Here is a 57671-nt window from a genome sequence, read left to right as displayed (position 1 = left end):
TTAAAGAGTGGACAACAATTTTAAAAACTGCTTTTTTATAAAGGTATTTAGATTCTTTTAAAATTGATGAAATCAACGTTTCTGGGAATTCTAAAATAGCTTCGTTTAAATATTTAGGTTCATCAATTCCTTTATCGTCTTTTTCTATGAATAATTTTAATAAGAATTTTTCTAATTTACTAATAAAAGGAATCATTAAAGCAACGCCTAACACATTAAAAACAGTATGAAAAATAGCTAGTTTTAAGGTATAATCTGTACTATTAATGCTTAATAATTCTGATAAATAATTCACAAAATTTGCTAAAGGAAAGATAAATATTAACGCAATTAAACCTGTAGAAACATTAAATATTAAATGAGCAACAGCTAATCTTTTACCTGCAGAATTAGAGCTTAAAGAACCTAAAACTGCTGTTACAGTTGTTCCTACATTTGCACCTATTGCTAATGCTAATGCATTTTCGTACTCAATTTGACCAGCTGCTAAAGCAGTTAATATTAGTGCTAAAGTAGCACTGCTAGATTGTAAAATTGTAGTAATTATAATACCTAACCCAGTATAAATTAGAGCCCCTAAAAAACCAGATACTGCAAATTGGGTTAAATCTATATAGTCTTTAAAAAAATCAAAACCTTCTTTCATATAATGAATACCCAGAAAGAAAAAGCCTAAACCAGCTAAAACGTTTCCTATACCTTTTAAAGAAGCGCTCTTTTTAAATGAAAAAATTAGCCCAAAGATTAACATTGGCATTGCCAATGCAGATATTTTAATTTTTAACCCAAAACCTGCAACTAACCAAGCTGTTGCAGTTGTACCAATATTTGCTCCAAAAATTAATCCTAATCCTCCAGAAAGCGTTATTAACCCAGCACTTATAAAAGAAATTGTGATTACTGATACTAAAGAGCTAGACTGAATTAATGCAGTAATTAAAGCACCAGCTGTAATGCCTTTGTATAGCTTATCTGTAGCTTTTTTAAGAATATTTTGTAGAGGTCCTTTTGTAAAAACTTTAAATCCTTCTTCTAACATTATCATTCCAAATAAAAGAATAGAAACACCAGTAGCAATTGTTTTAAAGTTTGGATTGAAAAATAAAATTACACCCAAAAGAACTAAAAAAATAAAAAATAAAATTTTCTTAAACATATAAAATCACACTTTAAAATCGATTTTTTTTATTGCAAAATTGTAAACATACATTTATTAATTTAAATAACAAAAAGAGAAAAAGTTCTTCTCTGTTAATTGTTTAGATAATTAGTTTCGCAATGTATTTAAAATACTAATTTTCTTTAACATTTATTTAACATTTTGTTTTTAGGGTAATCTCTAATGTCTTTGTTACACATTGTGTATAACACAAACATTAAATAAAAATGAAAAATTTAAATTATTTATTAGCATCTTTGGTATTACTTGCTTTTGCATCTTGTAACAAAAAAGAAGAAGTTAAAATTCCAACTCCTAAAAAACCTCTTTTAGAGATTACTTTTGAAAAAGGTAATGATGGGTTTGTTGGAGACAAAAAAGTTCCTTTAAAAAACATTAAGGGAGAGAAAGACCGTTGTAGTGGTTTATTAAGAGGAAAAACCGATGAGTTTACCAAATGGAAAGGATATGATTTTAAGGGAAACAAGACTTATTTTATAGGTTATGATATGGGAGCTTGTAAAGGATACTCTTATGCAATGGCTAAAAAAACCTTTACTATTAAAACTGATATTTTAAAACAAAAATCTACTTTATCTTTCGATTACTACAGACCTGGAGATTTTACAGGTTGGAAAAACAATAAATACGACTTTAAGGTTTTAATATTAAAAAAAGGTGCTGGAGATAAGCTTTTTGAAAATTTTGGAGATTTAGAAAAACTTGCTTTAGCTAAATTTGAGCCTAAAATAAATAAATCTGGATGGAGTTCATTTTCTAAAGACCTAAGTATTGCTTTACCGTCAGGAGATTATGACCTTTTTGTATACTTAGCGAACGGATCTGCTGCAATTGACAACATCAAGTTAGTTAAAAAATAATAAGCTTAAAGCTTTTACAAATAAAAAAGAGAAGTCTTACGACTTCTCTTTTTTATTATCACCTTTTATTTAATGGATTTAAGAACCACACATTAAACAATCATCTGGTCCTGCATTTTTAGAGGCATCTACCATTGCTTTAAATTCTGATGCGCTCATTGGTTTTTCTGTTTCTTCTTTCTTTTTTTCTTTAGAAAGTGTAAATTGAATTGCATTTACAGCAGATTTAGTCCTTAAATAATACATTCCTGTTTTTAAACCAGATTTCCATCCGTAGAAATGCATTGAGGTTAATTTACCAAAATCAGGATCATTCATAAACAAGTTTAAAGATTGAGATTGATCTATAAAATATCCTCTATGGCGCGCCATATCAATAATATCTTTCATACTCATTTCCCAAACTGTTTTGTACAATTCTCTTAACTCAGCAGGAATTTTTTCGATATGTTGTATAGAACCATTTGCACGCATAATGTTTTCTTTCATATCATTATCCCACAAACCTAATTCTACCAAATCTTCTAATAAATGTTTGTTTACCACAATAAACTCTCCAGATAATACTCTACGCGTATAAATATTAGAAGTATAAGGCTCAAAAGCTTCATTGTTTCCTAATATTTGTGAGGTTGATGCTGTTGGCATTGGTGCAACAAGAAGCGAATTTCTTACACCGTGTTTTACTACGTTTTTACGCAATTTACCCCAATCCCAGTTTCCGCTTAATTCATCATCTTTAATTCCCCACATATTAAATTGAAATTCTCCTTCTGACATTGGAGATCCTTTAAAAGTAGAATACGGTTCTTTTGCTTTTGCAATTTCCATTGATGATGTAACTGCCGCAAAATACATTGTTTCAAAAATATCTTGATTCAGTTTTTTGGCTTCATCAGAAGTAAATGGCAAGCGTAAATTGATAAATGTATCTGCTAAACCTTGTATTCCTAAACCAATGGGTCTGTGTCTAAAGTTAGAGTTTTCTGCTTCTTTTACAGGATAATAGTTCATATCTATCACTGTATCTAAATTACGTGTTACTTTTTTGGTAACATCGAACAATTTTTTATGATTAAAGAATTTTTCGCCATTTTCTCTTTCAGAAATAAACATTGGTAATGCAATAGAAGCTAAGTTACAAACTGCAACTTCATCTTCTGCAGTGTATTCCATAATTTCTGTACACAAGTTTGATGAACGAATGGTGCCTAAATTCTTCTGATTTGTTTTACGGTTTACAGCATCTTTATACAACATATAAGGTGTGCCTGTTTCGATTTGAGATTCTAAGATCTTCTCCCATAAAACACGCGCTTTAATGGTTTTTCTACCTTTATTTGCTTTTTCGTAACCTTCGTACAAACGCTCAAACTCATCACCATAAGAATCGAATAAATGTGGGCATTCGTTAGGGCACATCAACGTCCAGTCTCCATCTTCTTCAATACGTTTCATAAACAAATCCGGAATCCACATTGCGTAGAATAAATCTCTTGCGCGCATTTCTTCTTTTCCATGATTTTTCTTTAAATCTAAAAAGTCGAAAATATCTGCATGCCAAGGTTCTATATACATTGCAAAAGAACCTTTACGTTTTCCTCCTCCTTGATCTACATAACGTGCAGTATCATTAAAGACTTTTAACATAGGTACAATTCCGTTAGAAGTACCATTTGTGCCTCTAATATAAGAACCTGTTGCTCTTACATTATGAATAGATAAACCAATACCACCCGCAGATTGCGAAATTTTTGCTGTTTGCTTTAAGGTGTCGTAAATACCATCTATACTATCATCTTGCATTTGTAGTAAGAAACAAGAAGACATTTGCGGTTTTGGAGTACCTGCGTTAAATAATGTAGGAGTTGCATGTGTAAAATATTTTTTACTCATTAACTCGTAAGTTGCAATAGCTTCGTCAATATCGTTTTTGTGAATACCAATAGAAACACGCATTAACATGTGTTGTGGACGCTCTGCAATTTTTCCGTTCAATTTTAATAAATACGAACGTTCTAATGTTTTAAAACCAAAATAATCGTAATTAAAATCTCTATTATAAATAATCGTAGAATCTAATTTTTCTGCATTTTCTTTGATAATTTTATACACATCATCTGCCAACAAAGGTGCTTTTTTACCTGTACGTGGATTAACATATACATACAAATCATCCATAGTTTCTGAGAATGATTTTTTGGTGTTTTTGTGTAAGTTAGAAACAGCAATTCTTGCAGCAAGTCTGGCATAATCTGGATGCGCAGTAGTCATTGTGGCAGCAGTTTCTGCGGCTAAATTGTCTAATTCTGATGTGCTTACACCATCGTAAAGACCTTCTATTACACGCATTGCTACTTTTACAGGATCAACAATTTTGTTTAATCCATAACACATTTTTTTAACTCTTGACGTAATCTTGTCAAACATTACTGGCTCTCTTTTGCCGTCTCTTTTTACTACAAACATAATTTAGGTTTACGATTTAAATGATTTACGATATATGATTCAAAAATTACAATTTTTACAAATATTAATTTTATGATTTTTTATTATTTACTTTATTTCTCATTGTTTTAATGGAAGCAACTGTAATTGACAATAACTCGTTTGCTTCTTTCCACAATCTTTTAATTTCTTCGTGGTTTTTATTGCTAATCTCTCCGAATATTTCTAAGAAATACATACTTTCATCAGCCTCTTCTTCAACAATTTTTAGTTTATTTATAAAATCTGCATCAGATTTTGCTCTATATGCTGCTCTATAATTTGCTCCAACTAAACTTGAACAATCTTATTAATTGATTACAAAAAGCATTATATTCTCTACTAACAGGGTAACCTGAGCATAGATGCCAATAATCTATGGCGAACTTTTTAGTTCGTTTTTTTAAACCCTTTTTCATTAAATTTTTAGTCTAAATTTTAGTCCACAATTTATACAATCGTAAATCGTAATTCTAAAATCTTACTTCGCTAAAAGTCTGAATCGAAACTGATGCTTCCTGTACCTCCAGATTTCACACCAGCTTTTTGGTATTCTGATACTCTTTTTTCGAAGAAATTAGTTTTTCCTTCTAAAGAAATCATCTCCATAAAATCAAACGGATTTGTTGCATCGTATTCTTTTTCGCAGCCATATTCTACTAAAAGTCTGTCTGTTACAAACTCTAAGTATTGTGTCATTAAACGAGCATTCATTCCTATTAAACTAACAGGTAAAGATTCTGTAATAAACTCACGTTCAACATCTAAAGCATCAATTAAAATTTCTCTAATTCGTTCTTTTGGTACTTTATTTATTACGTGGTTTTGATGTAAATACACAGCAAAATCTGCGTGTAAACCTTCATCTCTATTAATTAATTCGTTAGAAAACGTTAATCCTGGTAAAAGTCCTCTTTTTTTCATCCAAAAGATAGAACAAAAAGATCCTGAAAAGAATATTCCTTCTACTGCAGAAAATGCAATTAATCTTTCTGCAAAGGATTCAGATTCTATCCATCTTAAAGCCCAATCTGCTTTCTTTTTTATTGCAGGAAAAATTTCTATCGCTCTAAAAAGTTCGTCTTTTTCGCTTTCACTTTTTATATAGGTATCAATTAATAAAGAATAAACTTCTGAATGAATGTTTTCCATCATTAATTGAAAACCATAAAAGAATTTTGCTTCTGGATACTGAACTTCGCTTACAAAGTTTTCTGCTAAATTTTCATTTACAATGCCGTCTGAAGCAGCAAAAAAAGCTAAAATATGTTTTAAAAAATAACGCTCATCATCATTTAATTTGGTTTCCCAATCTATAATATCTTGGTGTAAATCAATTTCTTCTGCAGTCCAAAAACTGGCTTCTTGTTTCTTGTACCAATCCCAAATATCTGCATGTTTTATTGGGAAAATTACAAATCTATTTGGGTTTGGTTGTAAAATTGGTTCTTGTTGAGACATTATTTAAAAAATTAGTGTGTTATTGTTTGTTATTTTATCGTTAAGAACGAGCCTTACAAAGATTGGTTTTTTTGTTCCAAAATGAAAGTCATACTTATTCACAAATCCCTTGAAGTTTTTAACAAAATAGATTTTTTAAGAGTTTTACCCTTTAAAAAAACAATTTTTAACATTCTGATTTATAGGTATTTATAATTTTAAAATCGCTAAAACCTTTGTGTTTATTGACATTCTTAAAAAGCTCCTAAAATTTTCTTGTGCTATTTATTTTTTACAAATCTATATTTTTAAAATATGAATTTAAATTGCTAAAAAATCTTACAAAAAATTTAAAAAAACATCAATTTGTAAAATCAACAACTAATAACCTTATATTTGTACTATTATTAACATTTATTATTTATTATAGTGAAAAACGGAACAGTAAAATTCTTCAACGAATCTAAAGGATTTGGATTTGTAATTGAAGACGGTTCAAAAACAGAGTATTTTGTACACGTATCAGGTTTAATTGACGAAATTAGAGAAGGTGATGCAGTAGAATTTGACCTAAAAGAAGGTAGAAAAGGTTTAAACGCAGTAGACGTTAGAGTTATCTAATTATATTATTTAAATTTTTACAAGACAACAAGTCGCTTAATTTATTTTAAGCGACTTTTTTTTGCCGTATTTTTGTACAATAAAAGTGAATACTGTTTGCAAAAAATTAAAAAAACCTAAAAGGTTTCTCTTAAAATGAAAAATAAATTTCCGAAAATTGTACAGATTTCAATTATTTCTGTTTATTTAATATTTTTAGCTGGCTCTATTGTTAGAATGACGGGTTCTGGAATGGGTTGCCCAGATTGGCCAAAATGCTTTGGTTATTATATTCCGCCAACTTCTGAAGAACAAATTACTTGGAAACCTAATACTGAGTTTAAAAAAGGTTTTATCATTATAAAAGATGAGGTTTTATTTGTTGCAGAAAGTGATGTAAAAACAACGCTTAAATTTAACAAAAAAAACTGGAAAAAATACACAAAACACAATTATGCTAAGTTTAATAAGTATCATACTTGGACAGAATACATTAACAGACTTTCTTCGGTAATTGCTGGTTTTGTTTTCTTGTTTTTAATTTATGGCGCTGCAAAATTTTGGAAAACGGATAAGAAAATTACTTTATTAGCTTTTTTTGCTTTCTTTTTAATGTTGGTAGAAGCTTGGCTAGGTAAAACTGTGGTAGACACCAACTTAAAACCAACAGTTATTACGCTACATATGGTAATTGGCTTAGTAATTATTGCACTTTTATTGCAATTACACTTTCATATATCAACCAAAAAAACAGTATTTAAATACAATGCTATGTTTAATAAATTGTTGATTATTTCTGTTGTTTTTTCGTTAATACAGATTGCAATGGGAACTCAAGTAAGACAATTTATTGATGAACAAGTAAAGCTTTATGGTTTTGAAAACAAAGATTATAGTTTGATGAATCCTAGTTTTAAATTCTATTTTCACAGATCTTTTACCATTGCAATTGTCTTGATAAACTTAGGTTTGTTTTACCTAAATCAGGTAAAAAATCTTGGCTATAAATTAGTAAATTGGATTGTTTTTTTAATTTTTATTGAAACTATAACAGGTATTTTAATGTATTATGCAGAATTTCCTTTAGGTACACAAGCCATACATTTACTGTCTGGCGCCATTTTATTTGGATTGCAATTTTATTTGTGGTTGCAAAGTAGGAAAAATTTGAGTTAGCAGTTAGCAGTCAGCAAAAATGAAAACTTCTGATGTCATTTAGAGCGAAGTCGAGAAATCTCAACTTTCAAACTTTCAAACTTATTACGGATGCGCATTTACCCAAACTTCACCATCAGAAAAATGTTCTTTTTTCCAGATAGGAACTGACTCTTTTAACGTGTCTATGGCAAACTCACAAGCTTTAAAAGCGGCTTTTCTATGCTTAGAAGAAACTGCAATTATTACTGGAATATCACCAATTTGTAACATTCCTTCTGCGTGATGAATGGCAATTTTTTTAACATCGAACTTTTCTAAAGCCAAATCTGCAATTTTTTGCATTTCTTTAATTGCCATAGGTTTGTAGGTAGAAAAATCTAATTGTGTTACTTCTTTTCCTTGGGTATCATTTCTAACAGTTCCTATAAAAGTTGAAATTCCGCCACAAGAATCATCTTCTACAAAACGGTAACATTCTTGTAAATTAAGTTTCTCCGAAGTAATTTTTATAGAAGTTCTAATCATTTTATGGAATACTGAAATATTTATCCTGAATTTATTTCAGGAAGTTCAATTCTTTTAGCAAAAATAGTAATTCAAAATGTATCTTTGCCGTCAAATTTTTAATACTTCATAAAAATGAAAAGTATCTTTAGAATTGTTAGTTTTTTAGAAGGTGTTTCTTACTTATTACTGTTATTTATTGCAACACCTATTAAATATTTACAAGGTAATCCTGAATATGTAAAAATATTAGGAATGCCTCATGGAATTCTATTTATGCTCTATGTGGTTTTGGCTTTTATGTTAAAAAAAGAAATGAATTGGGATAAAAAAGATTTTAGAATTATCCTTTTAGCCTCTATTTTGCCTTTTGGTACTTTTTATGTTGATAAGAAGTATTTAAGGTAGTTTTAGAATTTAAATTTCTAAAAACTTAACCATTTATATTGACCACATTTACCATAAAAAACAATGTTTTTTGAGTGTTGGTTTTCCCCTTTGGGAAATTAAAAGAAGCGTTTTTATCCTCCGCTAACAGGCGGAATTACAGCAACAACATCATTTTCTTTAAGAATTAAATTATCTTCTGCATAAGTTTCGTTTACTGCTATTGCATACGAATTGATGTTTTTTAATTGCGGATATTTTTCCATCAACAGAACTTTAAAATTTGCAACAGTTAGCGTTTTATCGACCTCTAATTCTAAATTGTTTGTACCTACTAAATCTGTAGTGATTCCAAAAAAAAGTGTGTTAATTTTCATTAAAAACAAAAATAGTTTAAAAACTTAACCTAAATAAAAAACCATCATTTTTTATTCCGTTTTGATACGATTTTACATAATCTACTCTTAAAAATCGCCATTTGCCAAAACCAATATTATCTAATCCTACAGAATATTCTGTGTAGGGTTTTGTATCTGCCATAAATAACGTTTTTGCGCCACCAACTAAGTGAAAATTTAATTTATTTATCAATGGAATTTTACCCAAAACTGCACCTCTAAAATTATGTTCTATATGCGCTTCTGTATATTTATCATTAGAATAAAATTTATAATATTCTAACAACCCAAAACTGTTTAATTGATTGTCTAAAGGAAAAAGTAATTGGTTGCCATTTGCCTGAAGATAATCTATAAAAGCAATGTTTTTTTTCTTTAAAAATGCGCCTGCTCTTATATTATATCTAAAATTACCATAATTACCCGCATTTATATTTTGCTTTAAACTTGCAGTAAATAAATCTGAATGCAACTCAGAATTTGATGCTCCAAAAGTTTTTCTATAATTTACATTTAACGTAGGATATTTAGAGTTGCCAACATTAAATTTTCTATCTGGATAAGACAAATATTTTTGATTAAAAACAAAAGTTGCTCCAACATTTAAGGTGGCAATTTTATGCTGATTAAAAGCTGGTTTATTAAAAGGGTTGTTAGCTGTATAAGGTTTGTTTTTACTTTGTCTAGCAAAAGAATAATTTGTGGTATTAAACAGCGGTTTTCTGTTTGCGTATTCTAAAGATGATGTAAAGAAAACGCCGTTTTTTATTTCTTCAGAATACCCAATTTTAGCAAATTCTTTTTCATAAATTTTCATATAATTTAGTCTGTAGAATAAAGAACCAATAGTGTTGCTTAAATTTGAAACTGGTTTTCTGCCATTAATTTGAGCAGTTGTAACACCACCAGAAATATACATTCTTGGTCTAGAAAAATTGTTCCATTTTTTACTAACATAAAAAGTGGGTCTTGCACGTTTATCAGAAAAACCATAGTTGGCTTTTATGCCTGCAGCCCACCATTTTCCTTTTTCATTTTGTCTTTTAAAATAGCTAATTCCTACTGATGTGTTGAAACCTTGTACCGTATTAAAGCCAAAATCATCTATTAAACCTTTAAAATCTAAAGACCATTTTTTGTAAGAATTTCTATAAGTATACCCTGTTATTGGCGATAATAAATTAAACTTATTCTGTATTTTGTTAACTGAATCTAAATATTTTTTAGATTTTCTAACCACTTTTATACTGTCTTTAATTTTGTAATCTTTTACCTCTTCTGTGGTTAATGGTACTGGTCTTAAATTATTCCAAAACACAGAGTCTTTTTTAGTTGCCTCTTTTTCGAAAGTTAAAACTTGATTGGTAAAAGTGTTTTTAGAAAAATCTGGATTAAAATTATAATCTGAATACACATAAGAAAATTTTCCACTGGGTTTAAATCCTAAAAAGTTTATATCAAAATCTATGGTCTGGCTTATAAGAACCCAAGCAGCAATTTCTTCTGAATAATTATACTCTTGTTTTAATTTTAACAAATTAACAACAGGAATATTTATTTGAGCTCCATTTGTGGTTACATCTGTTGCGTATAAAGCCCAATCATTTTCAACTATATAAATAAACCCTTCAAAAACTCTATCTCCTTTTCTTTTAGGAATCAATTTTATTTTATTAATAAGTTTTCCGTTTTTATCATAAAAAGTACCCACTAATTTGTATCTATAATAACTAAATGCATTTGTAGAAATTGGCGAAATTAAATTGTTTAAAATAGCTATACTATTGTCATACATATTAATATTAGAATCTTCTGCTCTATTAAAACTGATGCCGTTATCGCGTCCAGAAACTTTAGAAGCAACAATATTTTCTTTAAATCTTTTTGGTTTTTTTTGAAAATTGATTTCAGAAATTGTTTCAGAAAGATAAATAATTCCGCTTCTGGTAGAATCTAAACCTCCTCCAAAATCTCCTGTACTTCTTCCTAAAAATTTTTCTGGAGCATTCTTAATTCTAGTTAATCCTCTAGAATAAAACTTGGCTGTATATTTTGAAAACTTATCTGTATTCTTGTCTTTGTTTGCAATTACATTTCTTATAATTCTATTGGCAGGATTATCTTTTGTTGATATAGAAATTTCATCTAATTGTACATTTTCTTCTTCTAAAACTACATTTAGTTGAAAAGGAAAAGAAGTAATATTTACATCTTTTTTTAAAGTTTTATATCCTAAAAACTGAAAAACGATGGTTTGTTTGCCGCTCTTTTTTACGTTTAAAACATACTCTCCATTGTCGTTAGAAGTAGTTCCTGTAACAGTTTTATCTAAATAAATACTTACAAAAGAAAGTGGCTCTCCTTTTTTGTTGGTTATTTTTCCTTTTACCTGTGCTAAAAAAGTAACTGACATTAAAAAGAAAAATAGAAAAGTAGTTTTTTTCATAAATTAAGGTTTTGTTGATAAAACAAACATAAAGCATCTGAAGATAGCCAAAAGTTTAAATTATGTTAAACAAGCTATAATTGTTTCTTAATTTTCTTCACAATAATAATACCAATGTTGTTGTTTACTCTAAAATTTAAGAAATACTCTCTCTTTAAAAGATTCATATCTTTTGATATGCTTCCGCTGAAAACCCTATATTTGTAGGTTTCAATTGAATAGTAGATTTTTATGAGTAATTCTAGAAAACGACACGAGGCATTAGTTTATCATGCAAAACCAAAACCAGGAAAAATTGAAGTGATTCCTACCAAAAAATATGCCTCTCAGCACGATTTAGCATTGGCATATTCTCCAGGAGTTGCAGAGCCTTGTTTAGAAATCGAAAAAGACAAAAATAATGCGTACAAATACACGTCTAAAGGTAATTTAGTAGCTGTAATTTCTAACGGAACAGCTGTTTTAGGTTTGGGCGATATTGGACCTGAAGCCTCAAAACCAGTAATGGAAGGAAAAGGCTTGCTTTTTAAAATCTTTGCTGATATAGATGTTTTTGATATTGAAGTTGATGCTACAGATGTAGATAAATTTGTAGAAACAGTTAAAGCAATTGCACCCACTTTTGGCGGTATTAATCTAGAAGACATCAAAGCTCCTGAAGCTTTTGAAATTGAAAGAAGATTAAAAGAAGAATTAGATATTCCTGTAATGCATGATGATCAGCATGGAACTGCAATTATCTCTGCTGCTGCACTAAAAAATGCTGTAGAAATAACAGGAAAAGACATTAGCAAAGTTAAAATTGTTGTTAACGGAGCAGGAGCTGCAGCTATTTCTTGTACAAGATTATACTTAAAATTAGGAGCCAAAAGAGAAAATGTTATTATGTGCGATAGCAAAGGAGCTATTAGAAAAGACCGAGACAATCTTACATCGCAAAAAGCAGAATTTGCAACAAACATCAATGTTAATACTTTAGATGAAGCTATGCACAATGCAGATGTTTTTATTGGCTTATCTATGGGAGATGTTGTAACACCAGAAATGTTACTATCAATGGCAAAAGACCCAATTGTTTTTGCAATGGCAAATCCAGTGCCAGAAATTAATTACGATTTAGCAATTGCCACCAGAAAAGACATTATTATGGCTACTGGTAGATCAGATCATCCTAATCAAGTTAATAATGTATTAGGTTTTCCTTTTATTTTTAGAGGCGCTTTAGATGTTAGAGCTACTAAAATTAATGAAGAAATGAAAATGGCGGCTGTAAATGCTTTGGCAGATTTAGCTAAAAAAACAGTACCAGAACAAGTAAATATTGTATATGATGAAGTAAGCTTGTCTTTTGGTAGAGAATATATTATTCCAAAACCTTTTGATCCAAGATTAATCTACGAAATTCCACCAGCCATTGCTAAAGCAGCAATAGAATCTGGTGTGGCACAAGAACCTATAGAAGATTGGAATGCTTATCGCGAGCAGTTAATGGAGCGTTCAGGTTCTGGTAGCAAAGAAATTAGGTTATTACACAACAGAGCAAAAAGCAATCCTAAACGTATTGTTTTTGCAGAAGCAGACCATTTAGATGTGTTAAAAGCTGCACAAAGAGTTTATGAAGGAAAACTTGGTAAACCTATTCTTTTAGGAAGAAAAGAGGTTATTTTAGAATTGATGGAAGAAATTGGTTTTGAAGGCAATGTACCTATTTACGACCCTAAAACGGATAAAGAAACTGAACGTAGAAATCGTTATGGAGAAGCTTATTGGAAAAATAGACAGCGTAAAGGAAGAACTTTATCTGAAGCAAAAAAATTAATGCGAGAGCGCAATTACTTTGCAGCAATGATGGTAAATGAAGGTGAAGCTGATGCTTTAATTACTGGATATTCTAGACCTTATCCTACCGTATTAAAACCTATTTTAGAACTCATAAAAAAAGACAAAGGAGTTACAAAAATTGCCGCAAGTAACTTAATGTTAACCAAGCAAGGACCTTTATTTTTAGCAGACACAACCATTAATGTAAATCCTACTGCTAAAGATTTGGTTAAAATTACGCAAATGACCGCCAATTTTGTTAAAATGTTTGGTATGAAACCCAATATGGCAATGGTCTCTTTTTCTAACTTTGGTTCTTCTAATTCAGAAACTTCTAAAAAAATTAGCGAAGCCGTTTCTTACTTGCATCGTCATTTTCCTAAAACAGTTGTAGATGGTGAAGTACAAGCAGATTTTGCGCTGAATAGAGAAATGTTAGCAAAAGAATTTCCTTTTTCAAAATTAAACGGAAAAAAAGTAAATGCATTAATTTTTCCTAACTTAGAGTCTGCAAACATTACCTACAAATTATTAAAACAAGTAGATGAAGCAGAGTCTATTGGTCCAGTAATTTTAGGGTTAAGTAAGCCTGTTCATATTATACAATTGGGTTCTAGTGTAGACGAAATGGTAAATATGGCTGCATTGGCTGCTGTAGATGCACAAGAAAAAGAGAAAAGAAAGAAATAAAATTGTTACTTTAGAACCCTAAAAACAGTATATGATTACTCAAGTTAGAGGAAGATTAGTAGAAAAAAATCCAACAGAAGTTGTTGTAGATTGTAATGGCGTTGGTTATTTACTCCATATTTCATTAAATACTTTTTCTAATTTACCTAATGATGAGGCTGTTGTGTTATATACCTACTTATCTATTAGAGAAGATGCTCACACGCTTTTTGGTTTTATCAATAAAACAGAAAGAGAAGTTTTTAAATTATTAATTTCTGTTTCTGGTGTGGGTCCAAGTATTGCAAGAACAATGTGTTCTTCTATGACCTCAGAAGAAATTCAGAATGCTATTGCGTCAGAAAATGTAGCTGTAATTCAATCTGTAAAAGGTATTGGCGCTAAAACGGCACAAAGAGTTATTGTAGATTTAAAAGATAAAATTTTAAAGACCTTTAACATAGATGAAGTTTCTGTTGTTGCAAACAATACTAATAAAGAAGAAGCGTTATCTGCATTAGAAGTTTTAGGTTTCAATAAAAAACAATCCGATAAAGTTGTTGCCGGAATCTTAAAAGAATATCCAGATGCAACTGTAGAAAAACTCATAAAACTATCCTTAAAAAGTTTATAATAAATTGAATACTTTTTTTAAAAAAATATTTTTATTCGCAACTTTTACTTTTTTAGTAAATGTTTCTTTGTTTGCTCAAACTACACCCAAAAAAGAAAACTCAGAAGTTAAAAAAGATACCGTTAAATTACGATACAAATTTAAACCGAATCAAAAAGGTGGGCTTTTTTTAGACGATTTAGCTAAAAAAACAGTTGTTTTTGATAAAGCACTCAACAAGTATGTTATCGTAGAAAAAATAGGAGATTATTACACAAGAACACCTATCTTTTTATCAAGAAAAGAATATCAACAATACTTGCTAAAAAGAGAGATGTTGCAATACTTTAAAGACAAAGTTAGCGCAAGGAATAGCAAGAAAAAAGGTGCCAAAAACAGGCAAAAAGATTTATTACCAACCTATTATGTAAACTCTGAGTTTTTCGAAACTATTTTTGGCGGTAGCACTGTAAAAGTGACACCAACAGGTAGCTTAAATCTAAAGCTAGGTTTTATTTATCAAAATACAGAAAACCCACAATTATCTGAAGAAAACAGAAGTAGTTTTACGTTTGATTTTGATCAACAAATAAACGCAAGTATTAGAGCAAAAGTTGGTGAACGTTTAGAATTTACTGCAAATTACGATACACAATCTACGTTCGATTTTCAAAATTTAGTAAAAATAGATTATACCCCTACAGAAGACGATATTTTACAAGGTATTGAAGCAGGTAATATTTCTATGCCAATTAAAAACTCGCTAATTAATGGTGCTCAAAGTTTATTTGGGGTAAAAACGCAATTACAATTTGGGAATACTAAAGTAACAGCTGTGTTTTCTCAGCAGAATTCAGAAAGTAAAACCATTGTTGCAAAAGGTGGAGCTTCTATACAACCTTTTGAGTTAAGAGCTACAGATTACGATAATGATCGTCACTTTTTCTTATCGCAATATTTTATAGATAATTATGCAAATTCCCTTAAAAATTACCCATTAGTTAACAGCCAAGTTAATATTACAAGAATAGAAGTTTGGATTACCAATAGAAACGCAAGCACAGAAGATTACAGAAGTATTGTCGCTTTTGCTGATATTGGTGAATCTAAAAAACCTCTAATGGTAAATCAGAAAGTTATTCCTAGTGGTAGCCAAGCCATAGTTTCTGGTGGTAATTTACCTTTTAACAAAGCCAATAATATTTATGAAAACTCAGTTTTAGCAAATATTAGAAATGTATCTACTGTTGAAACTTCTTTAAGAGGTTCTTTTGGTATGGAGCCAGGAACTGATTATTCTATGCTAGAAAACGCAAGAAAATTAAATCCAAGTGAATTTACATTAAATTCTCAATTAGGTTTCATTTCTTTAAATAGAAGATTAAATGATGGTGAAGTTTTAGCAGTTGCCTACGAATATACAGTTGCAGGATCTGTTACAGGAGTTTCTCAAAAATCATTTAAAGTTGGTGAGTTTTCTAATGATGGAGTGCAAGCTCCAAATAATTTAGCTGTAAAATTATTACGTTCAGAAATTTTACAAACCCAACGTAAAAATACTACTTCAGGCAAAGATGAAGCTTTCCCTACTTGGCGTTTAATGATGAAAAACGTTTATGCTTTAGGGGCTTTCCCATTAACTAGAGATGGTTTTCGATTCGAAATTCAATATAGAGATGATAAAACGGGTATTGCATCAAATACGTTACAAAACGCTGAAACAGCAGGAATCTCTAACACACCATTAATTCAGGTTTTTAAATTAGATCAATTAGATCAAACACAATTTAGAACGCCTGATGGTTTTTTTGATTATGTAGAAGGTGTAACTGTAAATTCGCAAAACGGATATGTGTTTTTCCCAGAACCAGAACCTTTTGGAAAAGATTTGATTAAAAAGAATGTGTCAGATTCTGGTTTGGATCCAGCTACAAAAGATGATGAAAATTTTGCTTTCGAAGAATTATATTTAAATACAAAAATAAATGTCAAAAATAATTTTCAGAACAAAGACAAATATTTCTTAAAAGGATATTTTAAATCAGAAAATTCTGGCGGAATTCCTATTGGCGCATTTAATGTTCCTAGAGGTTCTGTAAAAGTTTCTGCTGGCGGAAGACAATTAGTAGAAGGGGTAGATTTTGTAGTAGATTACAACTTAGGACGTGTGCAAATTATAGATCCAGGTTTAAAAGCTTCTGGAGTTCCTATTAGTGTATCAACAGAAAATAACGCTGTTTTTAATCAACAAAGAAAAACCTTTATGGGTGTAGATGTAGAGCATAAATTTTCAGATAAATTTACGCTGGGAGCCACCATTTTAAACGTAAACGAAAGACCTCTTACTCCAAAAGTTAATTTTGGTGCAGACCCAATAAACAATACAATGTTTGGTGTAAATGTAGATTATGCTACAGAAGTGCCTTATTTTACAAAACTGGCAAACAAATTACCTTTTGTAGATACAGACGCTGCTTCTAACATTTCTGTAAGAGCAGATATGGCCTACTTGTTACCAGGAACTCCAAGTGGTGTAGATGTATCAGGTGCTGCAACTTCTTATATAGACGATTTTGAAGCTTCTCAAGTCCCAATAAGTTTGCTTTCTCCTTTAGATTGGTATGAAGCAAGTACACCTCAAAACAAAGTCAATGATATTTTTAACGGCAGTAGTAGTAATTTAAATTACAATTATAAAAGAGCAAAATTGGCTTGGTATAGTGTAGATCAGATTTTTTATGGAGTAGGAGATACACCCAATAGTGTTGATGCTAATGAATTGTCTAGAGCAGAAACAAGACAAATAGATTATAATGAGCTGTTTCCTAAGCAGCAATTAGACATTACCCAAAACGTACAAATTAGAACCTTAGATTTGGCGTATTTTCCAGCAGAAAGAGGTTCTTATAATTTTACCCCTAATGATGTAGATATAGATGTTACCAACAATAAGGTTACTTTAAAAAAACCACAAGAAAATTGGGGTGGAATTATGCGCCCATTAACAACCAATAATTTTGATGTTGCTAATGTAGAGTACATCCAGTTTTGGGTAATGGATCCTTATGAAAATTATTCGATTACAAATGCTGAAGGTTTACCAACAGGAATCAACCCTAAAGATGCAAATAACCAAGTAGGAGATTTATATATTAATTTAGGAAATATTTCTGAAGATATTTTAAAAGACAACCGTAAAATGTTTGAAAACGGTTTGCCAGAGGTGGATACAAATGTAAATACAAGTCCTACAGTTTGGGGTAGAGTTCCAACAAGTCCGTCAATAATTTATGCTTTTAATGAAGAAGATGCAGCAAGGTTAAATCAAGATGTTGGTTTTGATGGTATCAATGACGAAGATGAAAAAAAACTTACAGGAATTGGCAATTATGCTAAATTAACAGATCCTGCAGCAGACAACTTTCAATTTTTTAGAGGCAGCCAATTAGATGCTGCAAATGCATCCATCATTAGCAGATATAAAAATTACAACAATACACAAGGTAACTCGCCCACGTTAAATCAATCTAAAGAAAGTTACCCAACATCATCAACCACCTATCCAGATGTAGAAGACATTAACAGAGACCAAACAATGAATACTGTAGAAAGTTACTATCAGTATAAAATTTCTATGAATAAAAACGATTTGGTAAAAGGTAAAAACTTTATTGTTGATGTTAAAGAGAAAAATGTTACGTTAGAAAACGGAGGAAGTCAAAAAACAAAATGGTATCAATTTAGAGTTCCTGTTAGAAGTGGAACAGCAATAAATGATATCTCAAATTTTAATAGCATTCGTTTTATAAGAATGTATTTAACCAACTTTAAAATGCCAGTTGTTATGCGTTTTGGAGAATTAGGTTTGGTACGAGGAGATTGGAGACGTTATGTAAGAACTTTAGATAAAAATATTGATCCTGATAGAGAATTAACTCAAAATGAATTAAATGATTTTGAAGTTGGCGTGGTAAGCATAGAACAAAACGAAGGAGATTACATTCAGCCTCCAGGCATAGAAAGAGAACGTTTACAAGGAAGTACTACTGTACAGTTACAAAACGAACAATCTGTTAGTTTAAAAGTAAATAATTTACCCACAAATGGTGTAAGAGCAATTTATAAAAATATTAGTATAGACTTAAGAAGGTTTAAAAACCTAAAAATGTTTATGCACCTACAAAAAAACAATATTTCTGATGATTTATCTGATGATGAAATGGTGGGTGTAATTAGATTAGGAACAGATTTAAACGATAATTTTTATCAACTAGAAATTCCTTTAAAGGTAAGTACATCAAAATCTACAGCCATAGACATTTGGCCAGAAGCTAATAATTTAGATGCTTTTTTAGAAACCTTTGGCAAAGTAAAATTAGAGAGAGATGCCCTTGGAAATGCTGTTGCTCCTGTTAATAAAATTTACACATCTACAAAACAAGACCCTAACTTACCTTATAAAATTAGTGTAAAAGGGAATCCTACTTTAGCGCAATTAAGAACCATAATGTTAGGTGTTAAAAACACAGCTACCACAACTAAAAACGGAGAAATTTGGTTTAACGAATTACGAGCTGCTGGTTTCGATAATAAAGGCGGTTGGGCTGCAGTTGTAAATGCTGATGCTAATTTTGCTGATGTTGCTAATGTTTCGCTTTCTGGTAGTATGTCTACCATAGGTTTTGGTAATGTAGAAGACAGAGTAAACCAACGTAGTTTAGACGAAACAAAACAATATGATGTTGCTACAAGTGTAAATCTTGGTAAGGTTTTAACGCCTAAAAAATGGGGCATTCAATTACCTATGACTTATAGTATTGGCGAAAAATTTATCGATCCAAAATATGATCCTCAATACCAAGATGTAACTTTAAAAGATGCACTTGCTCAGAACCCTAATAGTGAGTTTTCTAGAGATTATACCAAAAGAACAAGCATTAGTTTTACCAACGTAAAAAAGAACAGAAACCCAAATTCTACAAAAAAACCTCGTTTTTACGATGTAGAAAATGTAGCAGTTTCTTATGCACATAACAAAGAGTTTCATAGAGATTATAACGTACAAAAATATATTAACGAAAATGTAAGAGCTTCTGCTTCTTACAATCATACTTTTAACTCTAAACCTATAGAACCGTTTAAAAAGTTGGATTCTTTAAAAGGCAGATATTGGCAGCTATTAAAAGATTTTAATTTTAATCCAGTACCCAAAACATTAGCTGTAAACTCTAGTGTTAATAGAAATTATAATGAACAACAATCTAGAAATTTAGTTGCAGGTTTAGCCCCTCAACCAGAATTAAAACAACGTAGATTTTTATTTGATTGGGATTATACTGTTGGTTTCGATTTAACAAAATCGTTACAATTAAATTTTAACGCAACCAATAGTTATATTTACGATGCTTTTGATAGTGGAGAAGAATTAGAAATTTTTGACAATTTCTTTAACACAGGTAGACCTAATCATTATCATCAAAAATTAAACGCAACTTATAATATTCCTATTAATAAAATTCCTTTTTTAAAGTTTATAAAAGCAGATTATGCATACACTGCAGATTTTGATTGGCAAGCATCTTCTCAAGATCCAAAAGTTATTTCTCAGATTGGTAATGTTATTCAAAATGCAAATACACATAACATAAACACTACTTTTAATCTAGATCGTTTTTACAAAGGTTTAGGTTTTGAAAGGCTTTTATTAACTAAAAGTCAAAGAAAAAACGCTAAAGGTTTAAAAGGTTCTGGGTTGCCACCAACTCCAGGTAGAATTAACCAAAAGAAAAAATTACCTATTGGAAAACAAATTTTAAAAGGTGCTTTTGATTTGATAACTTCTGTAAAACAAGCAAAAATTAGTTATTCAGAAAATAACGGACAATTATTACCTGGTTATACAGAAGACTTTGGGTTTTTAGGAGGAGCTCCTACTGCTTTTGCCTTTGGTAGTCAAGTAGATATTAGAAATAAAGCGTTAGAAAAAGGTTGGTTTGTTACAAGAAATTCTGGAGATGAATATTATAATAAAACCTACAGTAAAACGCATTATAACAAATTAGATTACACATTTACACTAAAGCCTATTAAAGATTTAAACATAGATGTTAGAGGTAATAAAATTCAGACTAGAGATATTACTCAGCAATTAGACCTCTTAAAAGGTAAATCAGCATTTGAAAAAAGTTCATTCTTCGAAACAGGTAACTTTAGTACAAGTTATTCTATGATTTCTACAGCATTTACAAATGGAGATGTGCTATTTAAAAACTTAAGAGATTATAGAAGCATTATTTCTAACAGATTAGGCGCTAATGCAAACCCAGGAGGTTTTGTAAGTGGTTATGGAAAAAATAGTCAACAAGTTTTATTACCCGCTTTTATGGCTGCTTATTCTGGCAAAAGCCCTAATAAAGTAAATAATGGTTTGTTTAGAAATATTCCTATTCCAAACTGGACACTACGTTATAACGGATTAATGAAATTAAAGTTCTTTAAAAGTAATTTCAGCAATTTTGTACTTTCTCACGGGTACAGATCTTCTTATACAGTTTCTAGTTTTACTAACAATTTACAGTTTGATGGTTCAGCAAAAAATACAGCAGGTAATTTTGAACCCGAATTATTAGTTTCTTCAGTTACTTTAGTTGATGAATTTTCTCCTTTGGTAAAAGTAGATATGAAAATGAAAAACTCTTTTTCTTTAAGAGGAGAAGTTAAAAGAGACAGAACCTTAACAATGAACTTTAACAACAGTACTTTAACAGATATTAAAGGAGTAGAATATATTTTTGGTTTAGGTTATGTGTTTAAAGATGTAAAATTTAATTCTCGTTTTACAGGTAAAAAACAATCGTTTAAAGGCGATGTTAATCTAAGAGCAGATATTTCTTTAAGAGACAATTTAACACAAATAAGAGCTGTTGATGAAGATAATAATCAAATAAGTGGTGGTCAGAAATTATTTTCTATTAAATTTACCGCAGATTATAGATTAAGTAATAATTTAACAGCATCGTTTTATTATAACCATCAGAATTCTAAATACGCTATTTCTACAACGTTCCCAAGACAAGCTATTAATGGCGGATTTAATATTGTTTATAACTTAGGAGGAAACTAAAAAATTAAATTAAAAAATGAACATTCCATCAGAATTAAAATACACAAAAGACCACGAGTGGATTAAAGTTGAAGGCGACACAATTACTATTGGTATTACAGATTTTGCGCAAAGCGAACTAGGTGATATTGTTTATGTAGATGTAGATACTTTAGACGACACTGTAGAAAAAGATGAAGTTTTTGGGTCTGTTGAAGCCGTAAAAACTGTATCCGATTTATTTATGCCGCTAACAGGAGAAGTAATCGAATTTAATGAAGCATTAGAAGACGAACCAGAACTGGTAAATTCAGATCCTTATGGTAAAGGTTGGATGATAAAAGTAAATGTTTCTGATAGTTCTCAAATAGCCAATTTATTAGATGCAGAAGCTTATAAAGAAATTATTCAAGGATAATCTTTTTATTATTGCTATACTAATTACCATTAGTATTGGGTATTTAAGTTTAATGAAAATGCCCAAAACTAATATTGCATTTAGTAGTAGTGATAAAATTTATCACACATTTGCATATTTTACACTTACAATTTGTTGGTTATTTTCTTTTTATAAAAAACCAACATTAAAATATTTTATAATAATTGCTTGCATAATTTATGGCATAATTGTTGAGATATTACAAGCCACACTTACAATGTATAGAACAGGAGACTATAAAGATGTCCTTGCAAATACATTAGGAATACTATTAGGATTGATTGTTTTTAATCTAATTTTAAAAAAAATTACCGTTAATTAAGGTCAAGACTTGTATATAAACCAATAATTTAGTTAAATTAGCGAACTATTAAAACTCTTTTACAATGGAAATTAAGAAAAATCCAAAATCTAACTTAGAAAACTACAGTAAAATATTTTTACAAATCGGTCTTGTTTTAGCCCTTTTTGTAACCTATGCTGCAATAGAAAAGAAAACTTACGATAGAAACATTGGTGATTTAGGTACTGTAACTATGGATGCTGAAATGGAAGAAGAAACAGTAATTACAGAAAGAGTAGAGCCTGTAAAACCAAAAACTCCACCACCACCAACTCCAGAAAAAATTGAAATAGTTGAAGATGAAAAAGAAGTAGAAGAAACTGTTATAGAATCTACAGAAACAGATGAAACTGAAGCTGTAGAAGTTGAAGAAATTGAAGAGGTAGAAGAAGTAGAAGAAGTTGTTGAAGATGTAAGTTTTATGATTATTGAAGATGTACCTGTTTTTCCTGGATGTAAAGGAAACAAAGCAGCTCTAAAAAAATGTTTTAGTAAAATGGTACAAAAACACTTTTCAAGAAAATTTGATGCAGATTTACCAAATGAATTAGGATTAGATCCAGGTAAAAAAAGAGTATTTATTGGTTTTAAAATTGATAAAAATGGAAATATTGTTAACGTAAATGCAAGAGCTCCACACCCAAAAATTAAAAGTGAAGTTATTAAGGTAATGAAACAGTTGCCTAAAATGAAACCAGGTAGACAAAGAGGTAAACCTGTAGGTGTAAAATACAGTATACCTTTTACGCTGATTGTAGAGTAATTACTGATATATAAAAATCGCAAAGCAGTTTTTTGAATATACTGCCTTTATAAAGTAATTTTGATAGAGTTTACATCTATATCGATACTTTTTTGAAGTTCATAAACAGATCCATATTCAATAAACTCATCAGGAATACCTAATACATTAATTATATTTTGATAGTTGTTTTCTGAGGCAAACTCTAAAATAGCACTTCCAAAACCGCCTTTAATTGTTCCGTCTTCAATAGTAAATATTGTCTGATGCTTTGCAAAAATTCTATGTAATAAATCTTCATCTAAAGGTTTAACAAAACGCATATCATAGTGAGAAAAATCATTTTTATTATCAATCATTTTTAAAGCTTCAGATACATTTTTTGTAATGGTTCCTATAGATAAAATTGCTGTAGATTTTCCTTCTTGCAAGCAAATTCCTTTACCTATTTCTATTTTTTTAAACGGTTGTTTCCAATCAATTATATTTCCAGTTCCTCTAGGATAACGAATTGCTATTGGGTTTTTTAATCCTAATTGAGCAGTGTAAAGAATGTTTCGAAGTTCAATTTCATTTCTTGGTGCAAAAAGAATTAAATTAGGAATACAACGTAAGTAAGCCAAATCAAAAACACCATGATGTGTTGCGCCATCTTCGCCCACTAAACCAGCTCTGTCTAAACAAAAAATTACAGGTAAGTTTTGCAAAGCAACATCATGAATAACTTGGTCGTAAGCACGTTGTAAAAAAGTTGAATAAATATTGCAAAAAGGAATCAATCCTTGAGTTGCCATACCCGCTGCCAAAGTAACAGCATGTTGTTCTGCTATGCCAACATCAAAAGTTCTTTCAGGATATTTTTCTAGCATAAATTTTAGCGAACTTCCTGTTAACATTGCAGGAGTGATACCAACAATTTTATCATTTTTATTGGCTAATTCTACAATAGTTTCACCAAAAACATCTTGATATTTTGTGTAAACGCTCTTCTCTTTTTTTTCTCTTTCTCCAGAAATTTTATCAAATTTCCCAGGAGCATGATACGTTACTTGGTCTTCTTCTGCCTTTTGTAAACCTTTTCCTTTTGTGGTAATTATATGTAAAAACTTAGGACCTTTAACAGATTTTAATCGTTCTAATTCTGATAATATTTTTGGTAAATTATGACCATCAATAGGACCAGAATAATCAAAATTTAAGGCTTTTATAATATTGTTTTGAGCCGCTAGTTTTTTATCGTTTTTAACCTTTGTTAAATATTCTTTTAAAGCTCCAACTGAAGGATCAATTCCAATCGCGTTATCGTTTAAAATGATGAGTAAATTAGCCTCAGTAACACCTGCATGATTTAACGCTTCAAACGCCATTCCGCTTGCAATAGAAGCATCACCTATAACTGCAATATGTTGTTTTTCGGTTTCACCTTTTAAGTTAGATGCAATTGCCATTCCTAAAGCAGCAGAAATAGAAGTAGATGAATGTCCAACTCCAAAAGCATCAAATTTACTTTCTTTTCTTGAAGGAAAACCTGCAATTCCACCAAATTGTCTGTTGGTATGAAAAACATCTTTTCTACCAGTTAAAATTTTATGACCATAAGCTTGATGCCCAACATCCCAAATTAATAAATCATTGGGAGTATCAAACAAATAATGGAGTGCAATAGTCAATTCTACAACGCCTAAACTTGCGCCTAAATGACCTTCTTTTGTGGCAACAATATCAATAATAAATTCCCTTAATTCTTTTGCCAATTGAGGCAATTGCTCTGGATTTAATTTCCTTAAATCTGATGGATTTGATATGTTGTCTAACAAGTTTTTCATTCTAAGACAAAAATACAATTTAACTTTTTGTAATATTGATTTTTATTTTCTTAAAAAATGATACAACTTTTTAACGATAGTTATTTTATGAAAAAAGCTTTGCAAGAAGCAGAAAATGCTTTTGATAAAGGCGAAGTTCCTGTGGGCGCAATTATCGTTTTTAAAGATCAAATTATTGCAAGAGCGTATAATTTAACAGAAACTTTAAACGATGTAACTGCGCATGCAGAAATGCAAGCTTTTACTGCTGCTGCCGATTTTTTAGGCGGAAAATATTTAAAAAATTGTGTGTTGTATGTTACGTTAGAACCTTGCCAAATGTGTGCAGGAGCTAGTTATTGGACACAAATTGGTAAAATTGTTTATGGAGCTTCTGAACCAGAACGTGGTTTTATCAACTTAAAAACTACTTTGCATCCAAAGACAAAAATTGTTGGAGGAATTTTAGAAAATGAATGTTCTCAACTTTTAAAGCGTTTTTTTATTGAAAAACGAAATTTGAATTAATCTTCTCTATATTCTAAAATATCTGCTGGTTGACAATCTAAAGCTTTGCAAATAGCTTCTAATGTAGAAAAACGAACTGCTTTTGCTTTACCCGATTTTAATATGGATAAGTTTGCTGTAGTTATACCAATAATTTCTGCCAATTCTTTACTCCGCATTTTACGTTTGGCAAGCATTACATCTAAATTTACAATGATTGCCATATTATATGGTTAAATCGTTTTCTTGTTTAATTTTATAGGCTCTTTTAAATATTGAAGAAACAAAAATTGAGAAAACCCCAAGAAATATATAAAGCACTAAATTATAACCACCAAGAATCATATTTTTTCCGAAAAGTAGGAAACTAAAACCAAACTTAAGTATTGGTAATAAAAAACAAAAAACTGTAAACAGGTTTAAATATAAAATTACTCTTTTTGAGAAAATATTTTCTGTATTAAAAATATTGAAAATTAATATTAGAATGGGTAAAAATATTAATAAAGGAAAAGCGAATAAAAGATTTAATTTAAATGAAGCCCATTTATCGTATTCTAAATAAAATGAATCATTAATTACTAACATTTCTATTAATGTTATTATAATAAATACTAAATAAACAATAAAGACTACTAGTAATAATGAAGATAAAGAATACTTCCCAAATATTTTTAAATTATACGTTTTCATAATTCGTATTATTTTAACATTACAAATATATAAAAATTTATTGAAAAACAATAATAAAACATTTTAATTCAATAATAATTAATTAAAAAAAGACCTCACAGGTTTTTAAAAACCTGTGAGGTCTGAGTAAAATATACTACTCTTATCTCTTAATCTCTAGACATAAATATTTGTAAAACGTACCAAAATAATAACATTAAGGAAGCAAATAAACCTAAAGATGCTGGTATGTAATCTTCTGTTCCGTATTTATGAATCAAGTTAGAAGTTTGGTATAAAATAGAACCCCCAGCTAATACACACATAGCTACAGAAAACCACAAACCTAAATCAAAACCAAATAAAGAACCCGCAATTATTAAACCTATAGCTATAAAAAACCCAACAGTTAAGCCAGCTCTTAAAAATGAAAAATCTTTTTTAGTAAAAAATACAATAGTGGAAATCCCTGCAAACAAACCTATAGTAACCACTGCTGCTTGTTGTACTAAATCTGCACTTTCGGTATAAGCCATTGCAATGTATAAAAGTGGTACAAAAATAATTGCTTGTGCAAAAACATATAATGCATATGCCATATATTGTATATTTTTATCTGCAGTTTTCATAATTGTGCTTTCTGCATAACTAGTAACTAACATAAAACCACCTAACATTACTAGCCAACGCCAGCCTTGTAGCATAGACATCATAAACTCTACTATCATAGAACTTTTAAGTAAAAAGTATTCAAAAATGATAAATAACAAAACGCCTCCAGCAACGTGTGCATATGTTTTTTTGTAAAATTCTACACGAACTTCATCTGTGGATTCTATTAATAAAGTTTTGTTTTCGAAATGGTTTTCCATAGTTTTTAATTTTAAATAAGTTAATAAATTGTTTTTTTTTGATGATATATTTTAAAGAAAGTATTTATACTTTTTTGATAACGTTTGTAACAATTCCCCAAATAACAAAATCGTTTTCTTCTGTGATGTTTATTATAGGATAATTAGGATTTTCTGGTTGTAGCCAAACTTCGTTTTTCTCTACACGTAAACGTTTTACTGTAAATTCTCCGTCTAAAAAACAAACAGCAATTTTATTGTTTGCAGGTTCTAAACTTCTATCAATAACTAATAAATCGTTATCATCTAAACCAGCATCAATCATAGATTGTCCTTTAACTTTGGCAAAAAAAGTAGCGTCTTTATTAGTAATTAATTCATCGTCTAAAGAAATTCTAGTTTCTCTAAAATCATCTGCAGGCGATGGAAACCCAGCAGAAATTCCTGTATCTACTAAAATAGCACCATTTCCTGATGAAGCTTTTGGCGTAAAAAAAGTAAGTGTTTTAGATGTTTCCATTTCTGTAAATTATAACTTTTTTATAGAATAACTGCTTTTTCAATAAGAACATCATAAGAATAACCAGCTCCAAAGTCTTTGTTTAATACAACAGTTCCTTTTATAGTAACAATTTCATCAACTTTAAATTTCTTATCACTTGTAATGGTAACATCAAATTGACCATTTCCTTTGGTTCCGTCTTGTAAATGGATAAAATTAACACCCATAATGCCATTATTTACTTTTACAACTTGTCCTTTGATAATAACTTCTTTGTTTTGATACGCTTTTGGATTGTTAAAAAGCTCAGCAATTCTTATTCCGTTAGCAGCTTTTTTAACACCAACTACTTTTGATTCTCCTTTATTTACAATTCTTTTTTTAGCTTTTTTAATAGCATCTTTTGTTTCTCTAATTCCTTGGGCAAAAATAACCTTATCAAAAGTTCGTTTTAAACTTTTGCTTTCAAATTGTCTCATTTCCATTCCTCCATCATAATAATAAGTAGCTCCTATTTCTATTTGTTTATTAGGTACAGCCATCCAATATTTTTTGTTTTTTTCTAAAACTTTAAGGTAAATATATGCTCCAGCAGCTATTTTTTCAATGACTTTAATTTGATGTGTGTTAGAGGTTATTAAGCTTTCTGTAGAAACTTTTTCTTTTGTAGACTTTGTCTTTTCTGATTCTTTACAACTTGTTAAAAGAAGTATTAAAGTTAAAAAAGAAAGTGTAAAATATTTCATTATGATTGTTTTAATTATTTGCAAATTATAACTTTTCTTTAAATTTTTGCGCATATTCTTTGATAACATTTTTATCAAAATAAGGTTCTTCATCAATTCTACCAATCACATTTACATTAGTCATTTTTTTGATGATAGTTTCTGTGGTTTTATGTTCATCACCAGAAAAAATAATAGCAACATCAAAACCTTTTTCTTTTAATAAATTTACAGTTAAAAGTGTATGATTAATGCTTCCTAAATAATGACGAGAAACCACAATAACTTTGTAATCTGGTTGAATAATATCTAAAATAGTATTAGAATTATTTAACGGAACTAACAATCCGCCAGCACCTTCTATAACCAAATGATTTTTAGTTTTTGGCTCTTGTATGTTTTTTAAATTGATGGTAATTCCATCTATTGCTGCTGCTGCGTGCGGACTCATAGGCGTTTTTAATGCATACGAGTTTGGATAAAAAACAGATGTAGAATTAGAAATTAAACGCTCAACTTTATGTGTATCAGAATTGTCTAGCTCACCTGCTTGTATAGGTTTCCAATAATCTGCTTCTAAAGCTTCAGTAATAATTGCAGCAGCTATTGTTTTGCCAACTTCGGTAGAAATTCCTGTGATAAAATATTTTTTCATTTAAAGATTGTTTTACAATCGTTACAGATTAATTTTCTTGCTTCAAAAAAAGGAAAAAGCATATAAAAAATATTTTTTCTGTGAGCAGGAGCTACTAAAATTTTATTAGAATTACATTTAGGGCAAGAAAAATCATTTCCATTTTTATCCTTTTGATAAGTACGGATTTCATTATAGATTTCTGCAGCTTTTTCAAAGTCATTTTTATGAACCAATAATTTTACACCGCCAATAGCATTGCTTACTAACGGATCTGTGTCAATCGTTTTTTCATCCATCAACATTGTTTTTAAACCTTCAGAATCTAGTTTAGATTTTGTAACGTGTGCTTCAGTAGAATATTCAAAAACAGCTAATATTTTAAAATTGTCATTCATAAATGCGGATGTTTATTTTACAAAACTAGCAAGTAAATTTAAAACTTCGCTAATTTCTTTTTTTGAGTTATAACTATGCAAACAAAAGCGTAAACGCTCTTTCCCTTTAGTAATTGTGGGCGATAAAATAGCTTTTACTTCAAAACCTTTTTCTTGTAGTTTTTTAGAAATTAATTTCACTTTTTCATTACCAGAAATCACACAACAATGAATAGCAGAATTACTTTTAATAAAGCCCCATTGTCTTTCAGACATTTCCCAAAAGGGAAAAATTGGAAAATTTAATCGTTTTGTTTCTTCTATGAAGTGATGAATGTTTTGTTGGAGTTTATTTTGAGGGTTCTCGATACAAATTTGTTCATTCTTCTCAAATTCACTCGAACAGACATTAAGTTGTTGATAAGCAGTTTGAATCGTTACCAAAGAATGAGGAGACAAACCTGTTGTATAAATAAAACTTCGTGCAAAATTCACTAAATATTGTTGTAAATCTTTGCTTCCTAAAACGGCTGCTCCATGACAGCCCAATGCTTTTCCAAACGGAATAACTCTTGCAAAAATGGCATTTTGTAAATTTAATTTTTGCACTAATCCTGTTTTAAAAACACCAACAGCATGCGCTTCATCAACAACTAAAAAAGCGTTTTGTTTTTTGCAAATTTCTACTATTCTTGTTAGATTAGGAGTATCTCCATCCATAGAAAAAACAGATTCTGTAACTACATAAACTTCTCCTTGAATTAGGTTTCGACTGCGCTCAACCATACGTTGTAAATTCTCCAAATCATTATGCCTAAATTTAAACGATTTTGCATTGCTTAATTGTATGCCATCTCTTATAGATGCATGAATAAATTCGTCATATAAAATAACATCCCCACGCTGTGGGATGGATGAAAAAAAGCCAATATTGGCATCATAACCAGAGTTAAAAATTGTTGCAGATTCAGATTGATGAAACTCGCTTAAAAATTCTTCGACTTCATCATATAAAAAATGATTTCCAGACAATAATCTACTGCCAGTGGCACCATTTTGTTTGCTGTTTTTATCAACTAAAAATTGATGTGTTTTATCAAAAATAGTTTCAGATTTTGCAAATCCAAGATAATCATTTGATGAGAAATCTACCAAATTAGAAGGCGCTTTTAAACTTCGTAAAGAATTGGTTTCTTCACGCGCTTTTAATTTATTTGTTAACTTCTTTGGCAATTTCATCAACACAAAAATAGCAAAATTATATACCTTTACCCCTATGTTTGCATTGGTAGATTGTAATAATTTTTATACATCTTGCGAGCGGGTTTTTAATCCGAATTTGCAAGGAAAACCAGTTGCTATTTTAAGCAATAATGATGGTTGTGTTATTTCTATGAGCGATGAAGCCAAGAAATTAGAATTGCCTTTTGGTGCGCCAATTTTTAAATGGGAAGCTTTTTGCAAACAAAATAATATTACGGTTTTGTCTTCTAATTATCCATTATATGGAGATATGAGCGCAAGAGTAATGAATATTTTAAAAGGTTTTTCTCCAGATATAGAAATCTATTCTATTGATGAATCTTTTTTAGAATTAAAAGGATTTGAAAATTATAACCTTTCTGAATACGCAACAAAAATTAGAAGTAGAATTTTAAAATGGACAGGAATACCTACTTGCGTAGGCATTGCGCCTACAAAAGCATTGAGTAAAGTTGCTAATAAAATAGCACGCTCTAACATTCAACAATCTAAAGGAATTTGCGTAATAGATTCTGATGAAAAAAGAATAAAAGCTTTAAAATGGACAAAAATTGGCAATGTTTGGGGAATTGGGCGTCGTTTAAAAAAACGATTGCAAGCCAAAGGATGTGTAACCGCGTATGATTTTACACAAATTCCAAGCGATTGGGTTTTAAAAAATTTTTCGATTGTAGAATGGCTACTACAAAAAGATTTACAAGGCATTTCTAAAATTCCGTTAGAAGAGGTTTCATCAAAAAAAATGATTGCAACAACACGTAGCTTCGAATATACCTATTCAGATATCAATAATATTAAAGAACGGATTTCTACATTTGCAGCAAGTTGTGCAGAGAAATTACGTGTTCAGAAATTGAGTTGTCATTTGTTAATTGTACAGCTTTCTAGTGATAGACATAAAAAAGATGCACAACAACACAGAGAAAGTAAAACCGTTGTTTTTTCATACCCAACAGATTCTACATTAACCATTTCTAATGCTGCTGTAGCAGGTGTGAAAACGATTTTTAAAACTGGAATTAAATACAAAAGAGCCGGAGTTATTGTTGCGGGTTTGGTGCCAAATGATAATTTTCAACTTAATTTGTTCGTGCACGAAAATCCAAAACACAAACCTTTAATGGCTGCAATAGATGGTTTGAATAAAAAGTTTAAAGCAGATAAAATTAAGTTGGCAAATCAAGATTTAAAACGTACTTGGAAAATGCGTCAAGAGCGTTTATCACCTAAATTTACCACAAATATTAATGAAGTTTTAGTTGTAAAATAATGACACTACAAGAAAGAGATAAAAAACACCTTTGGCATCCGCTAACACAACATAAATTACATCCAAATCATTTAGCAATAACAAAAGCAAAAGGAGCTTTATTGTTTGATGATAAAGGAAATGAATATATAGATGGAATTGCTTCTTGGTATACTTGTATGTACGGACATTGTAATGAATATATTACCAATAAAGTTTACAGCCAAATGCAACAATTAGATCATGTTGTATTTGCAGGATTTACACATAAACCCGCTATAGAATTATCAGAAAAATTGATAAGAATTCTTCCTGAAAATCAAAAGAAAATTTTCTTTTCTGATAATGGTTCAACTTCTGTTGATATTGCTATTAAAATGGCTTTACAATATCATTTTAATCAAGGAGAAAAAAGAGGTAAAATAGTTGCTTTAGAAGGCGGTTTTCATGGCGATACTTTTGGAGCAATGTCGGTTTCTGGATTATCGGTTTACAATGGTCCTTTTGAAGATTTTTTTATTGATGTTTCTCGAATTCAAGTTCCGACAAAACAAAATTTTAATTCTGTAAAAAAGCAATTTATTAAATTAGTTTCTACTCAAAAAGTTGCTGCTTTTATATACGAACCTTTAGTGCAAGGAGCTGCTGCAATGAAAATGTTTGATGGCAATTTATTAGATGAATTATTACAAATAGCTAGAGAACACAATGTATTATGTATTGCAGACGAAGTAATGACTGGTTTTGGAAAAACGGGTAAAAACTTTGCTTCTGAATATTTAGAAAATCAACCAGATATTATTTGCTTGTCTAAATCGTTAACCGCAGGTTTGGTTCCTATGGCAATTACAAGTTGTGCGCAAAAAGTATATAATGCTTTTTTAAGTGATGATATTGGCAAAGGTTTTTTTCATGGACATACCTATTCTGCAAATCCAGTGGCTTGTACAGCTGCTTTGGCAGGAATTGAGTTGTTAAATTCAGAAGAAGTTCAAGAGAGTATTAAACGAATAACAAAGTCTCATCAAGAGTTTAATGATAGAATTAAAAAGCATCCAAAGGTTAAAGAAACGCGTCAATTAGGTGTTATTTATGCTTTAGATTTAAACATAGAAATGGAACGCTATGGAGATTTACGCTATCAATTATTCAACTTTTTTATGGAAAATGGAGTTTGTTTACGTCCGTTAGGAAATACAATTTATATTTTAGCTCCTTATGTAATTACAAACAAGCAATTGCAGAAAGTATATAAAACCATAGAAGAATCTTTAGAGATTGTTTAGGGCGTTCAGTTTTTTAAAACCTATGAGATTTCAAGTAGAAAAACTATCTTTGTAGTCGTATTTAAACCCCAAAGGTTTTTAAAACCTTTGGGGTTTTGAGTAACTCTTTAATATGATAGAACCAATCTCAATAACATCATTTTCATCCATTTCTGCATTAGGAAGTTCTCCAAAAGAAATTTGGAAAAACTATTTATTAGATAAACACTTTTTATCAAAAAAAAAGGTGAATGGAAAACCTGTTTATGTAGGTCAACTCTCAAAAAAAAATCAAAAAAAAATAGCAGATTTAAGAAATTCAGATTCAAAATATAAAAGCTTAGACGATTCTGTTTTGTTTGCAATCCATGTTTCTAGAGCAGCAATTAAAAGGACAAAATGGGAATCAGCAGAAAAATTTGGAGTTAATTTTGGTTCTTCAAGAGGTGCAACATCACTTTTTGAAAAATACCATAAAGAGTTTTTAGAAACTCAAAAATCATCCACTTTAAGTTCTCCAACCACTACTTTAGGAAATATTTCTTCTTGGGTGGCGCACGATTTGCAAACATCTGGTCCAGAAATATCGCATTCAATAACTTGTTCTACAGCACTACATTCTTTATTAAATGGCGTTGCCTGGATAAATGCAGGAATGTCTAGTAAATTTTTGGTAGGAGGAAGTGAAGCAGCCTTAACTGACTTTACTATTGCGCAAATGCAAGCGTTAAAAGTGTACGCTAAATGTTATTCTGAGCTTGACGAAGAATCTCATCAAACTGAAAAAGATTTCTCTACTGCGCTCAAAATGACAAGTGAATTTTTTCCCTGCAAATCATTAGATTTAAACAAAACAAAAAACACAATGGTTTTGGGCGAAGGCGCATCAGCAGTTTGTTTAGAAAAAGGAATTGTAGCAAATGCTTTGGCAACCATTGTAGGAATTGGTTTTGCAACTGAGGTTTTAAAACACAACACTTCTATTTCTGCTGATGCGATCTGCTTTCAGAAATCAATGAAAATGGCTTTAGGAGAAATTTCTCCTGATGAAGTTGATGTAATTGTTATGCACGCTCCAGGAACTGTAAAAGGAGATATCTCAGAAATAAATGCAATTTCTAAAATATTTTGTAACAAAACACCTTTTCTAACTACTAATAAGTGGAAACTCGGACATACTTTTGGAGCTTCAGGAATGTTAAGTCTAGAATTAGCATTGTTAATGTTGCAACATCAAAAAGTAATTACTGTTCCTTTTGCTAAAAAGCAAAGTCAACCAAATCAACTTAAAAAAATTTTGGTGAATGCTGTTGGTTTTGGCGGAAATGCAGTTTCTGTTTTATTGACAAAATAAGTCACTTTATTCAGTCAAAAATCTTTATATTTAATCACTTTTAAAACTAACTGTTATGATGGAATGGTTTCAAGAATTATCGTCTTTTCAAAAAACGTATTGGATAATTACAGGGATTTCTACACTTATTTTTTTATTTGTATTAATTAGCACTTTTGTGGGCGCAGATGCAGATGATATTGGCGATGTTGATGCAGAAATAGATGCAGATACTGGCGCTGGATTTCAGTTTTTTACATTGAAGAACTTAGTTGCTTTTTTTACCATTTTTGGTTGGAGCGGAATTGCAAGTATTGATGCTGGAAATTCTAAATTGACTACGATTATTATTTCACTTCTTTGTGGTTTGGCAATGATGTTTGTAATGGCAGCAATGTTTTATTATATCAGCAAACTAACTTCTAGCGGAACTTTAAAAATGCAAAATGCATTAAACTCTATAGGAGAAGTGTATTTAACTGTGGGTGCAAATCGTTCTAAGATTGGAAAAGTACAAGTAAAAGTACAAGGATCTCTCAGAGAATTAGACGCTTTAACAGACTTTGATAAAGACTTAACACAAGGAAATGTGGTAAAAGTGATTGAAGTAACAAACAACGGAATATTAATTATAGAACCTCAAAATTAAAAAATTACTATGCTAAATTTTATAACATTACAAAGTAGCCCATTTGCGGGTTTAGTAGGAATCGGAATTGCAATTCTATTTATTTTTATACTGATAGTTGCTATGATAAAACGCTACAAAAGATGTCCGTCAGACAGAATTTTAGTAGTGTATGGTAAAGTGGGTGGAGGTGAATCTGCCAAATGTATTCACGGTGGAGCCGCATTTATTTTTCCTGTAATTCAAGATTACGAATTCTTAGATTTAACACCAATTTCTATAGAAGTAAATTTGGTAAACGCACTTTCTAAACAAAATATTAGAGTAAATGTACCAAGTAGATTTACAATTGGTATTTCTACAGAACCAGGAATTATGCAAAATGCAGCAGAAAGATTATTGGGTTTAGGGCAAAATGAAATTCAAGAATTAGCGCAAGAAATTATTTTTGGTCAGTTACGTTTGGTAGTTGCATCTATGGATATTGAAGAAATAAATTCTGATAGAGATAAATTTTTAACCAACATTTCTAAATCAGTAGAATCCGAATTAAAGAAAGTAGGTTTAAAACTTATCAACGTAAATATTACAGATATTGTTGATGAATCTGGTTATATAGAAGCTCTTGGAAAAGAAGCTGCAGCACACGCCATTAACGCAGCAAGAAAATCGGTTGCAGAAAAAAATAGAGATGGTTCTATTGGTGAGGCCAATGCTGTACAAGATGAAAGAACACAGGTTGCAGCAGCAAATGCACAGGCTGTAGATGGAGAAAATACTGCAAAAATTGCAGTGGCAAATTCAGACTCTTTGCGTAGACAAAGAGAAGCAGAAGCAGAAAGAGTTGCCATTGCATCAGAAAAAGTGCAATCTGCAAAAGCATTACAAGAATCGTATGCTGCTGAAAAAGAAGCAGAATTAGCCAGAGCAGAAAGAGAACGTTCTTCTCAAGTTGCAGATGTTATTGTTCCTGCAGAAATAGATAAAAGAAAAGTTGAAATTGATGCAGAAGCAGAAGCAGAAAACATTAGAAGAATTGCAAAAGGTGAAGCTGATGCTATTTTCTTAAAAGCCCAAGCTGAAGCAAAAGGTTTATACGAAGTTTTAACAAAACAAGCAGCAGGTTTAGATCAAATTGTAAAAGCAGCAGGTAATGATTCTCAAAATGCAGCACTTTTATTAATTGCTGATAAGTTACCAGAATTGGTAAAAACACAAGCAGAGGCAATTAAAAATATTAAAATTGATAAAGTTACTGTTTGGGAAAATGGCGGAGGAAAAGATGGTAAATCATCAACCTCTAACTTTATTTCTGGAATGTACAAAGCGGTTCCGCCTTTACAAGAAATGTTTAATATGGCTGGTATGCAATTGCCAGATTATTTAAAAGGAAAAGAAATTTCTGCAGATATTGTAGAAGATGTTAAGGGGAATAACCCTAAGAAAGATTAAGAAAAGAATACTATAAAGCAAAAATCCACTAATTTAACAACTAGTGGATTTTTTTATTTATTACTTTTACTTTATAAATATATAATTATGAAAAATAAATATGTTCTATTAAACTTAGTTTTCCTGTTTGTTTTTAGTGCTTTTGCGCAACAAGATCCAAATATTTTCGACAAATTTGAATCAAAAACATACATCATTGATGGTTATAAAATAAATGTTGAAGTTTTAGGAAAAGGAGATCCAATATTCTTTTTGCCTGGTGGACCAGGAAACTCTCACGATTATATGCAAGGCAATTTTGGGCATTATTACAAAACAAATACAGTTGTATTTTTTGATTGGTTGGGTCGTGGTAAAAGCGATAATGCTAAAGATAAATCTGAATATTCAGTTGAAAATGATGTTAAATTGATTGAAAAACTTAGAAAATTATTAAAGTTTGATAAAATCTCTTTAGTGGGTCATTCTTACGGAACCGTTCCTGCACAAGCTTATGCAATAAAATATAAGAATAATGTTGATAAAATGGTCTTAATTAATGGATTTCATTCTGGTGCAATGTGGCAAGCAAACTGCGATAGTTACAACCATTATGCTAAAACTCATTTCCCAGAAAAATGGCAAAAAGTAGATTCTATAAGAGCTTTAGGATATGTTTCTAGCGATAAAGAACATCAAAAAATTTATGGTAGTTTTCCTACGAAATACATTTATTATCACGATACAAAACTAAAACAAAATTCACCTAAATATAAACACAGAGCTTGGGCAAATGATGTATATGTAACCATTATTGGTAGCGATGGTGATTTCGATGTTTCTGGTAGTATGATAAATCAAGATTATAGAAAAAAATTAAAAGATGTAACTGCAAAAACCTTAATTGTTGCGGGTAGATATGATGGCGTTTCAACTCCAGAATTTGCAGTACAATACAAAAAATTTATGCCACAAGCTAAATTCGTGATGTTCGAAAATAGTGGGCACAATCCGTATTTAGAAGAACCCGTAAAATTTTATACCATTTTTGATAAGTTTTTCAATATAAAATAGATTATTTTTGACCTATCAAAACAACTCGATTTTTATGAGCAAAATAAGACATAACTGGACCAAAGAAGAAATTCTAGAAATATATAACAAACCATTAATGGAATTGCTGTATCAAGCAGCAACTATCCACAGAAAACAACACGACCCCAATGTTGTTCAAGTATCAACATTATTGTCAATAAAAACAGGAGGATGTTCTGAAGATTGTGGCTATTGTCCGCAAGCTGCACGGTACCACACTGATATTGAAGGAAATGATTTAATGTCTGTAAACCAAGTAAAAGCGCAAGCTTTACGCGCCAAAGAAAGTGGGAGCTCTAGAGTTTGTATGGGAGCTGCTTGGAGAAATGTAAAAGACGGACCAGAATTTGACCAAGTTTTAGAAATGGTAAGAGGTATCAACAAGTTGGATATGGAAGTTTGCTGTACTTTAGGAATGGTAACTGAAAATCAGGCAAAACGTTTAGCAGAAGCGGGTTTATATGCGTATAATCATAATTTAGATTCATCCGAAGAATATTATAAAGAAGTAATTTCTACTCGTGGTTATCAAGATAGATTAGATACCATTGACAATGTTAGAAAAACAAATGTAACAGTTTGTTCTGGCGGAATTATTGGGATGGGAGAATCTGCTGAAGACAGAGCAGGAATGTTAGTGGCATTATCCACTTTAAATCCGCAACCAGAATCTACACCAATCAATGCTTTAGTTGCTGTAGAAGGAACACCGTTAGAAGATGAAAAACCTGTTGAAATTTGGGATATGATTAGAATGGTGGCAACCACTAGAATTGTAATGCCAGAAACACAAGTAAGGTTATCTGCAGGTAGAACACAAATGAGTAAAGAAGGGCAAGCTTTGTGTTTCTTTGCTGGAGCAAATTCTATTTTTGCAGGAGATAAATTATTAACAACTCCAAATCCTGATGTAAATGAAGATATGGAAATGTTTGCTGTTTTGGGTATGAAACCTCAAAAACCATTTACAAAAAAGGTACAACCGCAAACTGTAGAAGCAAAAGATTCTCAATATAAAGATTTAGGCGAAAAACCAAAATGGACGCGCCCTGACCATAAAATTGATAGAAATGAAGCAGCTAAACAAAAAGGGAAAGCTGTAAAAGCGTAAAATAAAAGTATTAAATTTTTATATAAACCATCATTTTAAAATGATGGTTTTTCTTTTTTTAAGCTATCTTTTTTGCAACGATTTTTTAACTTTGTATTTTAAAATTTTGAAAAATGGGTTTAAACTTAACTCAAATAGAAAGAGTAAAAACAATTACCAAAAAAGATTTTATTAAAAACTATTTTAAGCCACAAAAACCTGTGGTTATAGAACATTTTATTGAAGATTGGCCTGCGTATTCTAAATGGAATTTAGAGTATATGAAAGAAGTTGCTGGTGATAAAATTGTGCCTTTATATGATGATAGACCTGTTGATTATAAAGACGGTTTTAACGAGCCTCATTCTAAAATGAAAATGTCTGAATATGTAGATTTGTTAAAGCGAGAACCTACAAAATTCAGAATTTTTTTGTGGAATATTTTAAAAGAAGTTCCTGTTTTACAGAACGATTTTACTTATCCAGATTTTGGTTTACGATTAATGAAAGGATTACCAATGTTATTTTTTGGAGGTAGAGATTCTTACACATTTATGCATTATGATATTGATTTGGCTAATATTTTTCACTTTCATTTTGAAGGAAAAAAGAAATGTATTTTGTTTGATCAAAAGCAAAATGAATTTTTGTATAAAATTCCACATTCTTTAATTACTAGAGAAGATATCGATTTTAATAATCCAGATTTAAAAAAATGGCCAGCTTTAAAAAAAGCCAAAGGTTTTGTTACTGAATTAGAACACGGAAATGTATTATATATGCCAGAAGGTTACTGGCACTATATGCGTTATATAACACCTGGTTTTTCTATGAGTTTAAGAGCAATAGCACGTAAGCCTAAAAATCTATCAAAAGCAATATACAATGTTTTTGTTATGAGAACTGTTGATAATTTAATGAGAAGAATTAAAGGGCAAAAATGGATAGATTGGAAGAATGAACAAGCTATTAAAAATACGAATAAGAATATTTAAAACCAGTATTTACACCTGTTTTTTATTTAGTTGATTTTTAGTACCTTGCAAAGGTTAAACAAATCGTTCCCCAATTATGAAAGCCTGTCCAAACTGCAAGTCTGTGTCTAGGCACAGAACCAAAAGAAGCACGTTTGCTAAATTAATTCCTGGCACTAAAGCTTATTCTTGTGACAGATGTAATACAGTGTATACTTGGGTTTCTTTTATCAATCGTTCTTTAAAAATCTAAAAGATAAAAAATATTTGTGTCTAGACGGTAGCGCTTTTGGCGGTAGTCTAAAAGACAGGGCTTTTTATCAATAAAAAAGTAGTTCTGCCATTTTAAATAAGAAATGGTATTAGTAGCCTATTTTTTCCCTGACTCTTTTTAAAACATCATTCGCAATAATTGTTGCTTTTTTGGCACCAATATTTAGAGCGTTATCAATCTCGTTTTTATTTTCCATAAAATGATGATAGCGCTCTCTAACCGTTGCAAATTTATCAATAATTAATTCATATAAAGCTTGTTTTGCGTGTCCATAACCATAATTACCACCTTCGTAATTTGCTCTCATTTCTGCAATTTGAGCATCAGAAGCTAACAATTTGTACAAAGCAAAAATAGTATCAGTATCTGGGTTTTTAGGTTTTTCTAAAGCTTTACTATCTGTTTTAATACGCATTATTTGCTTACGCAACTTTTTATCAGTCAAGAAAATATTGATGATATTATCTCTAGATTTACTCATTTTTTCACCATCAGTTCCTGGAACTAATTTTGTATGTTCTTGTATTTTTGCATCAGGGGCAACTAATGTTTCACCTACTATATTGTTAAATCTATTGGCAACATCGCGCGTAATTTCTAAATGTTGTAATTGATCTTTACCAACAGGTACAATTTCGGCATCATACAATAAAATATCTGCAGCCATTAACATTGGGTAAGTAAACAAACCAGAATTTACGTCTGCTAATCTATCGGCTTTATCCTTAAAACTATGTGCTAATGTTAATCGTTGATAAGGAAAAAAGCAACTCAAATACCAAGATAATTCTGTTACTTGAGGTATATCACTCTGTCTATAAAACACCGTTTTATTAATGTCTAAACCACAAGCCAGCCAAGTAGCAGCTGTACTATAAGTGTTTTCTCTTAACTCATTTCCATCTTTAATTTGCGTTAAAGAATGCATATCTGCAATAAACAAAAAGGCTTCATTTTTAGGGTTATTTGCCATTTCTATGGCTGGTAAAATGGCTCCTAATAAATTTCCTAAATGTGGTGTTCCTGTACTTTGTACTCCTGTTAAAATTCTAGACATTTATCTTATTTTGATAGCACAAAAATAATCAAACAAAAGAATATTACTACATTCGCACTTATGAAATATTTACTTTTTCCCATTCGTTTTATTTGGCGACTTTGGTTTTATTTTCTGATGATTATTTCCATTTTATTAATGGTTCCTTTTTTACTGGTGTTATTATCAGACGAAAAGTATTACAATTCTTTTTGGAAACTAATGAGAGGTTGGTCGTTTTTTTTAATCTACGGAATGGGGTTCAGGTTAAAAATTGATAAAAAACAAAAACCAGACCCTAAAAAAAGTTATATGTTTATTGCAAATCACGCGTCTTTATTAGACCCTTGGATTATGATTGCAATAAATAAAAATCCAATGTTATTTGTTGGAAAAAAAGAATTGGTAAAGTTACCAATTTTTGGATTTTTCTATAAAAAGGCTGTAGTTATGGTAGATAGAAATGATCCTAAAAGTAGAAAAGAAGTTTATACTCGAATTAAAAAAAGATTAGATACTGGTTTAAGCATTGCCATTTTTCCTGAAGGATTGGTGCCAACTGAAAATGTAGTTTTAGCGCCATTTACAAACGGAGCTTTTAGTTTGGCTATAGAATATCAAATGGAAATTGTAACACAAGTTTATTATGATGCAAAGCGTTTGTTTTCTTGGAATTTTTTTAAAGGACGCCCAGGAATTTTTAGAGTAAAACAATTTAAATTTATAAACACAAAAGGTTTAACAAATGAAGATAAAACTAAATTAAAAGAAGAAATTTTTAGTTTAGTATACAACGAATTGTTAAACGATAAACCTTATATGAAAGATACAAATAGACCCAATAATGAGCGAGAAATTAAATCACCTTTATAGCAAAAAAGAAGAAAGGTTAAATATTGTAACTCACGGTTTTGGATTGTTTTTAAGTATAATCGCTTTTCCTTTTTTGTTGATAAAATCTTTAGAATATTCTGGTTTTTGGAAACCAATTAGCCTTGTAATTTATGGGCTAAGCTTAATTGTTTTGTATGCAGCTTCTACATTTTATCACGCAGCTAAAAACCCAAAGAAAAGAAGGCGTTTAAATATTTTTGATCATTCTGCTATTTATGTTTTAATAGCTGGTAGTTACACCCCTTTTTGCTTAGTGGCATTAAACTCTAAATTAGGTTGGTATATGTTTATTTTTGTTTGGATTTTTGCATTAGTAGGCATTATACTAAAATTATTTTTTACAGGTAAATACGATAAAATTTCTACAGCAATGTATTTACTTATGGGCTGGCAAGTTATGTTTTTTCTGAAACCACTAATAAATGCTTTGAGCAGCCAAGAATTAAATTTTTTAATAGCTGGAGGAGTTTTTTATACAATAGGAGCCATTTTATATTCTATTAAAAAATTGCCTTACAATCACGCAACATTTCATCTGTTTGTTTTATTAGGAAGTTTGAGCCACTTTTTGGCAATCTATTTTTTGTAGAAAAGTGTTTATATCCCAAAGAATGAGGGTTTTAAGAGTACTTTTAATTTTTTTCACTAAAATAAAATATGATATTTGTCAAATTCATAAAAAAAAATTACTTTTGTAGCACTTAGTAGATTTGGCCTAGGTTAAATTACTGAGTATTATAAATCTTATTTAGGGGGTAGGTTTATTAAATTTCCTCGAACTTTTGTTCGAGGTTTTTTTATGTCCAATTTTTATATGGGTGTTTGCTAATCATTGAATTATAGTATTTTACAATACCAGTAACTTCTTTCCCTAACCAGTTAGGTTTTTTAAAAATTTCTGTTTCAGATTGTAATTCTACTTCTGCTATAATTAACCCATTATTGTTGCCACAAAATACATCTACTTCAAATAGATGATTACTAACTTTTACTAAATATCTTGTTTTTTCTATTACTGAAGGTTCGCATAATAAAAGCAATTGTTCAGCGTCATTTTTATCAATTTCTTTTTCCCATTCAAATCTTGTAGTTCCGGCAGAATTAGATTTGCCTTTAACCGTTATAAAAGCTTTATTATCAGTAATTCTAATTCTTACAACTCGGTTTTTATCAGAATTTAAAAACCCTTGTTTTATCTGTTTTTTTTCAAAACTTTGTTTGATAAAATCGTTATTTGTAACCAAAAACTTTCTTTCTATTTCAATACTCATAAATTCTGTTTTGATTTTTGTACTAATGTAAGTTGTTTTATCGTTATTATAACAATAAATAAATATCTTTGAGTTATTAAAATTATATAATGAAAAAACGCTTTTCAATCTATTTTTTCTTTTTTAGTATCGTTTTCTACGCTCAAACAGATTATAGCGATTCTTGGGAAGATTTCTATTCTTACAACAATATAAAAGATTTTGTAAAAGTAGACAATACTATTTATGCCTTAGCAGACAATGCAATTTTTACTTATAACATTAATACCGAGGAAATTAGTAAAGTATCTTCGGTGCAAGGTTTGTCTGGCGAAACTACTTCTTCAATTTTTTATGACACTACTTTTAAACGATTAATAATTGGTTATAAAAATGGTTTGGTAGAAGTTGTAGATGATGATGGTACCATTACAATTTCATCAGACATTGTAAATTTTAATCAATCAGGAGAAAAGAGTATCAACCATATTTCTAAACTTAATAACAAGTTGTATTTAGCAACACCCTTTGCTATTGTTGAATATGATATTGAAAAATTAGAATTTGGAGATACTTTTTTTATAGGAGATAAATCGAGTGCTGTTAAAATAAATAAAACAACAATTTTTAACGGAAATATAATAGCAGCTACAGAAAAAGGAATTTTTACAGCAAATGCTTCTAGCAATGCTTTAATAGATTTTAATAATTGGAAACAAAATTTTTCTAGTCAGAAATTTACAGAAATTCTAACGTTTAATAATCAATTATTAGTGGTTGAAGCAACAAAATTATATCGTATTAATAGAAATACTATTACTGAAGTTAAAAACTTTTTACAAGATATAAAAGGAATAAAATCTTCTAACACGCACCTTTCTGTTGCTTTAAATAATTCTGTAAAAATATTAGATGTAGGTTTAAATGAGGTTTTACAATTTTCTACAACAGCAGATTTTAACTATACTTTAAATACTGTTTTTTTTGAAAGCAATACAGCATATTTAGCAACAAAAGAGTTTGGAATTCTATCAGCAAAAGAAAATTTTCCAACTAAATACAAAGAAATACATCCAGAAGGACCATTAAATAATGATGCTTTTTCTATTACTGCACAAAATAATAATTTATGGGTTGTTTATGGTGGATATACAAGTACTTATGGACCTAATAATAATATACAAAATTATAGTCATTTTAACGGAAAAAACTGGTTTAGCCCAAAACCTGATCCGAATTTCCCGTTTTCAGATTTAAGTCATATTTCTATAGATCCACAAAATGAAAATAGAATTGTTATCAGTTCTTTAGGAGATACAAATGATATTAATAGTGTGTCAACAGGAGGTTTGTTAGTTGTAGAAAACAACAAAGTAAAAACTTTTTATAATCATCTAAATAGTCCGTTAGAAGATATAGTTGCAGATATTCCTAACAGAGTAACTATAAGAGTTACAAGCTCCGTTTTCGATTCTAATGGTAATATTTGGATTACAAATATTGGTTTAGGCAAAGAGTTAAAAAAGCTTTCTGTTGATAGTCAATGGTCTAGTTTTGATATGAGACCTGTAGAAACAAGTGATGCTTTTGGATTAAGTGAAATAGTTATAGATAGAAACAATACCCTTTGGTATGGCTCTAGAAGAAATGGCGTGTATGCTTTTAATGAAAACGGAAATAGAAAAAAGGCTTTAATTGCAACACCAAATGCTGGTAATTTGCCAGATTTAAATGTAAGAACTGTAGCTGTAGACGATAATAATAGAGTTTGGATTGGCACAAAATCTGGCTTGGTAGTTTACAACAATGGTTCTGGTGTTTTTAATGATAAGACACCAAATGCAAAACCAGTTGTAATTAATGGCGATGAAAATGGTTTTGGAGAAAGACTTTTAGGAGATCAAACTATTAATTCTATTGTTGTTGATGGCGCAGATAATAAATGGTTTGGTACAGATAATGGAGGGGTAATTTATACAAATCCTAGCGGACAAAAAACCATCGCTAATTTTAGTAAACAAAACTCTCCTTTACCATCAAACAGAATTGTTAAAATAACGGTAGATAATACTACTGGTAAAGTCTATTTTGCTACTGATAAAGGAATTGTTGCTTACAATAGCAAAGTGGCACCTTTTGGAGATGTTTTAGCAAATGTATATGCATATCCAAATCCGGCATTAAAAAATCACGAAACTGTAACCATAGATGGTAGAAACGGAACACATTTGCCAAAAGGAACCAATGTTAAAATCTTAGACGTAGCTGGTAATTTAGTTTATGAAACCAATGTTGTAGAAGGGCAAGAATTACAAGGTGGTAAAGTAGTTTGGAACAAAAAAAACTTAGCAGGCAAAAAAGTTGCATCTGGTGTATATATTGTTTTGTTATCTAATGATGATGCCTCAGAAAATGCGGTTACAAAAATTGCAATTGTAAATTAAAATGGCAGTTGTAACTACCAAAGCAATTGTTTTAAACTCACTTAAATATAGCGATTCTAGTTTAATTGTAAAATGTTTTACTGAAGAAGAAGGAATAAAAGCGTATCTAATAAAAGGGGTTTTAAAAGCTAAAAAAGGAGGCATAAAAGTGGCTTATTTTCAACCACTTTCGCAACTAAGAATTGTTGCCAATCATAGTCATAAAGGTTCTTTAAATTCTATAAAAGAAGTTCAAGTTTCTTATCCGTATAAAACAATTTATAAAGATATTGTAAAACAGTCTGTTGTGTTGTTTTTATCTGAAGTTTTAGCGCACGCTATAAAAGAAGAAGAAAAAAACAAAGCCCTTTTCGATTACTTAGAAACAGGGTTTATTTGGTTAGATTTACACGATAAAATTGCAAATTTTCACTTATTATTTTTATTGAATTTAACTCGATTTCTGGGTTTTTATCCAGACTTGTCAGAAAGAGAAACAATAGGGTTTCATTTATTAGAAGGGAGCTTTACAAATCTAACTTCTCAAAAAAATGTAATTTCAGGAAATCATTTTTATCAATTTAAAAAGCTGTTAGGCATAAATTTTGATAGTATAGAAAAAGTGTCTTTTAGCAAACAAGAAAGACAAACCGTTTTAAAAATAATAATTCGATATTTTGAATTACATTTGGACGGTTTTAAAAAACCAAAATCGTTACAAATTTTAGAAACCGTTTTTAGTTGATGAAACATATAATTTTAGCATTCGTTTTTTTAATTAGTTTTACCACTTTTTCTCAAAAAGTAAAAATATTAGACAAACAAACGGGTAAAACAGTTAAAAATGTTACTGTTTATAACGAGTCTTTATCTGTAAATTTATCATCTAATGGCAAAGGTTTTGTAGATGTTTCTTCATTTAAAAAAAACGAAATCATTGTTTTTTCTCATATTTCTTATGCGTTATTAAAAATCAAAAAATCTACTTTACAAAAAAGAAATTTTCTGGTTTACCTAACAAAGCATTCTGAGCAATTAGATGAGGTGGTTTTATCGGTTTTTAAAAAGGATGCAAAAGCAAAAAGAATTGCAGAACAAATAGCTGTTTTGTCTACTAAAGATATTCAAAAAGTATCGCCTCAAACATCAGCAGATTTGTTGGCAACAATTCCAGGAATTAAAGTTCAAAAATCGCAATTTGGAGGCGGAAGCCCTGTAATTAGAGGAATGGAATCTAACCGTGTTTTATTGGTGGTTGATGGCGTAAGAATGAACAATGCAATTTATAGAAAAGGACATTTGCAAAATTCTATAAGTGTTGCCCCAAATATGTTAGACAAAACCGAAGTTGTTTTTGGACCATCATCAGTAATTTATGGTTCAGATGCTTTGGGTGGCGTAATTCATTATTATACAAAAACACCTAAATTGTCAGAAAATAAAGAGGTGAAAAGCCAGTTGTTTTCTAGGTTTTCTTCAGTAAATCAAGAAATAACAACCAATGTTTCTGCAGAATTAAGGTTTAAAAATTGGGCTTCTTTTACGAGTATTTCGTATAGTGATTTTGGCGATTTAAAAGCTGGCTCAAACAGAAACCACGGTTTTAAAGATTGGGGAAAAGTGTTTTATTATTCAGAAAATTTGAATGGAAATTATAAGGAAACCCCCACTTTAAACTCAGATACAGAATTGTTAAAAAATACGGGTTACAATCAAACAGATGTGTTACAGAAATTTTATGTTCCTCTTTCTAAAAATACCGATTTAAAAATCAATTTACAATATTCTACGTCTTCAGATATTCCTCGTTTTGACAGGTTAACAGAGTTAAAAAAAGGGAAATTAAAATTTGCAGAATGGTTTTACGGACCTCAAAACAGATTGTTAATTTCTTCTCAATTGCTAATCAACCCAAATAAAAATTGGTTAGAAAGTGGCGCTATTACTGTTGCATATCAAAATATAAAAGAAAGTAGAATTCAACGTAAATTTGGAAAATTAAAACGCTCTTACAGAAAAGAATCTGTAAATGTTTTTAGTGTGAATGGAGATTTTTCTGTACCATTAACTACAGATAAAACTAGAAATTTATCTTATGGTTTTGAGTTTGCTTATAATGATGTTACTTCTAATTCTTACGGAAAAAAATTAAATATCGTCAACAATAAAATTGATGGTTTTTCTAGTGATTTTTCTGTGCAATCGCGTTATCCAGATGGAGGCAGTAATTACTTAAGTTCTGCAGTTTATGTAGATTACAGGCAAGATGTTAGTAGTAAATCTACCTTAAATTCTGGAATCCGTTTTACAAACACAAACCTAAACGCAAAATGGATAGATGAAACATTTATAAAATTGCCAGATAATGATATTAGCGCAAATCATTCTGCAGTAACAGCAACCATTGGTTATGTGTACAGACCTAGTAAAAATTGGCAAATAAATAGTGTTTTATCATCAGGTTTTCGTTCTCCAAATATAGATGACGTGGGTAGAGTTAGAGAAAAAAGTGGCAATGTAACTGTGCCAAATATTACTGTAAAACCAGAGTTTGCTTACAATGCAGAAATAGGAATTCAAAAATATTTTAACGATAAAAAGTTTAGATTTGGAGCCAATTTGTATTACACTTTATTAGATAAATATATTCAAAGAGATTTTGTTTTAGATGATAAAGGAAACAAAACAAAACAACTTTTTGACGGAGAAGAAGGCAATGCAGTTTCTAATCAAAATAAAGGAACCGCCTATATTTTAGGATACACACTTAATTATTTAGGTAAGGTGTCTAACATTATAAATACCTCAGGTTTTATTACCTATACAAAAGGAAGAACCTATGATTCTAATGAGCCAATGTCATCTATTCCGCCTTTGTTTGGTCAGTTCGAAATCAACTATAAAAAGAATAAAATTGAGTTAGGAGCAGCTGTAAGATTCAATAGTAAAAAAGAGATTGAAGATTTTAATTTTACAGAAGGCATAGACAATCATGATTTAACGCCAATAGTAGATGCCACTATAGTTGATGAAAATAAAACCAATTATGTAAATAAATATTATGGCTCGCCAAGTTGGATGACAGTTGGCATAAATGGAAACTATTCTGTGAATGATAATTTCTCTGTACAAGCAAGATTAGACAATCTTTTTGATGAACATTATATAGAGTTTGCTTCTGGAGTTTCTGCTCCTGGTAGAAATTTATCGGTTTCTTTTGTGGCTAATTTTTAAGTATCTTTATTGATAAAATTGCCTATTCTGAATGAATTAAATTGCCACTTTTTGTTGTTGCTATTTTAGGAATCGCCCCAATAAAAAATTTTAAATACCAAATAGAACAAAGTATTTTTAATTAGAAATCTTTAATTTACTTCTTTTTTCCTTCATCTGTAAAATTATCAGACAAAGATTTTTCTGTTTTTATAATACTTACCAAAACAGAAAGTAAGACTAAAGCCATTGGTTGCCACGTGAGTTCTTTGGGGGCAAAATTTGCAAAAAGTAACCCCCCTAAAAAAGAAATTCCTGCATAGATTAACAAATTTTTAGAGAAAATGGTGTTAGCAAAATCCCATATTTTTTGATTTTGCATCGATTTTGGAGTTCTATATCCATACCAATTATTAATTTTTTTTGGTGGAAATTTCCAAAAAATAATACTTAATAAAAAGAGCAAACCATTGGTGGTTAAAATATACATTATTGGATTCATTGAAATCTGTTTTTTTAAATTTGCTTACTGCTTACTGCTTACTGCTTACTGCTTACTGCTTACTGCTTACTGCTTACTGCTTACTGCTTACTGTCTTTAGGTCTTAACAATCCTTCTTGTGCAAAAGAAGCAACTAATTTACCATTTCTTGTAAAAATATTTCCTTTAGCTAAACCTCTTGCCCCAAAAGCATTTGGAGATTCCGCAGAAAAAAGCATCCAATCATCAAAATTAAAATCTCTAAAAAACCACATAGAATGATCTAAACTAGCCGTTTGTGTATTGCCAAAATTGTACTTACTTGCATTCGGATTAAAAGCAGCATTTAACACATTATAATCAGAAATATAAGTAAGAATTTCTTGTTTGGTTCTATAATCTAAGTCTTGTTTTTCTCCTTTTAAACGAAACCAAACTTTTTCTATGGGAGGTAAATCTTCTGGTTGTAACGGGTTTGGAATTTGAACAGGTTTAAACTCTATAGGTCTTTCTATACTTAAGAAATACTTCATAGATTTTGGTAAAAAATCACCAAATTGCGCTAGCATATCATCCCAACTTAACAATTCTTCAGGTTGTTTTATACCTTGTTCTATTTTTGTTTGATGCTCAAAACCTTCTTCCTTTTTATGAAATGAAGCTGCCAAAATAAAAATAGTTTTACCTTGCTGACTTGCTGTAACTCTTCTTGTAGAAAAACTACCTCCATTACGCATTTCAGCTACGTGATAATTTATAGGAATTGTTAAATCTCCGGCTTCTAAAAAATACGAATGCAAAGAATGTAAAAATCGAGTTTCTGGTATTGTTTTATAAGCTGCATTTACTGCTTGCGCTAAAACTTGTCCGCCAAAAACGTGTGCACTACCAATAGTAACGCTATTGCCGCTAAAATTATTTTTACCTAAATCTTTTAAATTTAGAAGTTCTATAAGTTCTTTGCTATTTTTCATTTGCCATTTCTAGTTTTTTAAAAGGAAACTTTTGTTGAAAAGGAGTTGGTTGCACTCTTTGCAAAAATAACTTTAAAATTCTGTTTGTAATCCTTTTTTTATGACGAAGATACATTGTTAAATCTTGAGGAACCGCACCAACTGAGCTTTTAATTTCGCTTGCGGTTCTACCAAAATTAATGGTTTTTATTTTTTTATGAATGCCAATTTCTATGTAGTCATATAACATTCTTTGATAAATTGCATATTCTCTATTTAGTTGATAGTCAATACCTACAAAGTGTGCGTCTAAAGAATTTTGATTGATAACTCCAGATATAAAACCTACAATTTTATTGTTTAACCAATAGGTTTTTAAAATGTAATTTTCGCCTAATTTTTCTTTTAAATCTTTGTATGTCTTTAAGTTAAAATCGCCTAAATTAAAAGCTGCATTTTCTGCTACTTTTTTGTAAAGAGCCGTCATTTTTGGCAATTGATTTTCTATGTTTTTTAGCGTAACTTCTTCTATTCTAATATTGGCACTTTGCTTAAAAGATTTTCTAGCTTTTACTCTAAACTTGGTTTTCATTGCAGTCAAATAATCATCAAAAGTTTGCCAGTTTTTATCAATTTTTAGCATCATATTGGGTTCTACTAAAAAAGGATGATATTTATTGTCTTTTAATTCATCCGTAATAAAAAGCGATTCGTTTTCGAAATCTTTTAGCAATAAAGCATCAATTTTTAATTTCTTATTTGTGTTTACAAAATGCAAAATTGCTTTTGCTAATTCTTTTATAATACTCTTTTTATCTTGATTTTCTTTGATGAAAAGTCCATATTCTCCACTCACAAAAGTATTACCACAAATTAAAATTCTTAAAGGTTTTTTATTGGGAATTATGTGTAGTTTTCTACCAATATTTTTTAGTTTTCTTATTAATAATTCTAAATCATTTCTAATTCCGTCTATAAAAAAATCTATAATTTGAATACAAGCTAAAGTTGTTGGTTTATTGTTTTTATTAACCAAAATAATATAAGAAAATTTAATATTTGAGTGATTTTTTTCAATCGATTTTAAAAAATCTCTATTAAAATATATGTTGTTTTCACATTGTAGAGATTGCCAAGTTTCTTCTGAAATATCATCAACAGAAGAAAAAAATAACGCATTATTTGTGTTGGTACAAAAAATCAAATTAATTAATATAGTGTGTTAAGTTTTCTGGTCCTTCTAATATGGTTCTTTTAATTTGCATAGTACCATTTTCATTTGTAACAATGTGCCATTTTATAAGTGTTATTTCATAATTTTCGATTTCTATACCGGTAATAGATCTAGGATGCACACAGCTACCATCGTTAAAAAAAGGGATTTCATTTTTAGCAGGAAAACGCGGCCTGTGTGTATGGCCAGTAATCATCATTTGATTATTGTTTTCTTGTATCCATTTTTCCAATTTATATTCTACTTTTATACGTTCTTTAAAATTTTGTGCAGGACTTGTTGGATCTGAAAAACCTAAAATTTGAAGAGGTTTCCATAATACTTTTACCAAAAAACTACTAAATCTCCAAAAAACATAATTAAACCAATCTGCTTGATGTCCGTGCAATAAAAATATTTTTTTTGCTGTATTTTCATCTTCTAAAACAATGGCTTCAGAGAAAGATGCGCCAATTAATAATTCTTTTTTGGTGTCTGTAACAGAGTCGTAATAATAGTGTAAATTCTTACGAATTGTTGCAGGGTATTTATATTTCATATCGTGATTACCCCAAATAAAATGTAATTTATTTTCAGAATGAAATTTTTTAAACCACAAATAAATATGTTTGTTGGCTTTAAAAATGGTTGAAAAATTTCTGTTTTCCCAAAGTTCATCACCATCACCTAATTCAATATAGGTAAAATTATGATTGTAATAATGCTCTAAGGCATGTTTAAACATATTTCTATTATGGGCAAAATCATCAGCAAAACCATTATCTCCTCTATGAGAATCACTAAAAAACACAAATTTAGAATCTTGATTAAAACAGATTCTTTTTGCGTTTTTAAATGCTCTTGATATTCTTTTATTAGATGACATTTAGATTTTTTAGAAATATAAAGATGCATAAAAAAAAAGAGTTTTTAAAATTAGAATATATAGAAAGCCTATCCACAAAGTTTTTCGTTTAAACTTTATTAAATATTGGACAGTTACCCCCTTTAATTAGAACAGGAGACTCCTTAGTTTTATTTTGATTTATTATAACTTAGAAGCAACTTAATTATTCCCTTAACCAAATTTAAGCATAATGCTTTTATTATAATCTTAAAAAATATGAGAAAAATTTATCAAGTTTTTATTATATGTTTAGTTTCTACAGTTTCTTTTGCTCAAACTTCAACAAATGGCCCCAATTGGGCAAAAATAGGCGATGTTACTTTAAGTATAGTCACCGATGATGCCGATAATACAGATGGCGTAGGAGACGGCGCCCTTTATGTAGATGGACAATCTGCGGTAATTGGGCAAGGTGCTAGCTGCACCTTTGGAGGTAGTATGACTCTTAACGAAGTACTAAACATTAAAACTTATGTTTATAACCGTAGTTCGTCATACGTGAGCCTAAAAGTAGAGTTGGTTAACACAACGGATAATACGGTACTAGCAGCTTCGTCACCTTTTTCAATTTCTAACAGTAGTTCAGCACCTGTGCTTACTACTATTAATTATACTGCTGTGGCTTCAGATGTAGGAGACACATTTCAGGTGAGATACGTTAGAACCGATAATGGGCATACTGCGCGTAATTTTGTTATTGATAACTTATCTTTAAATAACACGTTTATTTCACTTGAGAATAACACATGCCCGTTTACGGTAACGCCAGATTTAAGTTTAATAGCATCAAATGCTACAATAGAAAATGAGATTACCACAGCAGTTGTTCGTTTTTCAGATGAATATCTTGGTACAAGTGCCCCTTCTGCAGGTGATTTATCTTCAGCCGAAGCGGTATACAATGCTTTAAATATAAGTGTTACCAATGATGTGATTTCTGGAGATGCCATTAGCACATTTAACGCGGTTTCATTTTTAAAAACCTTTGCTCAACATTTAAAGTTTAATCCTTCAGACGCAAACATCAAAGAAAAAGCGAAAAACACAGTTTGGTGGGTATCTAAAGAGTTTTGTTCAGGTAACTTAAACTTAGATTTACAAAAATACGCTTATCGTAATTTTGCAAGACCTGCTTCGTTGCTAAAAGATCATCTCCCTAAAAAAGTTAAAGATTTATTTGAATATACACTTTATAAGCACTCTGGTGATTTTGCTCACTTTTGGGTAGCTAATTACGATGCTGCTTATCAATCCGCAAACGGAACCATTGATACAGATTTAATTTATAATATTTCTGATGCGATGCTAGCCTATGCTTTGTGGTACGATACTGCCGATGAACGATATAGATATATGAGAGGTTATAAACGATTTTTAAATAGATTTTTTTCTAACACAGTAGGAACCACAGACGGAATTAAAAAAGATGGTTCAGGTTTTCATCATTGGACAGCATATAATGGTTACATGATAGCATTCAGTTCTGCAGGGAATTTGTTATCTTATTTAGATGGTACAAGTTTTCAAGTTGATCAAAGCAATTATAAAGTGTTTAGAGATGCTGTTTATTTACAACATATACAAGCAAATGATGCTAAAGTACAAGCATTAGCAACTTCAGGAAGAAATCCTCATTTTAGAAAACATCAGATTTCTAAATATAGTTTAAAAAAAATAGCTTTAGCTGGTAAAACTATTTTAGGTATTTCAACTGCAGATCCAATTCTTGCGGGTTTATACAATAGAATTTATGGTGTAGATCCAGAATTTAATTACAATTCTGTTACACCTTTAACAGATCAAGAAGGCGCTTTTCAAGTAAATCATAGTCATTTAAATGTTTTTAGAAAAGATCATTGGGTAGCAGTAAGCAAAGGTTTTTCTAACAATATGTGGGGAAGTGAAATATACACCTCTCAAAACAGGTATGGGCGTTACCAATCTTATGGAACATTAGAAATTATTTACCCCGGAACTTTAGCAGATAATGGCTACGATGTTAACACCTGGAACTGGAACTACAACCCTGGGGCGACGACTATAGTGCTGCCTTGGGATAAGCTGCATGCCGAACGCGGTAGAATTGACGAGCTTCAAGATAAACGTTTTGCTGGGGCTCTGGCTTTTAAAAATAAAAATAGTGAAACCTTAAAGGCCATACACGGCACCTCGGGTATTTTTGCGATGGATTTTAAAGAAAAAGAAGGTTTGGGTTGGGGTACCACACATAGCTCTAACAACCACAATGCGACGTTTACCTTTAAAAAGTCAACCTTTACTTTTGATGACATTATCGTTTGTTTAGCATCAGATATTAATAATAATGATGCTACCAATCCTACAGTTACCACATTATACCAAAGAAAAAATAATAACAGCAACAATGTTATTGTAAACAATGCCACTCAAAACGGTACAGCGAGTTATACAGATGCTACCGATAACTGGGTAATTAGTAAATACAATACAGGGTTTTATATTGTTTCTGGTGGCGGCGATCTTAATGTTTGGAATGGTAACCAACAGGTGCCCAGTCAAAATCAAACGGATCAAAATGTTTCAGGAAACCCAACAGGGAGTTATTCAATAGGGTATATTAACCACGGTACCAATCCTAGTAACGAGGGTTATGAGTATATGGTATTGCCAAACACAAACACATCAGCAATGTTAGCATTAGGAACAGCAATTTCTGGTGGTAACAAACCTTATACGGTACATCAAAAAAATGCCAGTGCCCATATTATAGAACATATTGCCAAAAAAACTTGGGGGTACAGTGTATTTACAGATAATGTAGCAATCTCTAACTCTGGTCTTGTCTCAAATGTAGATAAATCAGGACTCATTATGTATGAGACTAATGCAGCGGTAGACCAGTTTACTATGGCGGTATCAAATCCAGATATTGGATATACTTCGAGATCGTTCAGCCCAGGGGTTGAAAAGAAAATCCGTATAACAGTTAATGGCGATTGGTCTTTACAAAACCCAAATGCTAACATTGCTATTATTAGCAATAATGCCTCTAGCACAGTTATTGAATTTACTACTAATGATGGATTGCCAGTTGAAGAGAGTTTTACAAAAAACATTTCAATTCCTGCACCTCAAAACTTTGTAGCCAATAACACCACAGAAACCACTACGGATTTATCGTGGTCTGCAAGTGCAGGAGCAACAAATTATGATGTTTACAGAGGTTCTACGGTTATTGCAAATGTTAGCACAACATCTTATCAAGTAACAGGTTTAACGGTTGATACGGCATATGCTTTTAGCATAAAAGCCAAAGATAATTCTAACAACGTTTCTCCTGCCAGTAATGTAGTAAATATTACAACACCAGATACTACTGCACCAACAGTTCCAAGTAATTTAGGGAGTTCAAATATTACACAAACTACTGTTGATTTATCTTGGAATGCATCAACAGATAACTTAGCAGTTACAGGTTACGATGTATACCAAGGTTCTACGCTAATTACTGCTGTTACTTCAACTACTTATCAAGTTGCGGGGTTAACAGCCAATACCGCTTATGCGTTTAGTATTAAAGCTAAAGATGCGGCTAATAATGTTTCAGCTAGTAGTAATAGTATTAATGTTACTACTTTAGTTAATCAAGTAAATTATTGTGCATCTGCTAGTAATAATGCAAGTGAAGATTATATTGGCAGTGTTCAATTAAATACAATTAACAATGCCTCTAATAGTCAGGTGTATTCAGATTTCACGAGTATTTCAACAACTTTGATAAAAGGTAGTCAATATACAATTACTGTGACTCCAATATGGCCAGGTCCAAGTTACAGAGAAGCATATGCTGTTTGGATAGACTATAATTTGGACGGTGATTTTAATGACTCAGGCGAAAAAGTATGGTCCAAATTAAGAACAAGAAACACACCAGTAAACGGTAGTTTTACAGTTCTGTCAAGTGCAACTAATGGTGCTACAAGAATGCGTGTATCTATGAAATATAATGCTAACCCATCGCCTTGTGAGACGTTTACTTACGGTGAAGTTGAAGATTATACTGTAAATATTCAAAATTCTGGGTCTAAATCTCCTAGTAAAGAAAATAACATAGCAGTTCTAAATAATCATAATAATATAGAAGACAATAGCTTTTTGCTACATCCAAATCCTGTTAAAGGTAGCTATCTTTATGTTAATTTTTACGAGTCTAGAAATGTAATTTCTTATGAAGTAAATAATCTATTAGGTCAAACAGTTTTAAAAGGTACTCTTAATAGAGACACTATTGATGTAGGTAGATTACAAGCTGGAACTTATTTAATTCGTTTTAAAGATGGAGAGAATGTCATTACTAAGAAGTTTTTTAAACAATAAGTTTTGTAACAAGAATTTAAAGACCTAATTCTATCCCCCTCAATTAAATCTTAGTTAGTTGTAAGATAACTAACTAAGATTTTTATCATTTTAAGTCATTTTTTTTAGAAAACTTCAATTAGTTGCATGTGCAACTAATTGAAGTTTTTAATATATATTTGCTTTGTGAAAAGTAAAGAAACATACATAGATTTTGAAAACTCAATAGGTCCTTGGTTAGGCAAAACAGTAAAAGTTTTAGATTTTTTTTTGCAAGAATCATTAAAAGAAAACCAATTAGATTTAACCAAAGAGCAAATGATTGTCTTAAAAAAATTGCATGATAAGGATGGATTAAATCAGAATGAATTAGCTTTTTTAACTTTAAGAAATAAATCTTCTTTAACACGGTTACTCTCTAAAATGGAAAGAAAAAATTACATCCAAAGAAAACAGAGTATAAAAGATAAACGTGTAAATAATGTGTATTTAACTTCTTTTGGAAAAGCTACCTTTCTGAAAGCCAATCCTGTAATTAAAAAAATGATAACAGATATCGAACAAAGTATTTCTAAAGAAGAAAAAGAACAAATTATAAATACATTAAAAAAAATACAATCAAACTTTAATACTAAAATTGAATCATTTTAAACAATTATGAGAAATACAATACTCGCTATTCTTGGTGTTTTAACTATTGTTGGAGCCATCTTTTTAGGAAAATATTTAATTGAAAAAAATCAAAAACCGAGACCAAAATTTAAAAAACAAATAAAAACAGTATTTGTAGAAAATATTGAAAACAAAGAAATTCCTATTATTTTATCTGCAAGCGGTAACTTAATGGCTAAAAACAAAATTGCAATTTTTTCTGAAGTTCAAGGAGTTTTAAAACCGTCTAGAAAATTATTTAAAGCAGGAACAAATTATACGAAAGGAGAAACTTTATTAAGTATTAATAGCGATGAGTTTACTGCGAGTTTACAATCTCAAAAAAGTAATTTATACAACCTAATTACTGCAATTTTACCAGATTTACGTTTAGATTATCCAACAGAATTTAAAAAATGGGAAAGCTATTTAAAAGCGTTTGAGATAAATA

General features: G+C 30.3%; 49 protein-coding genes (2 of these 49 running past the window's edge). 27 read left to right on the top strand and 22 right to left on the bottom strand.

The genetic code is table 11. The features are described 5' to 3' along the window. Nucleotides 1–1156, bottom strand: the 5' portion of a protein-coding gene (locus tag ACY2RX_RS10260) for a Na/Pi cotransporter family protein (RefSeq protein WP_490103887.1). The gene continues 608 nt to the left of window position 1, outside the view; 1156 of the gene's 1764 nt are visible here — the first part of the coding sequence; it begins with the start codon at nucleotides 1154–1156; its stop codon lies off the left edge, out of view. Nucleotides 1157–1386: 230 nt separating this feature from the next. On the opposite strand from ACY2RX_RS10260, the gene ACY2RX_RS10255 reads away from it, so the two are divergent. Beyond that, on the top strand, nucleotides 1387–2040 hold the full coding sequence (locus tag ACY2RX_RS10255; RefSeq protein ID WP_490103886.1) for a hypothetical protein: 654 nt from the start codon (nucleotides 1387–1389) through the stop codon (nucleotides 2038–2040). A 78-nt stretch (nucleotides 2041–2118) separates the two neighbouring features. Here the strand turns inward: ACY2RX_RS10255 and ACY2RX_RS10250 are convergent, their stop codons facing one another. The 3 genes from ACY2RX_RS10250 to ACY2RX_RS10240 all read right to left on the bottom strand — a co-directional run bounded on the left by ACY2RX_RS10250 (nucleotide 2119) and on the right by ACY2RX_RS10240 (nucleotide 5988). Further along, nucleotides 2119–4509, bottom strand: a complete 2391-nt coding sequence (locus ACY2RX_RS10250; protein ID WP_490103885.1) for a ribonucleoside-diphosphate reductase subunit alpha — start codon at nucleotides 4507–4509, stop codon at nucleotides 2119–2121. Nucleotides 4510–4579: 70 nt separating this feature from the next. Continuing rightward, on the bottom strand, nucleotides 4580–4768 hold the full coding sequence (locus ACY2RX_RS10245; protein WP_490103892.1) for a four helix bundle protein: 189 nt from the start codon (nucleotides 4766–4768) through the stop codon (nucleotides 4580–4582). Between the two features lie 248 nt (nucleotides 4769–5016). After that, a complete protein-coding gene (locus ACY2RX_RS10240) occupies nucleotides 5017–5988 on the bottom strand; it encodes a ribonucleotide-diphosphate reductase subunit beta (protein WP_490103884.1) in 972 nt (323 codons plus the stop codon). Between the two features lie 408 nt (nucleotides 5989–6396). Here ACY2RX_RS10240 and ACY2RX_RS10235 point away from each other — a divergent pair, with 408 nt between their 5' ends. Together ACY2RX_RS10235 and ACY2RX_RS10230 are read left to right on the top strand one after the other, a co-directional pair. Then, on the top strand, nucleotides 6397–6588 hold the full coding sequence (locus ACY2RX_RS10235) for a cold-shock protein (RefSeq protein ID WP_015481089.1): 192 nt from the start codon (nucleotides 6397–6399) through the stop codon (nucleotides 6586–6588). Between the two features lie 135 nt (nucleotides 6589–6723). Next, nucleotides 6724–7743, top strand: coding sequence for a COX15/CtaA family protein (locus ACY2RX_RS10230; RefSeq protein ID WP_490103883.1), 1020 nt, complete (start codon nucleotides 6724–6726; stop codon nucleotides 7741–7743). Between the two features lie 84 nt (nucleotides 7744–7827). Here ACY2RX_RS10230 and ACY2RX_RS10225 read toward each other — a convergent pair whose 3' ends face one another. Then, nucleotides 7828–8250, bottom strand: a complete 423-nt coding sequence (locus ACY2RX_RS10225) for a molybdenum cofactor biosynthesis protein MoaE (RefSeq protein WP_490103882.1) — start codon at nucleotides 8248–8250, stop codon at nucleotides 7828–7830. Nucleotides 8251–8364: 114 nt separating this feature from the next. On the opposite strand from ACY2RX_RS10225, the gene ACY2RX_RS10220 reads away from it, so the two are divergent. Further along, nucleotides 8365–8637 (top strand): DUF3817 domain-containing protein, encoded by a 273-nt coding sequence (locus tag ACY2RX_RS10220; protein WP_490103881.1) that lies wholly within the window; start codon nucleotides 8365–8367, stop codon nucleotides 8635–8637. Nucleotides 8638–8750: 113 nt separating this feature from the next. Here ACY2RX_RS10220 and ACY2RX_RS10215 read toward each other — a convergent pair whose 3' ends face one another. Both ACY2RX_RS10215 and ACY2RX_RS10210 read right to left on the bottom strand, forming a co-directional pair. Next, nucleotides 8751–8993 (bottom strand): MoaD/ThiS family protein, encoded by a 243-nt coding sequence (locus tag ACY2RX_RS10215; RefSeq protein WP_490103880.1) that lies wholly within the window; start codon nucleotides 8991–8993, stop codon nucleotides 8751–8753. Between the two features lie 16 nt (nucleotides 8994–9009). Further along, entirely contained in the window at nucleotides 9010–11460 is a 2451-nt protein-coding gene (locus ACY2RX_RS10210; RefSeq protein WP_490103879.1) for a DUF5686 and carboxypeptidase regulatory-like domain-containing protein, read from the bottom strand. Between the two features lie 231 nt (nucleotides 11461–11691). Between ACY2RX_RS10210 and ACY2RX_RS10205 the strand changes: the two genes are divergently transcribed. The 6 genes from ACY2RX_RS10205 to ACY2RX_RS10180 all read left to right on the top strand — a co-directional run bounded on the left by ACY2RX_RS10205 (nucleotide 11692) and on the right by ACY2RX_RS10180 (nucleotide 23210). Continuing rightward, entirely contained in the window at nucleotides 11692–13971 is a 2280-nt protein-coding gene (locus tag ACY2RX_RS10205) for an NADP-dependent malic enzyme (protein ID WP_490103878.1), read from the top strand. A 31-nt stretch (nucleotides 13972–14002) separates the two neighbouring features. Continuing rightward, a complete protein-coding gene (gene ruvA, locus ACY2RX_RS10200; RefSeq protein ID WP_490103877.1) occupies nucleotides 14003–14584 on the top strand; it encodes a Holliday junction branch migration protein RuvA in 582 nt (193 codons plus the stop codon). 4 nt (nucleotides 14585–14588) lie between these two features. After that, on the top strand, nucleotides 14589–21686 hold the full coding sequence (gene sov / locus ACY2RX_RS10195; protein ID WP_490103876.1) for a T9SS outer membrane translocon Sov/SprA: 7098 nt from the start codon (nucleotides 14589–14591) through the stop codon (nucleotides 21684–21686). Between the two features lie 16 nt (nucleotides 21687–21702). Further along, on the top strand, nucleotides 21703–22083 hold the full coding sequence (gene gcvH, locus ACY2RX_RS10190) for a glycine cleavage system protein GcvH (RefSeq protein ID WP_490103875.1): 381 nt from the start codon (nucleotides 21703–21705) through the stop codon (nucleotides 22081–22083). Further along, complete coding sequence (locus tag ACY2RX_RS10185) at nucleotides 22049–22426, top strand: VanZ family protein (protein ID WP_490103874.1); 378 nt, start codon at nucleotides 22049–22051, stop codon at nucleotides 22424–22426. Before gcvH ends, ACY2RX_RS10185 begins: the two co-directional genes overlap by 35 nt. Before the next feature lie 64 nt (nucleotides 22427–22490). Beyond that, nucleotides 22491–23210, top strand: coding sequence for an energy transducer TonB (locus tag ACY2RX_RS10180; protein WP_490103873.1), 720 nt, complete (start codon nucleotides 22491–22493; stop codon nucleotides 23208–23210). Between the two features lie 47 nt (nucleotides 23211–23257). On the opposite strand, the gene dxs is transcribed toward ACY2RX_RS10180, so the two are convergent. After that, nucleotides 23258–25015 (bottom strand): 1-deoxy-D-xylulose-5-phosphate synthase, encoded by a 1758-nt coding sequence (dxs, locus tag ACY2RX_RS10175; protein WP_490103872.1) that lies wholly within the window; start codon nucleotides 25013–25015, stop codon nucleotides 23258–23260. 57 nt (nucleotides 25016–25072) lie between these two features. Here dxs and ACY2RX_RS10170 point away from each other — a divergent pair, with 57 nt between their 5' ends. Further along, nucleotides 25073–25522 carry a nucleoside deaminase gene (locus tag ACY2RX_RS10170; RefSeq protein ID WP_490103871.1) on the top strand — a complete coding sequence of 150 codons (450 nt, stop codon included), beginning with the start codon at nucleotides 25073–25075 and terminating at the stop codon, nucleotides 25520–25522. Here the strand turns inward: ACY2RX_RS10170 and ACY2RX_RS10165 are convergent. From ACY2RX_RS10165 to ACY2RX_RS10130, 8 genes are all read right to left on the bottom strand, one after another. Then, nucleotides 25519–25725, bottom strand: a complete 207-nt coding sequence (locus ACY2RX_RS10165; RefSeq protein WP_490103870.1) for a helix-turn-helix domain-containing protein — start codon at nucleotides 25723–25725, stop codon at nucleotides 25519–25521. The genes ACY2RX_RS10170 and ACY2RX_RS10165 overlap by 4 nt on opposite strands. A gap of 1 nt (nucleotide 25726) precedes the next feature. Then, nucleotides 25727–26194 carry a DUF2975 domain-containing protein gene (locus ACY2RX_RS10160; protein ID WP_490103869.1) on the bottom strand — a complete coding sequence of 156 codons (468 nt, stop codon included), beginning with the start codon at nucleotides 26192–26194 and terminating at the stop codon, nucleotides 25727–25729. A gap of 149 nt (nucleotides 26195–26343) precedes the next feature. Further along, nucleotides 26344–27045 (bottom strand): Bax inhibitor-1/YccA family protein, encoded by a 702-nt coding sequence (locus ACY2RX_RS10155; RefSeq protein WP_490103868.1) that lies wholly within the window; start codon nucleotides 27043–27045, stop codon nucleotides 26344–26346. Between the two features lie 64 nt (nucleotides 27046–27109). After that, nucleotides 27110–27544, bottom strand: coding sequence for a LexA family protein (locus ACY2RX_RS10150; RefSeq protein WP_490103867.1), 435 nt, complete (start codon nucleotides 27542–27544; stop codon nucleotides 27110–27112). Nucleotides 27545–27564: 20 nt separating this feature from the next. Next, entirely contained in the window at nucleotides 27565–28272 is a 708-nt protein-coding gene (locus tag ACY2RX_RS10145) for an OB-fold nucleic acid binding domain-containing protein (RefSeq protein ID WP_490103866.1), read from the bottom strand. 25 nt (nucleotides 28273–28297) lie between these two features. Further along, entirely contained in the window at nucleotides 28298–28906 is a 609-nt protein-coding gene (bioD, locus tag ACY2RX_RS10140; RefSeq protein WP_490103865.1) for a dethiobiotin synthase, read from the bottom strand. Next, nucleotides 28903–29283 carry a putative signal transducing protein gene (locus ACY2RX_RS10135; protein ID WP_490103864.1) on the bottom strand — a complete coding sequence of 127 codons (381 nt, stop codon included), beginning with the start codon at nucleotides 29281–29283 and terminating at the stop codon, nucleotides 28903–28905. Before ACY2RX_RS10135 ends, bioD begins: the two co-directional genes overlap by 4 nt. Before the next feature lie 12 nt (nucleotides 29284–29295). After that, on the bottom strand, nucleotides 29296–30501 hold the full coding sequence (locus ACY2RX_RS10130) for an aminotransferase class I/II-fold pyridoxal phosphate-dependent enzyme (protein WP_490103863.1): 1206 nt from the start codon (nucleotides 30499–30501) through the stop codon (nucleotides 29296–29298). A gap of 37 nt (nucleotides 30502–30538) precedes the next feature. Here ACY2RX_RS10130 and ACY2RX_RS10125 point away from each other — a divergent pair, with 37 nt between their 5' ends. The 8 genes from ACY2RX_RS10125 (at nucleotide 30539) to ACY2RX_RS10090 (ending at nucleotide 39611) form a co-directional block, all read left to right on the top strand. Next, a complete protein-coding gene (locus ACY2RX_RS10125; RefSeq protein WP_490103862.1) occupies nucleotides 30539–31795 on the top strand; it encodes a Y-family DNA polymerase in 1257 nt (418 codons plus the stop codon). Further along, the gene (gene bioA / locus ACY2RX_RS10120) at nucleotides 31795–33060 is read left to right on the top strand and encodes an adenosylmethionine--8-amino-7-oxononanoate transaminase (RefSeq protein ID WP_490103861.1); all 1266 of its coding nucleotides are present in this window, start codon (nucleotides 31795–31797) and stop codon (nucleotides 33058–33060) included. Before ACY2RX_RS10125 ends, bioA begins: the two co-directional genes overlap by 1 nt. A gap of 112 nt (nucleotides 33061–33172) precedes the next feature. Next, nucleotides 33173–34393 carry a beta-ketoacyl synthase N-terminal-like domain-containing protein gene (locus ACY2RX_RS10115; protein ID WP_490103860.1) on the top strand — a complete coding sequence of 407 codons (1221 nt, stop codon included), beginning with the start codon at nucleotides 33173–33175 and terminating at the stop codon, nucleotides 34391–34393. Between the two features lie 55 nt (nucleotides 34394–34448). Beyond that, nucleotides 34449–35021 carry a hypothetical protein gene (locus ACY2RX_RS10110; RefSeq protein WP_490103859.1) on the top strand — a complete coding sequence of 191 codons (573 nt, stop codon included), beginning with the start codon at nucleotides 34449–34451 and terminating at the stop codon, nucleotides 35019–35021. A 9-nt stretch (nucleotides 35022–35030) separates the two neighbouring features. After that, nucleotides 35031–36452: a flotillin family protein gene (locus ACY2RX_RS10105; RefSeq protein WP_490103858.1), complete on the top strand. Its 1422-nt coding sequence runs from the start codon at nucleotides 35031–35033 to the stop codon at nucleotides 36450–36452. Between the two features lie 87 nt (nucleotides 36453–36539). Then, nucleotides 36540–37505, top strand: coding sequence for an alpha/beta fold hydrolase (locus ACY2RX_RS10100; protein ID WP_490103857.1), 966 nt, complete (start codon nucleotides 36540–36542; stop codon nucleotides 37503–37505). A gap of 34 nt (nucleotides 37506–37539) precedes the next feature. Then, entirely contained in the window at nucleotides 37540–38637 is a 1098-nt protein-coding gene (gene bioB, locus ACY2RX_RS10095; RefSeq protein WP_490103856.1) for a biotin synthase BioB, read from the top strand. A gap of 113 nt (nucleotides 38638–38750) precedes the next feature. After that, nucleotides 38751–39611 carry a cupin-like domain-containing protein gene (locus ACY2RX_RS10090; protein WP_490103855.1) on the top strand — a complete coding sequence of 287 codons (861 nt, stop codon included), beginning with the start codon at nucleotides 38751–38753 and terminating at the stop codon, nucleotides 39609–39611. Nucleotides 39612–39952: 341 nt separating this feature from the next. Here ACY2RX_RS10090 and trpS read toward each other — a convergent pair whose 3' ends face one another. Continuing rightward, nucleotides 39953–40921: a tryptophan--tRNA ligase gene (trpS, locus tag ACY2RX_RS10085; protein WP_490103854.1), complete on the bottom strand. Its 969-nt coding sequence runs from the start codon at nucleotides 40919–40921 to the stop codon at nucleotides 39953–39955. Nucleotides 40922–40981: 60 nt separating this feature from the next. Between trpS and ACY2RX_RS10080 the strand changes: the two genes are divergently transcribed. Both ACY2RX_RS10080 and trhA read left to right on the top strand, forming a co-directional pair. Beyond that, the gene (locus tag ACY2RX_RS10080) at nucleotides 40982–41773 is read left to right on the top strand and encodes a lysophospholipid acyltransferase family protein (protein ID WP_490103853.1); all 792 of its coding nucleotides are present in this window, start codon (nucleotides 40982–40984) and stop codon (nucleotides 41771–41773) included. Continuing rightward, nucleotides 41745–42383 carry a PAQR family membrane homeostasis protein TrhA gene (gene trhA / locus ACY2RX_RS10075; RefSeq protein WP_490103852.1) on the top strand — a complete coding sequence of 213 codons (639 nt, stop codon included), beginning with the start codon at nucleotides 41745–41747 and terminating at the stop codon, nucleotides 42381–42383. Before ACY2RX_RS10080 ends, trhA begins: the two co-directional genes overlap by 29 nt. Nucleotides 42384–42591: 208 nt before the next feature. Here trhA and ACY2RX_RS10070 read toward each other — a convergent pair whose 3' ends face one another. Further along, complete coding sequence (locus ACY2RX_RS10070; protein ID WP_490103851.1) at nucleotides 42592–43065, bottom strand: CYTH domain-containing protein; 474 nt, start codon at nucleotides 43063–43065, stop codon at nucleotides 42592–42594. Nucleotides 43066–43154: 89 nt separating this feature from the next. On the opposite strand from ACY2RX_RS10070, the gene porZ reads away from it, so the two are divergent. The 3 genes from porZ to ACY2RX_RS10055 are packed head-to-tail and all read left to right on the top strand — an operon-like array spanning nucleotide 43155 to nucleotide 48701. Next, nucleotides 43155–45488 (top strand): type IX secretion system anionic LPS delivery protein PorZ, encoded by a 2334-nt coding sequence (gene porZ / locus ACY2RX_RS10065; RefSeq protein ID WP_490103850.1) that lies wholly within the window; start codon nucleotides 43155–43157, stop codon nucleotides 45486–45488. Nucleotide 45489: 1 nt separating this feature from the next. Continuing rightward, entirely contained in the window at nucleotides 45490–46212 is a 723-nt protein-coding gene (gene recO, locus ACY2RX_RS10060) for a DNA repair protein RecO (RefSeq protein WP_490103849.1), read from the top strand. Beyond that, the gene (locus ACY2RX_RS10055; RefSeq protein WP_490103848.1) at nucleotides 46212–48701 is read left to right on the top strand and encodes a TonB-dependent receptor domain-containing protein; all 2490 of its coding nucleotides are present in this window, start codon (nucleotides 46212–46214) and stop codon (nucleotides 48699–48701) included. The genes recO and ACY2RX_RS10055 overlap by 1 nt, the downstream gene beginning before the upstream one ends. 136 nt (nucleotides 48702–48837) lie before the next feature. Here ACY2RX_RS10055 and ACY2RX_RS10050 read toward each other — a convergent pair whose 3' ends face one another. The 4 genes from ACY2RX_RS10050 to ACY2RX_RS10035 form a co-directional block, all read right to left on the bottom strand. Continuing rightward, nucleotides 48838–49182, bottom strand: a complete 345-nt coding sequence (locus ACY2RX_RS10050; RefSeq protein WP_490103847.1) for an SdpI family protein — start codon at nucleotides 49180–49182, stop codon at nucleotides 48838–48840. Between the two features lie 80 nt (nucleotides 49183–49262). Next, nucleotides 49263–50135, bottom strand: a complete 873-nt coding sequence (locus tag ACY2RX_RS10045; protein WP_490103846.1) for an acyl-CoA thioesterase — start codon at nucleotides 50133–50135, stop codon at nucleotides 49263–49265. Continuing rightward, nucleotides 50125–51318: a peptidogalycan biosysnthesis protein gene (locus tag ACY2RX_RS10040; protein ID WP_490103845.1), complete on the bottom strand. Its 1194-nt coding sequence runs from the start codon at nucleotides 51316–51318 to the stop codon at nucleotides 50125–50127. The genes ACY2RX_RS10045 and ACY2RX_RS10040 overlap by 11 nt, the downstream gene beginning before the upstream one ends. A 1-nt stretch (nucleotide 51319) precedes the next feature. After that, nucleotides 51320–52213 (bottom strand): metallophosphoesterase, encoded by an 894-nt coding sequence (locus tag ACY2RX_RS10035; RefSeq protein WP_490103844.1) that lies wholly within the window; start codon nucleotides 52211–52213, stop codon nucleotides 51320–51322. Nucleotides 52214–52450: 237 nt separating this feature from the next. Here ACY2RX_RS10035 and ACY2RX_RS10030 point away from each other — a divergent pair, with 237 nt between their 5' ends. The 3 genes from ACY2RX_RS10030 to ACY2RX_RS10020 form a co-directional block, all read left to right on the top strand. Then, nucleotides 52451–56590: a polysaccharide lyase family 8 super-sandwich domain-containing protein gene (locus ACY2RX_RS10030; RefSeq protein ID WP_490103843.1), complete on the top strand. Its 4140-nt coding sequence runs from the start codon at nucleotides 52451–52453 to the stop codon at nucleotides 56588–56590. Between the two features lie 165 nt (nucleotides 56591–56755). Beyond that, complete coding sequence (locus ACY2RX_RS10025; RefSeq protein ID WP_490103842.1) at nucleotides 56756–57220, top strand: MarR family winged helix-turn-helix transcriptional regulator; 465 nt, start codon at nucleotides 56756–56758, stop codon at nucleotides 57218–57220. Nucleotides 57221–57226: 6 nt separating this feature from the next. Continuing rightward, nucleotides 57227–57671, top strand: partial view of an efflux RND transporter periplasmic adaptor subunit gene (locus tag ACY2RX_RS10020; protein WP_490103841.1) — the start only. It continues 671 nt past the right edge of the window; the window shows 445 of its 1116 coding nt (coding positions 1–445); its start codon is at nucleotides 57227–57229; its stop codon lies off the right edge, out of view.

Source organism: Polaribacter sp. 2405UD43-2, assembly GCF_058147125.1.
The sequence above is the reverse complement of the archived record's forward strand: the minus strand, read 5'-3'. Positions and strand labels throughout refer to the sequence as shown.

Coding starts and splice junctions, on each gene's coding strand:
- ACY2RX_RS10255 (WP_490103886.1), top strand. CDS start 1,387: ATGAAAAATTTAAATTATTTATTAGCATCTTTGGTATTACTTGCTTTT.
- ACY2RX_RS10250 (WP_490103885.1), bottom strand. CDS start 4,509: ATGTTTGTAGTAAAAAGAGACGGCAAAAGAGAGCCAGTAATGTTTGAC.
- ACY2RX_RS10240 (WP_490103884.1), bottom strand. CDS start 5,988: ATGTCTCAACAAGAACCAATTTTACAACCAAACCCAAATAGATTTGTA.
- ACY2RX_RS10230 (WP_490103883.1), top strand. CDS start 6,724: ATGAAAAATAAATTTCCGAAAATTGTACAGATTTCAATTATTTCTGTT.
- ACY2RX_RS10225 (WP_490103882.1), bottom strand. CDS start 8,250: ATGATTAGAACTTCTATAAAAATTACTTCGGAGAAACTTAATTTACAA.
- ACY2RX_RS10220 (WP_490103881.1), top strand. CDS start 8,365: ATGAAAAGTATCTTTAGAATTGTTAGTTTTTTAGAAGGTGTTTCTTAC.
- ACY2RX_RS10215 (WP_490103880.1), bottom strand. CDS start 8,993: ATGAAAATTAACACACTTTTTTTTGGAATCACTACAGATTTAGTAGGT.
- ACY2RX_RS10210 (WP_490103879.1), bottom strand. CDS start 11,460: ATGAAAAAAACTACTTTTCTATTTTTCTTTTTAATGTCAGTTACTTTT.
- ACY2RX_RS10205 (WP_490103878.1), top strand. CDS start 11,692: ATGAGTAATTCTAGAAAACGACACGAGGCATTAGTTTATCATGCAAAA.
- ruvA (WP_490103877.1), top strand. CDS start 14,003: ATGATTACTCAAGTTAGAGGAAGATTAGTAGAAAAAAATCCAACAGAA.
- gcvH (WP_490103875.1), top strand. CDS start 21,703: ATGAACATTCCATCAGAATTAAAATACACAAAAGACCACGAGTGGATT.
- ACY2RX_RS10185 (WP_490103874.1), top strand. CDS start 22,049: ATGCAGAAGCTTATAAAGAAATTATTCAAGGATAATCTTTTTATTATT.
- ACY2RX_RS10180 (WP_490103873.1), top strand. CDS start 22,491: ATGGAAATTAAGAAAAATCCAAAATCTAACTTAGAAAACTACAGTAAA.
- dxs (WP_490103872.1), bottom strand. CDS start 25,015: ATGAAAAACTTGTTAGACAACATATCAAATCCATCAGATTTAAGGAAA.
- ACY2RX_RS10170 (WP_490103871.1), top strand. CDS start 25,073: ATGATACAACTTTTTAACGATAGTTATTTTATGAAAAAAGCTTTGCAA.
- ACY2RX_RS10165 (WP_490103870.1), bottom strand. CDS start 25,725: ATGGCAATCATTGTAAATTTAGATGTAATGCTTGCCAAACGTAAAATG.
- ACY2RX_RS10160 (WP_490103869.1), bottom strand. CDS start 26,194: ATGAAAACGTATAATTTAAAAATATTTGGGAAGTATTCTTTATCTTCA.
- ACY2RX_RS10155 (WP_490103868.1), bottom strand. CDS start 27,045: ATGGAAAACCATTTCGAAAACAAAACTTTATTAATAGAATCCACAGAT.
- ACY2RX_RS10150 (WP_490103867.1), bottom strand. CDS start 27,544: ATGGAAACATCTAAAACACTTACTTTTTTTACGCCAAAAGCTTCATCA.
- ACY2RX_RS10145 (WP_490103866.1), bottom strand. CDS start 28,272: ATGAAATATTTTACACTTTCTTTTTTAACTTTAATACTTCTTTTAACA.
- bioD (WP_490103865.1), bottom strand. CDS start 28,906: ATGAAAAAATATTTTATCACAGGAATTTCTACCGAAGTTGGCAAAACA.
- ACY2RX_RS10135 (WP_490103864.1), bottom strand. CDS start 29,283: ATGAATGACAATTTTAAAATATTAGCTGTTTTTGAATATTCTACTGAA.
- ACY2RX_RS10130 (WP_490103863.1), bottom strand. CDS start 30,501: ATGAAATTGCCAAAGAAGTTAACAAATAAATTAAAAGCGCGTGAAGAA.
- ACY2RX_RS10125 (WP_490103862.1), top strand. CDS start 30,539: ATGTTTGCATTGGTAGATTGTAATAATTTTTATACATCTTGCGAGCGG.
- bioA (WP_490103861.1), top strand. CDS start 31,795: ATGACACTACAAGAAAGAGATAAAAAACACCTTTGGCATCCGCTAACA.
- ACY2RX_RS10115 (WP_490103860.1), top strand. CDS start 33,173: ATGATAGAACCAATCTCAATAACATCATTTTCATCCATTTCTGCATTA.
- ACY2RX_RS10110 (WP_490103859.1), top strand. CDS start 34,449: ATGATGGAATGGTTTCAAGAATTATCGTCTTTTCAAAAAACGTATTGG.
- ACY2RX_RS10105 (WP_490103858.1), top strand. CDS start 35,031: ATGCTAAATTTTATAACATTACAAAGTAGCCCATTTGCGGGTTTAGTA.
- ACY2RX_RS10100 (WP_490103857.1), top strand. CDS start 36,540: ATGAAAAATAAATATGTTCTATTAAACTTAGTTTTCCTGTTTGTTTTT.
- bioB (WP_490103856.1), top strand. CDS start 37,540: ATGAGCAAAATAAGACATAACTGGACCAAAGAAGAAATTCTAGAAATA.
- ACY2RX_RS10090 (WP_490103855.1), top strand. CDS start 38,751: ATGGGTTTAAACTTAACTCAAATAGAAAGAGTAAAAACAATTACCAAA.
- trpS (WP_490103854.1), bottom strand. CDS start 40,921: ATGTCTAGAATTTTAACAGGAGTACAAAGTACAGGAACACCACATTTA.
- ACY2RX_RS10080 (WP_490103853.1), top strand. CDS start 40,982: ATGAAATATTTACTTTTTCCCATTCGTTTTATTTGGCGACTTTGGTTT.
- trhA (WP_490103852.1), top strand. CDS start 41,745: ATGAGCGAGAAATTAAATCACCTTTATAGCAAAAAAGAAGAAAGGTTA.
- ACY2RX_RS10070 (WP_490103851.1), bottom strand. CDS start 43,065: ATGAGTATTGAAATAGAAAGAAAGTTTTTGGTTACAAATAACGATTTT.
- porZ (WP_490103850.1), top strand. CDS start 43,155: ATGAAAAAACGCTTTTCAATCTATTTTTTCTTTTTTAGTATCGTTTTC.
- recO (WP_490103849.1), top strand. CDS start 45,490: ATGGCAGTTGTAACTACCAAAGCAATTGTTTTAAACTCACTTAAATAT.
- ACY2RX_RS10055 (WP_490103848.1), top strand. CDS start 46,212: ATGAAACATATAATTTTAGCATTCGTTTTTTTAATTAGTTTTACCACT.
- ACY2RX_RS10050 (WP_490103847.1), bottom strand. CDS start 49,182: ATGAATCCAATAATGTATATTTTAACCACCAATGGTTTGCTCTTTTTA.
- ACY2RX_RS10045 (WP_490103846.1), bottom strand. CDS start 50,135: ATGAAAAATAGCAAAGAACTTATAGAACTTCTAAATTTAAAAGATTTA.
- ACY2RX_RS10035 (WP_490103844.1), bottom strand. CDS start 52,213: ATGTCATCTAATAAAAGAATATCAAGAGCATTTAAAAACGCAAAAAGA.
- ACY2RX_RS10030 (WP_490103843.1), top strand. CDS start 52,451: ATGAGAAAAATTTATCAAGTTTTTATTATATGTTTAGTTTCTACAGTT.